We start from the raw sequence: 55898 nt of genomic DNA, 5'->3' as shown, positions 1-55898 counted from the left end.
GACCACGGGCGCTCCGGGACGCAGCTCGCCGCGCCGGCGCGCGCCGCGCAGCATGGACAGGGCGGACCGGGCCTTCATCCCCCCGGCGCCGAGGCATTCGAGCTTCGCCCAGAACCCGGGCTGCGGGAAGGGCAGTTCGGTGCGGATGCGGGCGAGGGGGGTGTCGCCCGCGAGGGGCAGCAGGTCGGGGTTGGCGGGGCCGGTGGGCAGCCGGCGGGGCAGGGACGCCGTGCTCATCGGGGGCCTCCGTAGCGGTGGATGACTCCGGGTCCGCCGTCGAGCCAGAAGAAGGGGTACGGCTCGGCGGAGACGGCGGTGACGCCGGCGCCGAGGAACCGGGGCAGGACGGCGCTGCCGGTCTGGGCGAACATGACGAGGGGCTTCGCGGTGGCGGCGGCGTGGTCGAGCAGCGGCTGGAAGGTGTCGTTGCCGAGGGTCATGCCGGAGGCGAGGACGGCGTCGCAGTCCTCCAGTCGGGCGAGGGCGTCCGTGTGGATCGGCTCGCCCCACTCGGTGGTTCCGCCCTTGAGGTCGCAGGGGAGGTAGCCGGTGCCGCGCCGGCGCAGTTGCTCCAGGAGCGAGTTGACGACGCCGACGACGAGTACCCGGTGGGGTCCGGGGTGCGGCAGCAGGTCGACGACCGCCCGGGCCCTGGCCCGGGACCGGTGCAAGGAGCCGCCGGCGGGCAGCGGGTACGGACGGGCGCCGTGGGCGGGGGTGTGGGGGCGCACGTGGGCCAGGTAGGCGTCGAGCGCGGCGATCCGCACCGGCCGCAGGGGGTGGGCGAGGAGGTCGGCCACGCTCGCGCCGACCACCTCGTCGAGCGCGGCGGCGGGCAGCGTGCCCGGCTCGACGGCGCAGGAGCCGACGGCCGCGGCGAGGCGCAGGCTGAGCACCTCGTTGCGGTACCCGCCCGCCCGGCCCTCGTGGCGTACCGCCTGGGCCGTGGTGAAGGCGAGCGCGACGCGTTCCCCGCGCGGGTCGGGCCCGTAGGCGCCGTCCCGCACCCGCGCGACGAGTTCCTCCACGCTCCGGACCGCCGGCTCCCCCGCCGCCGAGCCGCCCGGAGCCCGGTCGGGGCGTATGGGGCTGGGCGGGAAGGGGTCCCGCGGTGGGTGGCCGGGGTGGGTCGGGGTGGTCATGCGGGCACCGCCGGGGACTCCTCGCAGCGCGGGCTCAGTCGCGCGAGCAGCCGCTCGGCGGACGCGCGGGCGCCGCTGCCGGCGTCGGCGGTCATGACGTGGCCCAGGTACTCGTTGTTGCTGGTCGCGGCCCGTACGGCGCGGCCTGGCCCGGCGAGGCCCACTTCCAGTACTTCGGGCAGGTCACGGATCCCCTCGGCGCCCTCGATGGCGGCGAGGGTGCCGGTGGTCGAGGGCAGTAGGAAGGCGATGGCGGCGCTGCGCACCCCGGTCTCGCGGGGCGTGAGGTCGGGGGCCGAGCCGAGGGCGACGTCGACGCAGGCCGCGGCGAGGTCGATGCCCGTGACGTGGCGGACCAGTTCGGTGATCCGGTTCCCGGCGGGGCGGGGGTTGACCTCGATGACCCGGGGTCCCAGCGGCGTCAGCTTGATCTCGGTGTGGCACACGACGTCGTCCAGCCCGAGTGCCTCGACCGCGGCCCGGGCGGTGTCGGCGGCGGCCCGCGCCTCGGTGGCGGGGAGGTCCGCCGGGAACATGTGCCCGGTCTCGACGAAGGCGGGGGATCCTCCGATGCTCTTGTCGGTGACGCCGACGACGTGCGTGACGCCGCCGCGGGAGACGGTCTCGACGCTGACCTCGGGGCCGGTGAGGAGTTCCTCCAGGAGGATGACGGGCGTCCGGTCCTGGCCGCGCGCGTTGACGGGGAACGCGGCGAGGTCCCGGCAGGCGCGTTCGAGTTCCCGCTCGTCGCCCACCTCCCGCACGAACATCCCGGCGCACAGGTCCACGGGTTTGACGACCAGCGGGTAGCCGATCCCCCGGGCCGCGTCCGGGGTCCGCGCGGGGTCGTCGCAGACCGCGAAGCGCGGGCCCGGAACTCCCGCCTCCGCCAACGTCCGGCGGGTCAGGTCCTTGCGGCAGGCCGCTTCGACGGCGGTGGCACCCGGGCCGGGCAGGCCGAGCCGCCGGGCGATGCGGGCCACCGCGGGCAGGTAGTAGTCGCACGAGGTGACGACCCCGTCGAAGGCGAGCACGGCGTGCAGCGCTTCCAGGGCGGTCAGCAACGCGTCGACGTCGTTCGTGTCCGCCGTGACGATGTTGCGCGCGGCGAGCAGGGGGTGCGGTCCGCCGTCGCCGGGGGCCCGCAGATAGTGGTGGAGGTCGCGGGTGACGAAGGTGAACTCGTGCCCTCCCTCGCGGATCGCCCTGGGCAGGAGTCCGCTCATCGACCCCACCCAGCTCTCGACAACCAGCAGATGTCCCACGCCACTTCCTTTCAGACCACGCCGAGGATCCCGGTGCACGGCGGTGCGCCGAGCCGGGTCGACCAGACGTTATCCGAAATCGTTTTCATTTCCAATAGCGGGTTCCCGTGACAGGGGCGGCGCCGCCCGCTTCGAGGGCCCGAGGCCGGTCGGATCGGGATCCGCAGCGGTCCGGCGGGTCGCCAGGGGCGGCCCGCACGGCCTCCGCATCATGGCGAGGACCTTGTCCCGGGTGGCTGGAATCCGAACTTGCCGTGCCAGGTGAGGCATACCTAACCTGTGCTCGCCCGGCCATCGGCCGGACACACTTCGGCCCCCGTCCCCACCGAAGGAGCCTCCCCCCATGCCCGAACGCCTCGACGCGGCACGGCCGTACGCCGTCTCGCTCTTCCGGATCGTCACCGGCCTGCTCTTCGCCTGCCACGGCGCCGCCTCCCTCTTCGGCGTCCTGGGCGGCGCCCGCGGCGGCGGTACGGTGCCCGTCGGTGACTGGCCGGGCTGGTACGCGGCCGTCATCCAGCTCGTCGCCGGAACCCTCGTCCTGCTGGGCCTCGGCACCCGCTCGGCGGCGTTCGCGGCGTCGGGTTCGATGGCCTACGCGTACTTCACCGTGCACCAGCCGCAGTCCCTGATGCCCCTGCAGAACGGCGGCGAGGCCTCGGCCATGTTCTGCTGGGCCTTCGCCCTGCTGATCTTCACCGGGCCCGGCGCCCTCGCCCTGGACGGACTGTTCGCGGCCCGCGCGGGCCGGGACCGCCCCGAGGGCCGGCCGGAGGCGGCCATCGCCTGAGGAATCGTTCCGTCACCCCGGGGCCCGTGGCACCCGACCCGTCCGACCAGGTCGAGTGCCACGAACCCCTCGGACCGCCCCGACCGCCCCGCGGGGCGACCCCGGCCCCGGCGCCGGGCGAGTGGCGTCTGAAACCCGTTCGTCCGTACGGCGTTAGACGGTTCGGACCGGCGTGCGCGCCAGCGCACCGAGCCGGTCCGGTCTGATGCCGACGGAAGTACGAGGAGCGAAATGACGGACCCGATGCCTGCCGGACGCGGTCGCAGGAGACTGGCAGCCCGATGCCGGCGGATCACCGAGGACAGCTCGTTCGGGATGGCCGTCTTCGTCGTGATCCTGCTCAACGCGGCCCTGATGGGGGCCGAGACGTACAGCGGGCTCGCCCGTACGCACCGGCAGGCGCTGGGCATCGCCGAGGAGTGCTGCCTCGCCCTGTTCACCCTGGAGATGCTGCTGCGCATCGGCTCGTTCACCGACCGGCCGAAAGCATTCTTCCGGGACCCGTGGAACGTATTCGACCTGGTGATCGTCGCCTCGGCGTTCGTACCGCTGCTGCGCGAGAACACCACCGTGCTGCGACTGCTGCGGCTGGCCCGCGTGCTGCGCACCGCCCGGTTCCTCCCCCACCTGCGCATCCTGCTGGTCGCGGTCGGGCGCAGCCTGCCGGGCACCGCCAGCTTCCTGTTCGTCGGCGCGCTGGTGCTGTACGTGTACGCGATGGTCGGCTGGGTCTGCTTCGCGGAATCGGACCCGCAGCACTACGGCTCGATCGGGCGGGCCTCCCTCACCCTCTTCCTGCTCACCACCCTGGACGGCCTGACCGACGCCGTCCGGGCCGGGTTGCAGATCTCCCGGTTCAGCATCGTCTACTACGCCTCCTACGCGTTGCTGGCCTCGTTCGTCCTGGTCAACGTCCTGATCGGGGTGGTGCTCAACTCCCTCGACGAGGCACGGGAGATGGAGGCCGAGGACAAGCGGGCGCGGGACCGCGCCGAGGGTGCGAACGATCCCGCCGGTGAGGTGCGGGAGCGGATCGTGGCGGCCCGGATGGCCCTGGACGACCTGGAGGCGAGCCTCGCCGACGTCCCCTCCTCCCCCGCCGCCGGGAACCGGGAGAAGGGACGGGAAAGGGAACTGGAGTCGGCCGTGTAGGGCGGATGAAGGGCCCGTGACCAGGGACGGAAGCGGGACGGGCCCCGCGGGGGGATGTGACGGAAGTCTGACGTACGGCCGGTCGCCCTGGCGCCCGGGGCGGCCGCGGTGGTCGAATCGACAGGTGAGCACGCACGAGGACACCGGAACCGGCACCGGACCGCAGGAGGCCCCGGACACCGGCACCGGCACCGGCACCGGCACCGGCACCGGCACCGGCACCGAAACACCCTCCGAGGGGCCCGACGGCCACGGCAGCCCGGTCGGCCGCCGACTGGTCCTGGGGATGGCCGGCCTCGGCGCCCTGGGGCTGGCCGCCTCGCCCTGGCTGCGCCGGGCGGCCGAGGCCGGTCTCGGCGCCGTCGCGGGCAAGGATCCGACGGGCCTGACCGGGATGCTGCCCAACGGAGGCGGCTTCCGCTACTACTCGGTGGCCTCCTCCGTACCCGAACGCGGCCCGGCGGACTACCGCCTCACGATCGGCGGCCTGGTCGAGCGGCCGGTCTCGTACCGGCTCGACGAGCTGCTCGGGATGCCGCAGACCCGGGTGGTGCGCGACGTCCAGTGCGTCACCGGCTGGCGGGTGCCCGCCACGCCCTTCGAGGGCGTGCCCGTGTGGCGGCTCCTCGACGCCGCCGGGGTGCTGCCCGGGGGACGGGCCATCCGCTTCGACTGCTTCGACGGGACCTACACCGAGAGCCTCACCCTCCCGCAGGCCCGCCGCGAGGACGTGATGGTGGCCCTGCGGATGCAGGACCGGCCACTGAGCCACCGCCACGGCGGACCGGTCCGGCTGTACGTGGCGCCGATGTACTTCTACAAGTCCGCGAAATGGCTCTCGGGAATCACCGTGACCCGTGACGTGGAACCCGGCTACTGGGAGGAACTCGGCTACGACGTCGACGCCTGGGTCGGCAAGTCGAACGGACGCGACGATGCACCCACCGCCTGACCTCCCGCCCCGCGTGCGCCGGTTCAGCCGTGCCGAGCGCTGGATCCACCGGATCACGGCCGCCCTCATGGGCGTGTGCGTGACCTCCGCGGGCTGCCTGTACCTGCCGCCGCTCGCGGAGCTCGTCGGGCGCCGGCACCTGGTCGTCACCGTCCACGAGTGGTCCGGGTTGCTCCTGCCGGCGCCCCTCCTGGCGGGCCTGGCCTCCCGGGCCTTCCGTACCGACCTGCGCTTCCTGAACCGGTTCGGTCCGCACGACCGGGTCTGGCTGCGCTCGGCGCTGCGCCGACGCGGGCCTAGGCCGGCGGGCAAGTTCAACGCGGGGCAGAAGCTGTACGCGGCCTGGCTGGCCGGGGCGGTCCTGGTGATGCTGGGCACCGGACTGCTGATGTGGTTCACGGGGCTCGCACCGCTGGCCGTCCGCACCGGGGCCACGTTCGTCCACGACTGGCTGGCACTGGCCGTGGGCGTCGTGCTCGCCGCGCACATCGGCAAGGCGCTGGGCGACCCGGAGGCCCGGCGCGGCCTGCGCACCGGTTCCGTCGCCCGGTGGTGGGCCGAGCACGAGCATCCGTTGTGGCGGCCCGGGGACGGACCCCGCTGAGCCCCCGCCCGTCGGACGGGGGCCCGGCGGCGGGTCAGCCGCCGTCGCGGACGGCGACGATGCCGTTGAACACGCCGACGTACGCGGTGCCGTCGGGGCCGAGGGTGATCGGCGCCCAGTTGTTGTCGTACAGCGGGCCGGTGCCGGTCAGTTGGCGCCAGCGGCGCTCACCGGTGCGGAAGTCCACCGCGGTGAGGTACCAGGCGTCGATCCCCCAGAAGTTGGGCTCCTTCTCGTAGAAGTAGAGCAGCCCGTTGGCGGTGGAGAGCTTGGGGACCACGGAGGGAGCGCGGATCGCGCTCTCCCAGACCGTGTCGCAACCGCTGCCGTCGGTGCGGACGTCGATGCGGCTGACGCCACCGACGACGGACTTGCCGAGGAGCAGCGAGGTGGGGTTCTCGTAGCCGTAGTTGTTCTCGACGACGATGCTGTTGCCCCAGGTGATGAGGGAGTTGTCGGTGGTCGAGGCGCCGGAGCCGAAGACGGGCACCTTGCAGACGAGGCGCCGGTCGGCGGGGACGTCGGCGCCGCGCCGGTAGACCAGGACGTTCATCCGGTCGTCTGCGTTGTCGGTGATGGCGACGTATTCCTCGCCGTTCTCACCGAACAGGTCCGGGGTGGTGCCCGAACCCTGGTTCACGGAACCGGGCTTGGTCCCGGTGCCGCGGTCGTACGTCTGGCGCCACTGCACCTCGGGGGTGCCGTCGGCGGTGGCGCGGAAGCTGTACAGGGCGTGGTCGGTGACGATGGAGACCCCGTCCTCGGCGACCGAGAAGGAGTTCTGGATCTCCTCGCCGGGCAGCCGGAGCGAGCGGATCTGCGAGGTCGCCGGGTCCACGGTGCCGACGCGGCCCTGGCGGGTGACCCACCAGATGCGGCCGTTCCAGTCGGGCATCACGGAGGTGATGGGGTCACAGGTGCCACTGGGCCACAGGTTGGTCCAGGTGACGCAGTCGTGCGGGACGTGGCCGGTGAGGTCCCAGTCGTTGTCGACGGTGAACTTCCAGCTCCCGTCGGGGTTCTGCGAGTGGGAGAGGCGCAGGACGTGCTGGCGGGAGTCGGCCAGCACGGCCCGGTCCTGGTTGTCCAGGTAGAAGTAGGCGCCGCCCGAGGTGTCCTTGAAGATCTTCGCGAAGTCGAGCGAGGTGATCGCCTCGACCGTCGAAGAACGCTGCGGGAGCTGGTACTCCGCGAGCGTGGCGAGCGTGCGGGGCTCCAGGAGCTTGACCTTGAAGCCGGAGAAGGTGCCGCACACGGTGACCAGGCGGCCGCCCGTGTCGAAGGTGGCGGTGGCGCACTCGCCGCCGAGGGCGGCGATCTTCTCACTCGTGACCTGCGGGTTTCGGCCGAGGGGGCCGGACCACGGGGACGTGGCGCTGCCGGCGGCGTCGGAATGCATGCCGCTGCGACCGTTGGGCGCGAGGTGGGGGTGCTGCGGCGGTGCTTGGCCGGGCAGTGGGGCGGCGGTGGCGGGACCGCCGTCGTACTGGCTGATCAGGCGGTGGCCGGGCGCCTTGGGAATCTCCTCGGCCTGGGCAGGCGCCACCCCGTACATCACCGTCAGGGCGGCGAGGGCGGGGACCACGGCGCAGTTCAGCGCTCTTCGGAACATCCGGGCATCCTCCTTCGTCTTCAGTTTTGTTGACATTGCGTCTGACATCGCGCCGCCGCCAGACGCTAGATCGCACTGCCCGAGGAGTCCATGGAAGAGCCGGATGATTCATGAAGGCGCAACAGTCGATCAAGGGGCCGTGATGTCGCTCCAGTGCGTCGTACGGTCGCACCAGCGGCCGAGGAGGACCGGATCGTGGCCCACCGCGAGGAGTCCGGCGCCCGTTTCGGCGCGGTACTCGTCGACGACCGCGACCAAGGCGGCCGTGGTGGAGGCGTCCAACATCGCGGTCATCTCGTCGCACACCAGCCAGCGCGGTCGCAGCACCAATGCCCTTGCCACGCAGGCGCGTTGTAGTTGACCGTCGCTCACCTCGTGGGGGCGTCGGACGAGGAGGTCGGCGCCCAGGCCGACCCGGTCGGCGAGCTCGGCGACGCGCGCGTCGGCGCCCTCGCGCCGGCCCGTGGCGCGCAGCGGTTCGGCGACGAGGTCGCGCAGCCGTAGGCGGGGGTCGGCCGACAGGCGGGGCTGCTGGAAGACGACGCCGACCTCGGTGCGCAGGGAGCGCGGGGCCCGGTGCCGAAAGCCCGTCACCGGGCGGCCGCCGAGGGTCACGGTCCCGCGGTCGGGCCGGTGCAGCAGGGCGGCCACCCGGGCGAGGGTGGACTTGCCGCAGCCGCTGGGCCCCAACAGGCCGAGGGCCTCCCCGGGGCGCAGGGTGAGGTTCGCGTCCCGCACCACGGGGTCGCGTCGGTCGTATCCGGCGGTGATCCCGGCGAGCTCAAGCATGGTGGCAGGCCAACCCTTCGGTGAGCGGGGGTCGGTCGGCCCGGCAGGAGGCGTCGGCCAGGGCGCAGCGGGCGGCGAAGGCGCAGCCGGCCGGGAGGTCGCCGAGTTCGGGCGGGGCGCCGGGGATGGGGGTGAAGGCCCGCTCGGGCAGGGCGTCGAGGAGTCCGCGGGCGTAGGGGTGGCGGGGTCCGGGTGCGCCGAAGAAGGCTTCGGCGGGGGCGATCTCCACGATCCGGCCGGCGTACATGACGGCGACGGTGTCGGCTATCCGCTGGGCGGCCGTGAGGTCGTGGGTGATCATCAGCAGGGCCCGGTCCGCGTCCCTGGTGTGGGCCCGCAGTTCGTCGACGGTGCGGTGGACGAGGTCCCGGTCGAGGCCGGTGGTCGGCTCGTCGGCGAGGAGCAGCGGGGCGTCGCCGACGAGGGCGAGGGCGGTGGCGGCGCGCTGGGCGAGGCCGCCGGAGAGTTCGTGCGGGTAGCGGTCGAGGTGGCTCTCGGGGAATTCCGCGCGCGCGGCGGCCTCCTCTGCGGCGGCGCGCAGCCGCGCCCCGCGCGGTCCGGCCCCGCGCCGGCCCCGCAGGGCCTTGCCGGTGAGTTCCCGGACGGTCTCCTCCAGGTGGGACCGGACGGTGCGGACGGGGGTGAGGTGGGCTGCCGGGCTCTGCGGGACCAGCCCGATCCGGCGACCCCGTACGGTGCGGGCGAGGGTCGTCTCGTCGGCGGCGAGCAGGTCGAGGCCGTCGGCGAGCCGGGCGGACCCGGCGGTCTCGGCGTTGCCGGGGAGCAGGCCGAGGAGGGCGGAGGCGAGGACGGACTTTCCGCAGCCGCTCTCGCCGACGAGGGCGAGGCATTCGCCGGGGCCGAGGCGGAAGGTGGCTCCGGTGACGGCCTCGACGTGACGACCGCCGCGCATGCGGAAGCGGACCGAGAGCCGGTCCACGTCGAGGACGGCGCCGGCGGGGGGTCCTTCGACGGGCACGGTCGCGGCGGGCGGGGGCGCGGCGGGCGGGGGCGTGGTCACAGGGTCAGCTCCGAGCGGCGTCGGGGGTTCAGCCGGTCGCGCCAGGCGCCGGCGAGGCCGGCGATGGCGAGCGTCGGGACGATCAGCAGCAGGCCGGGGAAGAGCGTGGGCCACCAGTCACCGGCGAGCAGCGAACCCCGGGCCGTCTGGACCAGGTTCCCGAGGCTGGCCTGGTGGGACGGCAGGCCGAGGCCGAGGAAGGACAGGGCGGACTCGTGCCACATGGCGTGCGGGATCATGAGCACCGCGGCGAGCCCCGCCTGTGGGAGCACGCCCGGCACCAGGTGCCGTACGGCGACCCGCCACCGCGAGGCGCCGCCGGAGACGGCGGCGTCCACGTAGGGCCGGCTCCGGAGCGAGAGGACCTCGGCGCGCACGATCCGGGCGGTGGACAGCCAGTGGGTCAGGGCCACCGAGACGATGACGGGCCACACGCCGGGCCGGAACATGGCCACGATGAAGATGCCGAGCAGCAGGTGCGGGATGGAGGAGAGGGTGTCGACGGCCCGCATGACGAGGCGGTCGGTCCAGCCCCCCAGGGCCCCGGCCGCGGCCCCGACCGCGGTGCCGATGACGGTGGCGACGAGGGCCGCCACCAGGCCGACGAGCAGGGAGACCCGCAGTCCGTAGACGCAGCGCAGGAGCAGGTCCCGGCCGACGTCGTCGGTTCCGAAGGGGTGTTCCCAGGACGGCGGCAGGAGCTTCGCCGTGAGGTCGACGGCCTGCTGGTCCAGCTGCGCCAGCGGGGGCACCAGCAGGACGGCGAGGACGATCACGGCGACGACGGCGGCGCAGACGCGCACGCGCAGGGTCCGGGTGGAGCGGCGGGCCGCGCCGCGGGACTTCCAGACGATCGCCGGCTCAGCCATCGAAGCCCACTCTCGGGTCGGCCAGTCCGTAGAGCAGGTCGGACAGCAGGTTCCCGGCGAGTACGGCCGCCGTGGCCAGCACGGTCAGCGCGGCCAACAGCGGGAAGTCGACCGAAGTGGCGGCCTCGACGGTGGCGGCGGCGATGCCGGGCCAGCTGAACACGGTCTCCACCAGGAGGGCTCCGGTGATCAGTTCCGGGACGCGCGAGCCGATGAGGGTGAGCATCGGGAGCATGCCGGAGCGGAGCCCGTGGCCCAGCAGGATCCGCCGTTCGGCGACGCCCCGCGCCCGGGCTCCGCGGACGGGGTCCTCCTCCAGCACGTCGGCCACGCCCTGACGTACGTAGAGGAAGAACCAGGGCAGCTGCGAGATGCCGAGGACCAGCGCGGGCAGCACCAGGTGGGAGGCGACCTGCCCGAAGGTGACCGTGTCGTCGGCGGCGTCCGTGAGCCCTCCGGAGGGCAGGACGCCCAGGCGCACGGCGAAGAACCAGATGGCCAGCAGCCCCAGCCAGAACGCGGGCGCGGCCTCCAGGGTGTATGCCAGGGCGGACACGCCCCGGTCGAGGAGGCCTCCCTGGCGGCGCGCGGCGAGCACACCGAGTCCCGTGCCCAGCAGTACGGCCACGGCGAAGGCGCAGGAGGCGAGCAGGGCGGACCAGCCCACCCGCTCGACGATCACGTCGACGACGGGCCGGCGCATCACGGAGGAGGTGCCGAGGTCGCCGCTGAGGGCCGAGGTGAGCCACTCCCACCAGCGGGCCGGCATCGGCCGGTCGACACCCAGGTTGACGCGCAGTTGGTCGAGTTCGGCCTGCGAGGCGGTGAGGCCGGCGGTGCCCGCGTACGCCTTCACGGGGTCGAAGGGGGACATCGCGGCGACGGCGAAGACGCCGAAGGTGACGACGAGCAGGACCGGGGCGGCGAACAGGAGCCGCCGCCCGGTCATGCGCGCCATCGGCCCCCAGGGGAGGCGGCGGGAGCGGCTGGTCACGCGGGTCGGCTCACTTCTGCTTCGGCTTCCAGGTCTCCACGTTCCACCAGGGGCCGGAGCCGAGACCGTGGTCGTGCGGCTCGACCTGGGTGGTGGGGCCGTCCCACTTGTCGTTCACGACGTAGAGGTGGTCGATGTGGGTGAGGAAGACGTAGCCCGGGTTCTTCACGAGTTCGCGCTGCACGGTGTCGTACGCGTTCTTGCGGACGGCCGGGTCGCCGCTCCTGCGGCCCTCGACGAGCGCCCGGTCGACGGTCGGGTTGTCGTACCGGGCCATGTTGTTGAAGCCGTCGCCGCCGAGGGAGGAGGTCAGCAGGAGGTACTGGTCGAAGTCGGGGTCGGCCGGGGAGCCGCCGCCGGCGAGGACGGCGTCGGTCTTCATGCGGGGCTCGATGACCTCCCAGGTCCCGGCCTCGGTCCTGACCTCGATGCCGGCCTTCTTCGCGTCGGAGGCGAAGGTGAGGGCGTGGTCCTGGCGGAGCTTGTCGCCGGAGGGGTACCAGAGCGGGAAGGCGGCGCGGACCCCGTCCTTGACGCGGATGCCGTCCTCGCCGGCCTTCCAGCCGGCGTCGTCGAGGATCTTCTTCGCCCCGTCCAGGTCGTACGGGCGCTCGGTACCGGCGGTGAACCAGGGGCTGCCGACCGGGACCGGGCCGTAGGCGGCCTTGCCGGCGCCCTCCAGGAGCTTGTCGACCATGGTCTTCCGATCGACGGCGATGTCCAGCGCCTGCCGGACAGCGACGTCACCGGTGACCTTGTGGTGCGTCGGGAGGGTCACGTTGCGGTAGTCGAAGGACTTGGCCGCGTAGGTGGTGCGCGCCGGGTCCTTCTCGAAGCCGCGGGCGAGGTTCGGGGGCAGCACGGCCGCGTCCAGTTCGCCGGAGCGCAGTCGGGTGGCGCGGACGTCGTCGTCCTTGATGACGGCCATGGTGAACTTCTTCACCGCGGGCTCGCCGCCCCAGTAGGAGGGGTTGGCCTTGAAGGTGATCTTCTCGCCGCGGGACCAGCCGGTGAGGAGGTACGGTCCGGTGCCGACGGGCTTGGTGGTGAAGTCGCCGCTGTTGACGTCCTGCTTGCCCGCGATGTGCTCGGGGGCGATGGGCAGGACCGTCCGCTCGGCGAAGGGCGCGTAGGGGTACTTCAGGGTGAAGACGACCCGGTCGTCGCCCTGGGCGGTGACGTTCTCGACGGCGTCCAGCTCGGTCCGCGACGCGTTGTTCGTCGCCGGGTCGAGGATGGTCCGGTAGGTGAAGACGACGTCCTTGGCGCCGAAGGGCGCCCCGTCGCTGAACTTGACGCCCTGGCGGAGCTTGTAGGTGTACGTACGGCCGTCGGCGGAGACCTCCGGCAGGGCCTCGGCCAGCGCGGGCTTGAGCCTCATGTCGGCGTCGTGGGCGAGCAACCCGTCGAAGACCTTGGAGTTTCCGTCCTTGCCGTAGCCCAGCAGCGGGCTGAGGGTCTCCGGCTCGGTCGCGATGCCGACCACCGCGGAGTCGGCCGCCGTGGCGGACGCCCCGGAACCGCCCGCCGGGTTCGCACAGGCGGCCACGCCCGTGATGAGTACGGCGGCCAGGGTCACCGCGGCCGCTCCCCGTGCTGTCCGGGCCGTCATGCTGCGCACATCCTTGTTCACGATCATCCGTTATTGCAAAGAAATGGCAATAGTGCCAGACGGGGACGGGGGAAACCGAATCGGAACGCGGTCGACACAGCGGTCCGGACCCCCTCGACCCGGGCAAATCCCTTGCGTCACGGGCGATTTCCGGCCGCCGGGGGCTTGCCCGGCCACCACCGCACGTGCCATATATGTCTAGACCTTTACGAGACGACGAGGAGACGAAGGAGGCACGTGCGACGCACCGTCCCGCCGCGCCCCCTCCCGGCGGCGCTCGCCCTCTGCCTGACCCTCGCCGCCCTGACGGCATGCGCCGGCGGCGACACCGAGCCCCCGCGCGCACCCGCCGGACTCACCGCCCAGGCCGGCAGCGCCACCTCCGTCCACGTGATGTGGGAGGCGGCGGCGCCCGCCGACGGCGTGGCCGGGTACCAGGTGTTCCAGGCCGGGCAACTGGTCCGCGACCTCCCCGCCGACAAGACCATGGTCGACATCACCGGCCTCACCCCGCGGACGCCCTACGACTTCACCGTCCGGGCGCGCGACGCCGCCGGGAACCGCTCCGCCCTCAGCGCCCCCGCACGCGCCACCACCCCGGCCGCGCGGGCCGAGGACCGGCAGCCGCCCACCGCCCCGCCCTCCGGCACCGGCAGCGCCCAGGGGCCCCGTACGGTCCGGCTCGCCTGGACCGCGGCCACCGACGACACCGGCGTCACCGCCTACGACGTCCACCAGGGCGGCGTCCGGATCCACACGGTCGGCCCCGGCGAGACGTCCACCACCCTCGACGGGCTGCAGCCCGGCACCTCCTACACCTTCACCGTCCGCGCGCGGGACGGCTCCGACAACGCCTCCCCCGACGGCCCGCCCGTCGCCGTGACCACCCCCGCCGACCCCGCCCAGGGCCCCGGCACCGCCCCCGCCGCGTTCACCGCGACCGCGGCGACCGGCGCCGTGGACCTGTCCTGGACCGCGCCGGACACCGGCCGGGCGACCACCGAGTACCAGCTCTACGTCAACGGACAGCCCGTCACCGTCATCCAGTTCGGCGCCGGCGCCGCGCCCGGCGGACCGGCCACGCACCGCCTCACGGCAACCGACCCGGCCGGCACCGCCTGGACGTTGAAACTCCGGGCCCGGCTGCCCGACGGCAACTGGGGCGCCTTCTCCGCGGAGCGGCGCGTCGTCCTCGCGGGCTGACGCGGCCCGGGGAATTCCGGGCGGCCATCCGACCCGAACGGCACTGCCACGAAAGAAGATCGCGCACAATACAACCGTGTTCGGTGAGTACTCGGTCAACGACAATCAGGCAGACTCCGCAGGCGGGGGCCCTGCGCCAGACTCTGGCGCCGTGCCGGGAAACCTGCCGCCGGAAACGGCGAGCTTCGTCGGCCGGGACGGTGAACTCACCGCTCTCGGAACACTGTTGGGCGATCGAAGGCTGATCACCCTGACCGGGGTGGGCGGCGTCGGCAAGTCCCGCCTCGCCCTACGGGCCGCCGCCGACCGGCGCCAGGCCCGGCCCGACGGCGTCTGGTGGGTGGAACTCTCCCCCCTGCGCGACCCGGGACTGCTCACCACGACCGTCGCCCACGCCGTCGGGCTCGCCGACCACTCCGCGCACTCCCTCGACGAGGAACTGTGCGCCTGGGTGGCCGACAAGGAACTCCTGCTCGTCCTCGACACCTGCGAACACCTGGTCCCCGCGGTCCGCCACCTGGTGGCCGAACTCCTGCAGTCCGCGCCCGGGTTGACGGTCATGACCACCTCCCGCGAGCGACTGGGCTCCCCCGGCGAGACCGTCCTCGACGTACGGCCCCTGCCCTGCGAGGGCCCCGACAGCGACGCCCTGGCCCTCTTCCGGGCCCGCGCCACGGCCGCCGACGCGCGGGCCGCGGAGATCTTCGCGGACCCCGGCCGGACCGAGATCGCCGCCGAGCTGTGCCGCCGCCTGGACGGGATCCCGCTCGCCCTGGAGCTCGCCGGGGCCCGGATGCGGCTGTGGTCCCTGGAACAGGTGGCGCAGCGGCTGGGGGCGCGGTTCGACCTGCTCGCCGACACCCGGGCCGCGCTGCTGCCCCGACACCGGACCATGCGCACCGCCATCGGCTGGAGCCACGAGCTGTGCGAGCCCGTGGAACGGCTGCTGTGGGCCCGACTGTCGGTTTTCACCGGGGACTTCGACGTGGCCGCCGCCCGGGCCGTGTGCGCCGGCGGTCCGCTGGCCGCGTCCCGGGTGGAGCGGATCCTGGCCGGCCTCGTCGCGAAGTCCGTCGTACGGCGCTCCGACGAGCGCGGGGCCGGCGCCCGCTACCGGATGCTGGACACCATCCGCGAGTTCGGCCACGACTGGCTGGTCGAGCTGGACGAGGTACGGACCCTCGCGGACCGGCACGCCCACTGGTACGCGGCCCTCTCCCAGGCCGCCGAACGCGGCTGGATGGGACCCGGCCAGGTCGACTGGTACCGCAGGATGACCACCGAGCACGCGCAGCTGCGCACGTCCCTGGACCACCTGCTCGGCACGGATCCCGACGCCGCCCTGGAGATGGCCGGTGCCATGTGGTTCTTCTGGTTCGCCTGCGGGCACGTGCACGAGGGCCGCGGCTTCCTGGAACGGGCCCTGGAGGGGGGTCCTCCGGACGGGCCCGGTCACGTCCAGGCGCTGTGGGCGCTCGGTCTGACGGCCCTGCTCCAGGGCGACATGGCCGTCGCCCAGGACCTGGGCGCGCGGTGCACCCGGGAGGCGGACGCCCTCGCCGACCCGGAGCGGGAGCTGCGCGCCGCCTACCTGCGGGCGGTGTCGGTCCTGATGCCGGGCGACCCGGAGACGGCTCTCGTCCTGGCCGGCCCCCGGGCCCGGGCGGGCCGCGGCGGGCGTCCCAGCGGGACGGGTTGGCTGCTGTGCCGGCTGGCCACGGGCTACGCCCTGTGCGACCTCGGGCGCTTCGAGGAGGCCGCCGACGAGGCGCGCGCGCTGCGGGAGGCCTGCGCGGAGCTCGGCGAGCGGTGGCTACGGGCCTACGCGGACTACATCCTGGCCGTGTCGGCGCTCGGACTGGGCCACCACGGCGAGGCCGCCCGTTACGTACGGTCCATGCTGTCGGGCAAGCGGCTGCTGGGCGACCGCTTCGGCATCGCGCTCGGCCTGGACGTCCTCGCGGCCGCGGTCGCGGCCCTGGGCGACGGGGAATTGGCCGCACGGCTGCTGGGCACCGGGCACGCCTGGTGGCGCACGGTGGGCAGGCCGCAGATGGGCGGATCGCCCTCGCTCACGGCCCTGCGGGACCAGGGCGAGCGGCAGGCCCGCGCGGCGATCGGGGACGCGGCGTACGAGAGCGCGTTCCTCGGCGGCACGGCGGCGCCCACCGGCTGACCGGCAGCCGGTGAGCGGCGTAACTCGGGGGCTCCCGTCAGTACGGGAGGGGTCTGCCCGACGGGGTACGCAGATCCAGGTCTCGGGGGGCGGGCTTGGGGACGGGCTTGCGGATCAGCTGCTGGCGCATGCTGCCTCCTCGCTCAGACCAGGGCCGGGCGACGGGGTTCCACCGTCCGGCCTTCGGGGAGCAGTTCACCGGTGTCGTCGAAGACCACCACGCCGTTGCAGAGCAGGTTCCAGCCCTGCTCGGGGTGGGAGGCCACAGTGCGGGCAGCGTCGTGATCGGCGCTGTCGGCGGACGGGCAGGGGGGCTGGTGGGAGCACATTGGCGCACCTCCTCGCAGAGTGGGGCGGGAGGGCCGGTGGTCACCCGGTCGAATCCGCGATCCACGGTGGCGGTGAGTATTACTGATCGCCGCCCCCGGACGGAACCCATATTCGTGGTCCAGTTCAGGGTGTGTATGCCCGCTTACCATGCGCTCATGCCCGCTATCCGGATCATTCACCGCACTCCGCTCCCACCGGCCGAGGCCTGGCGGCGGCTCACGGACTGGGAACGCCACGGCGCACAGGTTCCGCTCACCCGGACGATCATCGAAACGGAGCCCCCGACGCACGTCGGGACGCGGTTCACGGCGCGCACGGGGGTGGGCAGGATCACGTTCGACGACACGATGGAAGTGGTGCGCTGGCAGCCCCCCGCGCCCCCTTCCGCCGGACTCGTCCGGTTGGAGAAGCGCGGGCGGGCGGTGACGGGCTGGGCGGAGATCGAGGTCCGCCCGCTGCCCTCCGGGGGGACGGAGGCCCACTGGCGCGAGGACCTGCGGGTGCGCGGCCTCCCGCGCCTCCTCGATCCGCTGACGGTGGTGGCGGGCCGCCTCGTGTTCACCCGAGCCCTGACCCGCCTCCTCTCCCCCCGCCCCGGCCCCGGGACCCGTTCCGGCCGCGGCTAGCGGATGGGCATCCCGGAGAGCGTCCTCGCGATCACCAGCCGCTGGATCTCGCTGGTCCCCTCGAAGATCGTGTAGATCGCGCTGTCCCGGTGCATCCGCTCCACCGGGTACTCGCGCGTGAACCCGTTGCCGCCGAGGATCTGGACGGCCTGCGCGGTGACCTTCTTGCACGCCTCGCTCGCGAACAGCTTGGACATCGAGCCCTCCGCCGAGGTGAACGGCTTGCCCGCGACCGCCATCCAGGACGCCCGCCACACCAGCAGCCGGGCCGCGTCGATCTGCGTGCGCATGTCGGCGAGCTGGAAGGCGACGCCCTGGTTGTCGATGATCGGGCGGCCGAACTGGGTACGGGTCTTCGCGTAGTCCAGGGCCACCTCGTACGCCGCGCGGGCCGTGCCGACGGCCATCGCGCCGACCGCGGGCCGGGAGGCCTCGAAGGTGGCCATCGCGGCGTTCTTCACCCTCTCGCCGCCGCCCGCCGCCGCCCGCTCGCGGGCCCGTGCGAGCCGCTCGTCCAGCTTGTCCTTGCCACCGAGCAGGCAGGAGCCCGGGATCCGGCAGTCCTCCAGGACCACTTCCGCGGTGTGCGAGGCGCGGATGCCGTGCTTCTTGAACTTCTGCCCCTGCGAGAGCCCCGGGGTGCCGGGCGGCACGATGAACGAGGCGTGCCCCTTGGTCCCGAGTTCGGGGTCGACCACGGCCACCACGATGTGGACGTTGGCGATGCCGCCGTTGGTCGCCCAGGTCTTGGTGCCGTTCAGCACCCACTCGTCCTTGGCCTGGTCGTACACCGCGCGGGTGCGCATCGCGCCGACGTCGGAGCCCGCGTCCGGCTCGGAGGAGCAGAAGGCGGCGACCTTGACGTCGTCGGGGGTGCCGTACATCTGGGGAATCCAGGTGCCGATCTGCTCCTCGGTGCCGTTGGCGACGACGCCGATGGCCGCGAGGCCGGTGCCGACGATCGACAGGGCGATGCCCGCGTCGCCCCAGAAGAGCTCCTCCATCGCCATCGGGATGCCGAGGCCGGTGGGGTCGAAGAACTGCTGGGCGTAGAAGTCCAGGGAGTAGATGCCGACCTTGGCCGCCTCCTGGATGACGGGCCACGGAGTCTCTTCGCGCTCGTCCCATTCGGCGGCCGCGGGGCGGATCACGTCGGCGGCGAAGCCGTGGATCCAATCGCGCACCTGCTTCTGGTCGTCGTTGAGCTCCATGGTGAACTCCGCCATGTCCCCTCCAGCTGTCTCACGTGGCCACCAACGAAGTTACTGTCGGTAACCCCAACAATGGCCACAGTCTGTTACCGGCCGGTAAGCACTGTCAAGCGCCGCCGGTTCGGTCGCCAGGGTGTGCGGGGTGTTACGTTGCGTGGGCGTCACGCACATCGCAAGGGCGGGGAGAGAAACACGTCATGCAGACCACTCAGCAGGCCGGCGAGCCGGGAGCGGCGGACCGCCGCCGTCGGGAGCTGCTGGAAGCGGCCGACCGCGTCGTACTCCGGGACGGCCCGAAGGCCTCCATGAACGCCATCGCGGCCGAGGCCGGCATCACGAAGCCGATCCTCTACCGGCACTTCGGGGACAAGGCGGGGCTCTACCAGGCCCTCGCCGTCCGGCACACCGACGCGCTCCTGGACTCGCTGCGGGCCGCGCTGGACGCCCCCGCCGAACGGCGCCGGCGGGTCGAGGCCACCCTCGACACCTACCTCGCCGCCATCGAGGCCCGCCCCCAGGTCTACCGCTTCCTGATGCACCCGGCCGAGGACTCGCAGAGCCCCGAGCGGGGCTTCGACGTCGGCCTGCACTCGGCCCCGCTGCTGCGCCGCCTCGGCGAGGAACTGGCCCAGGTGGTCGGCGAACGGGTCGACCTCGGCCCCGGCGGCGAGCGCCTGGCCCGGATCTGGGGCCACGGCATCGTCGGCATGATGCACGCGGCCGGGGACTGGTGGCTCGGCGAGCGCCCCTGCGACAGGGCCGAACTGGTCGCGGGCCTCACCGACCTGCTGTGGGGCCGGTTGGCCACCGCGGGCAACCGCGCGGACGGCCCCGGCTTCTGACGGACCGCCACACCGGGGCCGGGCCCGGCCGGCGGACCCGGCTCAGCCGCGCTGTTCCCGTGCGCTCCACGGGGCCTTGCGGATCGCCCGCCGCAACCGACCGGCCCGCAGCCCGGTCACCCGGTCCGCGTAGACCGTGCCGTCGAGGTGGTCGCACTCGTGCTGGAGGCAGCGGGCGAAGAACCCGGTGCCCTCGATCCGCACGGGCGACCCGTCGGAGGTGACGCCCTCGACGACCGCGCGGTCGTGGCGCACGGTTCCCGCCTCCAATCCGGGCAGGGACAGACAACCCTCGGGACCGCGGTACTCGCCCCCGTCGGCCTCCACCAGACGCGGGTTGACGACGTGCCCGACGTGGCGCACGTCCTCGTCGTCCGGGCAGTCGTAGACGAAGACGCGCTGCGCGACGCCGACCTGGTTCGCGGCGAGGCCGACGCCCTGGGCCGCGTACATCGTCGCGAACATGTCCTCGATGAGCCGGTCGAGCTCCGGGCCGAAGGCGGTGACCTCCGCGCAGGCGGAATGGAGCACCGGATCGCCCAGCAGGCTCATGGCGCGGACGAGTCCGGTGGTACCGGGGAGGGGGCGCTGTCGCATGGCCGTAAGGGTACGACGGGCGAATATATGAGGAGATCCGCGGCAGCCCGGGGGCGCCGCGGTCAAGGCCGCGGCCGGTACTGGATAGGCTGGGGCCGACCGACGCAAGGAGGACAAGGGACGATGGCAGGCAACACGGAGCCGCTTTCGCCGCGGGCCAAGCTGGCCGTGACGGCGGGCAAGGCCGCGGCGGCGGTGTCGCGGGCCGCGGGACGCGGAAGCGGATCGGTAATCGGTGGCAAGGTCGCACTCAGGCTGGACCCCGATCTTCTCGGCGCGCTGGCGCAGCACCTCGATGTCGTCCTCGTGTCCGCGACGAACGGCAAGACCACGACGACCCGCCTGATCGCGGAGGCCCTGCGCGCCGCCGGTCCGGTCGTCTCCAACGCGCTGGGCGCCAACATGCCGGCGGGCATCACCTCGGCCCTGGCCGGCGGCTCGGACGCCAAGTACGGCGTCATCGAGGTCGACGAGAAGTACCTGGCCGGAGTGGCCCGGGACGTCACCCCCAAGGTGATCGCCCTGCTCAACCTCTCCCGCGACCAGCTCGACCGGGCGGCGGAGACCCGCATGCTCGCCGAGAAGTGGCGCGAGGGCCTGGAGGGCTCCAAGGCGGTCATCGTCGCGAACTGCGACGACCCGCTGATCGTGTGGTCGGCCTCCTCCTCGCAGAACGTCGTGTGGGTCGCAGCCGGTCAGGAGTGGAAGGACGACGCCTGGTCGTGCCCCTCCTGCGGTGGCGTGATGCAGCGTCCGGGCGACGACTGGTTCTGCGCCGAGTGCGGTTTCCGCCGCCCGACCCCGAGCTGGGTCCTCTCCGGCGATCACGTACTGGACCCGCACGGTTCGGCCTGGCCGATCCACCTCCAGCTGCCGGGCCGCGCCAACAAGGCCAACGCCGCGCAGTCGGCCGCCGTGGCCGCCGTGTTCGGCGTGCCGCCGCAGGTCGCGCTGGAGCGCATGTACCAGGTGCAGGCGGTGGCCGGCCGGTACGACGTCGTCAACTTCATGGGGCGCGAGCTGCGGCTGCTGCTCGCGAAGAACCCCGCGGGCTGGCTCGAAACGTTTTCTCTGATCGACCCGCCGCCGACCCCGGTGATCCTGTCGGTGAACGCGCGCGGCGCCGACGGCACCGACACCTCCTGGCTGTGGGACGTCGACTACCCGCGCCTGGCCGGTCACCCGATCTTCGTGATCGGCGACCGCAAGCTGGACCTGGCGGTCCGCCTGGAGGTCGCGGGACTGGACTTCCGGGTGTGCGAGACCCTCGACGAGGCCGTGCAGCTGGCGCCGCCCGGACAGATCGAGCTGATCGCGAACTACACCGCCTTCCAGGACGTGCGCCGCCGCGTCGGCAACTAGCCCCCGTCAGAAACGCAGAGGACAAGAGCATGAGCGACAACAGCCTGCGTCTGGTGTGGGTCTACCCCGACCTGCTCAGCACGTACGGAGACCAGGGCAACGCCCTCGTCGTGGAGCGCCGGGCGCGCCAGCGCGGCCTGGACGTGCAGCGCGTGGACGTGCGCAGCGACCAGCCGATCCCCACGTCGGGCGACATCTACCTGATCGGCGGCGGTGAGGACCGGCCGCAGCGACTGGCCGCGGAGCGCCTGCTGCGCGACGGCGGTCTGGAGCGGGCCGTCTCGAACGGGGCGATCGTCTTCTCGGTGTGCGCCGGGTACCAGATCCTCGGCCAGGAGTTCGTCAACGACGTCGGCCAGCGCCAGGAGGGCCTCGGCCTGCTGGACGTGGTCACCGTGCGCGGCGAGGGCGAGCGGTGCGTGGGTGACGTCCTCGGGGACATCGACCCGCGCCTGGGCCTGCCGCAGCTGACGGGCTTCGAGAACCACCAGGGCGTCACCCACCTCGGCCCGACGGCCCGCCCGTTCGCCCGGGTGAGCATGGGCCGCGGCAACGGCACCGGTGACGGCACCGAGGGCGCGTACAACGACACCGTCTTCGGTACGTACATGCACGGCCCCGTGATGGCCCGCAACCCGCTCATCGCGGACCTGCTGCTGAAGCTGGCCCTCGACGTGAACGCGCTGCCGGCCATAGACGACCGCTGGTACGACGCGCTGCGAGCCGAGCGCATCGCCGCCGCCACGCAGCCCGCGTAACGCGCGGCCGCGCCGTACCGCACGCCGGGCCCGGATCCCCCCGCGGGGATCCGGGCCCGGCGTGCGTTCGTTCGTACGATTGATCGGACCAGCATGTGGAGGATGGTTCAGTCCATCGCGGATCCGCTTGTAGGGTGACGGTTAGTTCCAACCGGACGACGTGGTCCGGTCGTCGGCCCACGTTGCAAAGGTTCCTCCTGCCATGCGCATTGGTGTGCTCACTTCCGGAGGCGACTGCCCCGGCCTCAATGCCGTCATCCGTTCCGTCGTGCACCGCGCCGTAGTCGACCACGGCGACGAGGTGATCGGCTTCCACGACGGCTGGCGCGGCCTGCTGGAGTGCGACTACCGCAAGCTCGACCTGGACGCCGTCAGCGGCATCCTGGCCCGCGGCGGCACCATCCTCGGCTCCTCCCGCGTCCAGCCCGCGCACCTGCGCGACGGTGTGGAGCGGGCCCGCGGACACGTCACGGACCTCGGTCTCGACGCCATCATCCCGATCGGCGGCGAGGGCACCCTGAAGGCCGCCCACCTGCTGTCGCAGGGCGGGCTGCCGATCGTCGGCGTGCCGAAGACGATCGACAACGACATCGCCTCGACCGATGTGACCTTCGGCTTCGACACGGCCGTGGGCGTCGCCACCGAGGCCCTGGACCGACTGAAGACCACCGCCGAATCGCACCAGCGCGTGATGGTCGTCGAGGTCATGGGCCGCCACACCGGCTGGATCGCGCTGCACTCGGGCATGGCGGCCGGCGCGCACGCCATCGTCGTGCCGGAGCGGCCCTTCGACATCGATGAGCTGACGGCGATCGTCGGCGAGCGGTTCGAGGCGGGCAAGCGGTTCGCGATCGTCGTCGTCGCCGAGGGCGCCAAGCCGGCCGAGGGCTCGATGGCCCTGGAGCAGGGCGGCACCGACATCTACGGTCACGAGCGGTTCGCCGGCATCGGCAACCGGCTCGCCGTCGAACTGGAGGAGCGCCTCGGCAAGGAGGCCCGTCCGGTGATCCTGGGCCACGTCCAGCGCGGGGGCACGCCCACCGCGTACGACCGGGTCCTCGCGACCCGCTTCGGCTGGCACGCGGTCGAGGCGGCGCACCGCGGCGAGTTCGGCATGATGACCGCCCTGCGCGGTACCGACATCGAGATGGTTCCGCTCGCCGGGGCCGTGGAGACGCTCAAGACGGTGCCCGCCGAGCGGTACGAAGAGGCCCAGACCGTTCTGTGATGTTTCCCCCCTTCTGAGGGCGCCCCCGGACGCGTTCGCTTCCGGGGGCCCCATTACTGTGGTGGAGCACCACGGTCAAGGGAGTGAACAGATGGATCACAGCGGGCACGGCATGGACATGCACATGGACATGCCGCCGTTCACTCTCGGGCGCGGGCTGGAGTTCTCCTTCGACGCCTTCTTCCTGTTCGCGTCGCTGGCCGGGCTGGCCCTCTACGCGTGGGGCGTGCTGCGGCTGCGCCGGCGCGGCGACGCCTGGCCGGTCGGTCGGACGATCGCCTTCACCGTCGGCGTCCTGACGGTGATCCTGGTGATGTGCACCAAGCTGAACGACTACGGCATGGTCATGTTCAGCGTGCACATGGTCCAGCACATGGTGATCAGCATGATCACCCCGATCCTGCTGCTGCTCGGCGCCCCGGTCACGCTGGCGCTGCGCGCGCTGCCGCCCGCCGGGCGCGGCCGCAAGGGCCCGCGCGAATTGCTGCTGAAGCTGCTGCACAGCCGGTACATGCGGATCGTCACCCACCCGGCCTTCACCATTCCGATGTTCATCGCCAGCCTCTACGGGCTGTACTTCACCCCGCTCTTCGACTTCCTCATGGAGAGCCGGACCGGGCACATCGCGATGATGGTCCACTTCCTCGCGGTCGGCCTGATCTTCTTCTGGCCGATCATGGGCGTGGACCCGGGCCCGCACCGTCCCGGCTACGTGATGCGGATGCTGGAACTGTTCGCGGGCATGCCCTTCCACGCCTTCTTCGGCATCGCGCTGATGATGGCCAGTGAGCCGATGATCGGGACGTACGCGAGCCCCCCGGCCTCCCTCGGCATCGACCCCCTGCTCGACCAGCAGTGGGGCGGCGGCATCGCCTGGGCCTTCAGCGAGATCCCCTCCGTGCTGGTCCTGATCGCGCTGGTCTACCAGTGGTACCACTCGGAGCAGCGGGCCGCGAAGCGCTCGGACCGGGCCGCGGACCGGGACGGCGACCAGGAGCTCGCGGCGTACAACTCGTATCTCGCCTCGCTCCAAGGGCGCGGCCAGTAGCGCGGGGGCACCCTCCCGCGCCACCATGGGGCATGACCGGATCCGTTAAGGCGATGGCCGTCACGACCTTCGCCGCCCTGGTGGCCGTCTCGGCATACTCCGTGGTCCTCGGCAGCAACGGCTGGCTGTGGTTCGGCTGGATCGTGCTGGGGCTGTTGACCCTCGGACTGGCCGCCTCCCGCAACGTCTGACGGCCCGCCCGGCGGGTGCCGCCCGGCGCGGGTCCGTGCCCCGTCGCGCCTCGGGCCGCGCCCACCCCTCCTGCTCCGTGCCTGACTGTCCGTAGGATGGTCGTGACCTTGAGGCATCGACGGGAGCCGCCCGGTGTTCTACCACTTGCTCAAGCACGTCCTGCTCGGCCCGCTGCTGCGGCTGCTGTTCCGGCCGCGGATCGAAGGACTGGAGAACATCCCCCCGGAGGGCGCCGCGATCGTCGCGGGCAACCACCTCTCCTTCTCGGACCATTTCCTCATGCCCGCGATCCTCAAGCGGAGGATCACCTTCCTGGCGAAGGCCGAGTACTTCACCGGGCCGGGGGTCAAGGGCCGGCTGACCGCCGCCTTCTTCCGCAGCGCCGGGCAGATCCCCGTGGACCGCTCCGGCAAGGACGCCGGCAAGGCCGCGCTGCGCGAGGGGCTCGGGGTCCTGAACAAGGGCGAGCTGCTCGGCATCTACCCCGAGGGCACGCGCTCCCACGACGGACGGCTGTACAAGGGCAAGGTCGGGGTGGCGGCGATGGCGCTCGGCGCCGGGGTGCCGGTGGTGCCCTGCGCGATGGTGGGCACCTTCGAGATCCAGCCTCCCGGCCAAAGGCTTCCGAAGGTCCGGCGGGTCACGATCCGCTTCGGCGCCCCGCTGGACTTCTCCCGGTACGCCGGGATGGAGGGCGAGCGGGCGGTCCTGCGCGCCGTCACCGACGAGATCATGTACGCGATCCTCGGGCTCTCCGGCCAGGAGTACGTCGACCGGTACGCGGCCGAGGTCAAGGCCGAGGAGGAGAAGCGGAAGAAGGCCCGGCGCCCGGGGCGCTGAGCCTTCTCCCTCACCTCACGTCAGTGCTTCCGGGGTCTCAACGGACGGCCGGGAGCTCCTCGCGCGCCGGCAGGTCGGAGCCGGTCGTCCGGTCGGCCGACTTCGCGGCGGCCGGGGCCGGCGGCACCGGCGTGGCGTGCGGCGCGCACGTCACGTCCTTGGCGTCGACCTTGCCGGTCAGCAGGTAGGTGTCGACCCGCGTGTTGACGCAGGGGTTCACCAGGCTGGTGACGCCGTGCGAACCGGCGTTCTTCTCGGTGATCAGGCGCGAGCCCGCCAGCCGCTTGTGCAGCGAGACGGCGCCCTTGTACGGGGTGGCCGCGTCCCGCTCGGACTGGACGATCAGCACCGGCGGCAGGCCGCGCTTGGCACCGACCTCGATCGGGGTGCTCTGCTTGGACTTCCAGGTCGCGCAGGGCAGGTTCATCCACGCGTTGGACCAGGTCAGGAACGGGTACTTCTGGTGCAGCTTGGTGTTGTCGCGGTCCCACTTGGCCCAGCTGGTGGGCCACTTGGCGTCGGCGCACTCGACGGCGGTGTAGACGGCGTTGCCGTTCTCCGACGCCGCGTTGCCCACCGTGTCGGACATGTCCGGGGCGATCGCGTCGACCAACGCCTGGGTGTCACCCGCGAGGTACGCGCTCCAGGTCTGGGCGACGGGCACCCAGGAGGAGTCGTAGTAGGGGGCGCCCTGGAAGAAGCCGATCAGCTCGGCCGGGCCGACGACCCCGCCGATGGGGTTGGCCTTGGCGGTGGCGCGCAGCTCCTGGTACTTGGCCTCGACCTTTGCGCGGGTGTCGCCGATGTGGAAGACGCTGTCGTTCTTCGCGACCCAGTCCTGCCAGTCGTTCCAGCGCATCTGGAAGGCGACGTCCTGACCGAGGTTGGCCTCGTACCAGATGTTGTCCTGGTCGGGGTCGACCACGCTGTCGACGATCATGCGGCGCACGTGGGTCGGGAACAGGGTCGCGTAGACCCCGCCCAGGTAGGTGCCGTAGGAGACGCCGAGGAAGTTCAGCTTCTGCTCGCCGAGGGCGGCCCGGATGACGTCCAGGTCGCGCGCGGTGTTGGGGGTGGTCATGTGCGGCAGCATCTCGCCGCTGCGCTCCTTGCAGCCGTCCGCGTACTCGGCGGCGAGCTTGCGCTGGGCGCGCTTGTCGGCCTCGTTGGAGGGGACCGGGTCGGCCTTGGGGGCCTTCACGAACTCCTGGGGGTCGACGCAGGAGATCGGTGCGGAGTGCCCCACGCCGCGGGGGTCGAAGCCGACGAAGTCGTAGGCCTTCGAGGTGTTCACCCACAGCGGGCTCTTGGTGGTGACCCGGCGCGGGAAGCGCATGCCGGAGCCGCCGGGGCCGCCGGGGTTGTAGACGAGGGCGCCCTGGCGCTCCTCCTTGGTCCCGGTGCTGACCGCGCGGTCGACGGCGAGGTCGATGGTCTTGCCGAAGGGCTTCGTGTAGTCGAGCGGGACCTTGACCCAGCCGCACTGGATCGGCTTCTCGAAGCCCCAGTCGGCCGGACAGTCCTTCCAGTCGATGCCGGTCCGCGCGGCGCGCGCGGCGGCGATCCGTACCCCGACCGCCTCGGCGGATCCGTTGTCACGGTCGGCCGGAGCCGCCGTGGCGGGTGTCGCGAGCAACAGGCCTGCGGCCAGTGCGCCGGTGACGAGAGTGGCGGCGCTCCCCAGCGCCGCGGTACGTATCACGTGGTGGTTCCCCTTGCGTAGGTGCCGCCATGGGCGGCCGGTCGGTCTGCCTGGATCTCGGGGTGCAAGGGGATCCTGGTGCCTGGCTCGTACCCGGCGACAGGGCCCGGGCCCGTTCTTTGCCAACCCGATAACCGGAGAGGCCTGTACCGCTGACCGGTGTCGGGTGTCGTCGACCGTCGATTTTGACCTACCGTCACCAACCGTACGTACGGCAGGCCGCGTCCAGGAGCTCGCGCAGCCGCAGCGCGTCGGGGGCCAGGGCCGTCACCAGTACGGCCGGGCCGGCCAGCGGGGTGGCCGCCGCGAACTCCCCCAGGACCGCGGCGGCCGGCGGAGCCGCGGCGAACGCCGGGTCCACGACCAGGAGCTGGCCGAGCGCCCGGTGTCCGGCGAGTCCCGCCGGTCCGTCCCAGCCGCCCGGCGCGCCGGGGCCGCAGGCGGTGTCCTGGTCGAGCAGGGTGCGGCGGTCCCGGGTGACGGTGAGCCGGCTGCGCAGCAGGCCGGGGCCCTCGCCGCTCCGGCCCAGCACCTGCTCCTCCCGCAGCACCAGCCGGGCGGCCGACGCCAGTTCGACCCGGGTGCGCACGCGCAGGTCGCTGCCGCGCACGGAGACCAACTGCTCCGGGAGCCAGCGCACGGCCGCGTCCCCGGCGAGGGTCAGCCGTACGTCGTACCGCGCCGGTTCGCCACCCCGGCCCGGCAGGGCCAGGGTGGCGGCCGCCGAACGTACGGCGAGGCGCGCGCCGGGTCCCGCCGCCGCCTCGACCGTGAGGTGGTCGCCGCCGAGGGGGGCGCTCATCGCACCGACCAGCATCACCTCCGCCTCGCCCGCGGCGCCCCGGATGCGGCGCAGGGCGAGCGGTCCCTCCCCCGCCAGGAGCGGCAGGGCTGTGCCGCCCCTCCCGTCGGCGACGGCCTCGATCCGGGCGGTGGCCGACATGCCGGCCGCGGGTGGGGCGGTGGGGGGCGCCGGGGACGGCGGGACGGCGGGTGCGGGGGTCACCGTACGGACCAGGCCGCGATCCGCTCGCGCACCCAGGCGGCCACGGGGGCCACGCCGTCGGCGCCGCGCAGGGACTGGAAGGTGACCGGCAACTCACCGCGCTGCTCGGCCGCGTCGCGGGCCATCCGGCCGAGGTCGGAGCCGACGTGCGGTGCGAGGTCGGTCTTGTTGACGACCAACAGGTCGGCGGTGGTGACGCCGGGCCCGCCCTTGCGGGGGATGTCGTCGCCCCCGGCCACGTCGATGACGAAGATCTGGGCGTCGACCAGGCCCCGGGAGAAGGTGGCGGTGAGGTTGTCCCCGCCGGACTCGACGAGGATCAGGTCGAGGGGGCCGCTGTGCAGGAAGGCCTCCTCCAGTTCCTCGACGGCCTCCAGGTTGGCGGAGATGTCGTCGCGGATCGCGGTGTGCGGGCAGGCCCCGGTCTCGACGGCGGCGATCCGCTCGGGCGGCAGCACCGCCTCGCGGAGCAGGAACTCGGCGTCCTCCCGCGTGTAGATGTCGTTGGTGACGACGGCCATCGACAGTTCGGCGCGCAGGCTCCGGCAGAGGGCGGCGACGGTGGCGGTCTTCCCGGAACCGACGGGCCCGCCGAGGCCGATCCGCAGGGCACGCCTGCTGCCGTCGGCCCGCAGCGGGGCGGCGCTGTGGGTGTGCCGGTGGGTCGGGATCACGTCGTGGTCGAGGTGCATGGGGGGGGCTCCTTCTGAGTGGTCAGGAAGCGAAGAGGCGTACGGGCCAGGCGGCATGGGCCTCGGCGGCGATGTCCAGCAGGATCGAGGAGGCCGCGGGCAGTGCGCTCGGGCCCCGGGAGCGGGCCAGTAGGGCGGCCTCGGCCGCCCGCGCGGCCACGGCGTCCAGCTCGGGGGCCAGCCGGGCCAGCACCCCGCTCGCCTCGAAGGGGTCCAGTCCCAGCAGCCGTACCGTGGCGGTGGCGGGCCCGCTGACGCTCTCGTACGCCGCCACGTGCGCGGCCTCCAGCGGTCCGAGCCCGGCCGCCCGGGCGGCGAGGCCCAACACCACCGGCTGGTGCGCCCCGCGCGGGAAGGCGGCGGCAAGCGCGTCCAGCGCCGGGTCCGGCCAGGTGGCGCGGGCGGCCCGCAGCAATTGCCGTCCCAGGCGCCGCGCGGCGGTGCGCAACGCGGGCGAGGGGGTGCGCGCGTCGGCGGCCTCGTCGAGTGCGGCGGGGTCCAGGCCGAGGGCCGCGGCGGCGGCGAGGCCGGCGGAGGTGAGGCCGGCGGTGTGCAGCCGGCCCCGGCAGAACGCGGCCAGGGTGGTGGCGTCGTGGACGCGTCCGGCCTTGCAGGCCGCCTCCGCCCCGCCGGAGTGCGCGTGCCCTCCGGCGGGGAAGCGGCCGTCGGCGAGGACGAGCAGTGCGGCGAGGCTCACCGCGGGAGCTCCCGCGTCGTGGTGTGGTGCCCCATCAGAAGAGGAAGTAACGCTGGGCCATGGGAAGTTCCCGGGCGGGAGCGGGTTCCACGACCTCGCCGTCGATGGAGACGGTGAAGGTGTCGGCGTCGACCTCCACCCTCGGCATGGCGTCGTTGTTGCGCATGTCCGCCTTGCCGACCTTGCGGGTGCTCTCGATCGCCACGAACTCCTTGACGAGGCCGAGTCGTTCGGGGAGCCCGTCGTCGAGGGCGGCCTGCGAGGTGAAGTTGAGGGAGTTCAGCGCGGGCGCCCGCCCCCGACCGCCGAACATGGGCCGGGGCAGCACGGGCTGGGGGGTGGGGATGGAGGCGTTCGCGTCGCCCATCTGGGCGTGTGCGATCTGGCCGCCCTTGATGACGACATCGGGCTTCACGCCGAAGAAGGCGGGGTCCCACAGCACGAGGTCGGCGAGCTTGCCGGGTTCGACCGAGCCGACGTCGCGGGCGAGCCCCTGGGCGACGGCCGGGTTGATCGTGTACTTGGCGACGTAGCGGCGGGCCCGGTGGTTGTCCGCGGGGCCGTCTCCGGGCAGGAAGCCGCGGCGCTTCTTCATCACGTGCGCGGTCTGCCAGGTGCGCATGACCACTTCGCCGACCCGTCCCATGGCCTGGGAGTCGGAGGAGATGATGGAGATGGCGCCGAGGTCGTGCAGGACGTCCTCGGCGGCGATGGTCGAGGGTCTGATCCGCGATTCGGCGAAGGCGAGGTCCTCGGGCACGGCCGGGTTGAGGTGGTGGCAGACCATCAGCATGTCGAGGTGTTCCTCGACGGTGTTGACCGTGTGCGGGCGGGTCGGGTTGGTGGAGCTGGGCAGGATGTTCGGCTCGGAGACGACGGTGATGATGTCGGGGGCGTGCCCGCCGCCCGCGCCTTCGGTGTGGTACGAGTGGATGGACCGCCCGGCGATGGCGGCGAGGGTGTCGGCGACGAATCCGGCTTCGTTGAGGGTGTCCGTGTGGATCGCGACCTGGGCGCCGGTCTCCTCGCAGACGGACAGGCAGGCGTCGATGACGGCGGGGGTGGACCCCCAGTCCTCGTGGATCTTGAAACCGAGTGCTCCGCCGCGCAGTTGGGAGTACATGCCCTCGCGGGACATGGTGTTGCCCTTGCCGAGCAGCCCGATGTTGACGGGGTAGCCCTCCAGCGCGGCGAACATCCGGGCGAGGTGCCAGGGGCCGGGGGTGACGGTGGTGGCCTTGGAGCCCTCGGCGGGGCCGGTGCCGCCGCCGACGAGGGTGGTGATCCCGGAGGCGAGGGCCTCGTCGATGACGGTCGGGGAGATGAAGTGCACGTGCGCGTCGATGGCGCCGGCGGTGACGATCTTCCCGTTGCCCGCGATGATCTCGGTTTCGGGGCCGATCACCAGGGCCGGGTCCACGCCGTCCATGGTGTCGGGGTTGCCCGCCTTGCCGAGGGCGCTGATGCGGCCGTCGCGGATGCCGATGTCGGCCTTGACGATGCCCCAGTGGTCCAGGATCACCGCCCCCGTGATCACCGTGTCGGCGGCTCCCTCGGCCCGGGTGGTGCGGGCCTGGCCCATGGACTCGCGGATGACCTTGCCGCCGCCGAAGACGGCCTCGTCGCCGGAGCGGGCGGGGCCGCCGCCGAGGTCCTGTTCGATCTCCACGAAGAGGTCGGTGTCGGCGAGCCGGATCCGGTCGCCGACGGTCGGCCCGAAGAGTCCGGCGTACACCTGGCGCGACAGCTCAGCCATCGAGGGGCCCTCCGGTCTCGCCGCGCAGTCCGGGGACTTGCCTGAGGCCACCGAGCGGGACCAGTTCCACCGCGACCGGGATGCCGGGCTCGAAGCGGACGGCGGTTCCGGCGGCGACGTTGAGGCGCAGTCCGTGCGCGGCCCGCCGGTCGAATTCGAGGCCGGGATTGGCCTCGGCGAAGTGGTAGTGCGAGCCGACCTGGACGGGTCGGTCGGCGGCGTTGAGCACGGTGACGCGGGTGACGGGCCGGCCTTCGTTGAGGCGCACCGGGCCGTCCCCGTAGGCGATTTCCCCCGGGATCATGCGGGTACTCCCTCTCAGACGATCGGGTCGTGGACGGTGACGAGCTTGGTGCCGTCCGGGAAGGTCGCCTCGACCTGGACGTCGTGGATCATCTCGGGGATACCCTCCATGACCTCGTCGCGCCGCAGGACGTTCCGGCCGGAGGCCATCAGCTCGGCCACGGTCCGTCCGTCGCGGGCCCCTTCGAGGAGGTGCGAGGTGATGAGGGCGATGGATTCGGGGTGGTTCAGCAGGAGCCCGCGCGCCCTCCGCTTCTCGGCCACGTCGGCCGCGACGTGGATGAGGAGTCTCTCTTGTTCATGTGGTGTCAGTCGCACACGTATCACCAAGCTTCCAGGACATGATCAACATCGCGCCGGGACGACCGTAGCCCTCTTCAACGCTTTGTTGACCTGCGCATATCCGTGCCAAGCAGGTCTTGCCCAACGCGGGGAGAGGCTTTCCGCCCCCATCGCCGTCGCTTTGCCGGACCATGGGTGATCATTGACGGAAGACCACGGACCACACGGTAGGGCTCGCGCTTTTCCGCTGCGTTAACCCACGTTTCGACGAGGCACCCGGTTCCGCACGGGAAGGATCTCGGACCGGCTTCCGTATACGGCCGGCGCCGGGAGCGGGGAGAGTCGTTCCTCGACCCGGTCCGGCGCATCGCCGCGGACGTCCCGAACCCCTGGGGCCTGTCATCGAACTGCCGTCGTCGCCCGGAGGGTGAGGCGGACGGGAGTTCGACGACAGGCCCTACCGGGGCGCGACGGTTCCGATCAGCACCCGCGGGCGGCTCCGGCCGCCGACGCGCCGACGGGTTGCCAGGGCAGCGCGATCCACACGGTCTTGCCACCGTCCTCGGTCGGGCTGACCGAGAGCCGGCCACCCGCCTCGGCGGCCAGCCAGCGGATGATGACCATGCCCCGGCCGTTGTCCTGCTGGACGGCGGCCGGGAGCCGCTTGGGCCAGCGGGGGTGACTGTCCGTCACGCCGATGCGCAGCCATTCCTCGCGCTCCAGCCGGACGTCGACGGTGAAGGTGGGTGACTTGCCGAATGTGTGCTGCACGGAGTTGGTGGCGAGTTCCGAGACGATCAGTCGGACGGTGTCCGCGGTGACGGCGTCCTCGGGCAGTCCCCATGCGCTCAGTACCTCCCCCACGTAGCGGCGGGCGGCGGCGACCGAGACCGGATCGCTCGGCAGAGTGACGGATGCTTCCTGGTGATCTGCCATGGCGACGTCCCTTTCCCACCGGGACGGAGCCGCCCCGGATCTACGCTGAGCGCCAGAGTGCCACCCATCGTGCCGCCGAATCCGGAGATCCCCCAAGATATGCATATATCTGTCGCTCGATGCGGTGAACTCTGCTACGGAAGAGCGTATTTGGACGGCAGACTGGTGCGAGCTGTGCCGGTGGAAGGAGAGCGGGTATGCAGCACGGTCCCGCAGTGCGTCGGCGCAAGCTCGGCGAGGAATTGCGTGCCCTTCGCGACCGGTCCGGGCTCACCAGCGGTGAGGTTGCCCGGATCGTGGGATGGCACCAGTCAAAAATCAGCCGCATCGAAACCGGCCGCAGTGGCGTGAAAACGGAGGACATCCGGCTGCTCCTGGACGCCTACGGCGAGGTGGTGAGCGTCCAGCAGCGGGCGCTGCTGGAGGCCCTGGGCGCCTCGGCGGCCGGGCCGGCCGCGGGCGCGGACACCGGGCGGGGCCGCCAGTGGTGGCACGACTACCGGGGACTGCTGCCGCAGGAGTACCGGGACTTCATCAGCCTGGAGGCCGGGGCGCGTGCCGCGCGGACCGTGGAACTCTCCGTGGTCCCAGGCCTGTTGCAGACCCCGGACTACGCGCGGGCCGTGACCCGGGCCGCGCTCGGGGGGCTGCCGGAGCCGAAGGTGGACGCGCTGGTCGACGTACGGCTGGCTCGGCAGGCGGTGCTGCGGGCGGATCCGCCGTTGGAGTTGAGCGCGGTGCTGGACGAGGCGGTACTGCGCCGGCAGATCGGGGGGCCGGGGGTGATGGAGGAACAGCTGGGACACCTGGTGGAGGTGGCACGGCTGCCCCAAGTGCGGCTACAGGTACTGCCGTTCAGCGTGGGGGGACATCTCGGCCTCACCGGACCGTTCGTAATTTTCTCATTTCCGAGCATCGCCGATCTGGATGTGGTGGTACTCGACCATTTGACGAGTAGCCTCTATCTGGAGCGGAAGGAAGACCTGGACGCGTACAGCGCCGCGTTCCGCACCATCCAGGCGCACGCCCTCCCGCCCCGTGACTCGTCGGATCTCATCAGCACTATCGCTGACGACGCGTAAGGAGGCACCCCCCGTGTCCGCAACCCCCTTATCCACCGGCGGACTTCTGAACAGCGCGCGGTGGCGGCGGAGCAGCCGCAGCACCGGAATGAACAACTGTGTGGAAGCGGCCGCCCTCACCGGCGGCCTGCTGGCCGTCCGCGACTCCAAGCGGACGGACGGCCCGGCCGTGCTCTTCACCGGGCCGGCCTGGGACGGCTTCCTCGCATCCGTACGGGCGGACGGGCTCCGCTGACCCGGTAGCACGGGTTCGGCTAGCCCCGCGTCGCCCGCGGGTCCGTGGCCCCCGCCGGAGCGGTCCGCAGGATCGTCTCCACGGCCCGACCGATCTCGTCCCCCGTGAGATCGGCGCGCGCCGTCAGCCGCAGCCGGGAAATGCCGTCCGGCACGGACGGCGGACGGAAGCACCCCACGGACAGACCCGCCTCGCGGCAATCGGCGGCCCAGCGCAGTGCCTCCGAAGCCGACGGGGCCCGTACCGACACCACAGCCGCGTCCGGCCGGGCCGCGGTCAGGCCGGACGCGGTGAGCCGCTCGTACAACAGGGCGGCCACCTCCCGGGCCCGGTCCGCGCGCTCCGGCTCCCGCCGGAGCAGCCGCAGGCCCGCCAGTGCCGCGCCCGTGGCGGCCGGGGCCAGGCCGGTGTCGAAGATGAACGTCCTGGCGGTGTTGATCAGGTGCCGGATCACCTTGGCCGGCCCCAGCACGGCGCCTCCCTGACTGCCCAGGGACTTCGAGAGCGTCACCGTGGCGACCACGTCCGAAGCACCCGCGAGCCCCGCCGCGTGCAACGCGCCCCGGCCGCCCTCACCCAGCACCCCGAGCCCGTGGGCGTCGTCCACGACCAACGCCGCGCCCTCGGCCCGGCAGGCCTCGGCGTACGCGGCGAGCGGGGCGGCGTCGCCGTCGACGGAGAACACCGAGTCGCTGACCAGCAACGCGCGCCCGACGTGCGCGGCGAGGGTCTTGCGCGCGGTCTCCGGATCCCCGTGCGGGGTGACCGCGACCTCGGCCCGTGAGAGGCGGCAGCCGTCGACGATCGAGGCGTGGTTGCCGGCGTCGGAGACGACGAGGGTGCCCCGGTCGCTCAACGCCGTCACTGCGGCCAGGTTCGCGGCGTAACCGGACGAAAGGACCAGAGCGGCCTCGAAGCCGCAGAACGCCGCCAGTTCCCGCTCGAGCTCCGCATGAAGCTCGGTCGTGCCCGTCACCAGACGGGACCCCGTGGCTCCCGCGCCCCAGCGTTCCGCCGCCTCACGCGCGCCCCGGACGGTCTCGGGATGCCTCGACAACCCCAGATAGTCGTTGCTCGCCAGGTCGAGCAGCGGGGAGGAGGCCGGGCGCGGACGCAGGGTCCGGACCAGCCCGGCCCGCTCACGGGCCCGTTCGGCTTCGTCGATCCAGGTGAAGACGTCCGGGCGCTCGGAAGCGTGCTCAGGCATCGGCGGGTCCTCGATTTTTGTCGGCAGTCCACAGATCAGAAAGACCCTAGCCGCCGTACCCCGTGCGCCAGGTGTGGCGATACACACACTCCGTTCCGGCCATGTTGTTCATTCTCTCCTTGGCCGGGAGTGGTCGCGTGGTTCAGGATCAGCCTCATGGACCTGCTGAACACCTTGGTGGAAAAGGGACTGCGGCGCGAGCTGCCGACCCGCGAAGAGGCACTCGCCGTGCTGGCGACCTCTGACGACGACCTGCTCGACGTGGTGGCCGCGGCCGGCAAGGTGCGCCGCCAGTGGTTCGGCCGTCGGGTCAAGCTGAACTACCTGGTCAACCTGAAGTCCGGCCTCTGTCCCGAGGACTGCTCGTACTGTTCCCAGCGGCTGGGTTCGAAGGCCGAGATCCTCAAGTACACGTGGCTGAAGCCGGAGGAGGCCTCCGAGGCCGCGGCGGCGGGTGTCGCCGGCGGCGCCAAGCGGGTCTGCCTGGTGGCCAGCGGCCGCGGTCCGACCGACCGGGACGTGGACCGCGTCGGCAAGACGATCGCGGCCATCAAGGAGCAGAACGAGGGCATCGAGGTCTGCGCGTGCCTGGGCCTGCTCTCCGACGGCCAGGCCGAACGGCTGCGCGACGCGGGCGCCGACGCCTACAACCACAACCTCAACACCTCCGAGGCCACCTACGGCCAGATCACGAAGACCCACACGTACGCGGACCGCGTCGACACCGTGCAGAAGGCCCACGCGGCGGGCCTGTCCGCCTGCTCGGGCCTGATCGCGGGCATGGGCGAGAGCGACGAGGACCTCGTCGACGTCGTCTACTCCCTGCGCGAGCTCGACCCCGACTCGGTGCCGGTCAACTTCCTGATCCCGTTCGAGGGCACCCCGCTGGCCAAGGAGTGGAACCTCACCCCGCAGCGCGCCCTGCGGATCCTGGCGATGGTGCGCTTCGTCTGCCCCGACGTCGAGGTCCGGCTGGCGGGCGGGCGCGAGGTCCACCTGCGCACCATGCAGCCGCTGGCCCTGCACCTGGTCAACTCGATCTTCCTCGGCGACTACCTCACCAGTGAGGGCCAGGCCGGCCAGGCCGACCTCGACATGATCGCGGACGCGGGCTTCGAGGTGGAGGGCGCCGGCACGACGACCCTCCCCAAGCACCGCTCCGATGTCGCCGCCGCGGGTGCCGCGGGCAGCCCCTGCGGCTCCGGTGGCTCCGGTGGCGGTTCCGTGTGCGGGTCCGGGTCCGCCCCGGCGTCCGCGTCCGGTCCGGCCGGGTCCGGCTGCGGTTCCGCCTGCGGTGGCTGCTCGGGCCATGCCGAGCCCGCCGCTGCCGTGGCCGCCGTCGCGGCCGTCGACACCGGCGCGGCCGTTGACGCCGGCGCCGCCGTTGACGCGGCACCCGCCCAGGCCGCGGCCGGTGAGGTGCGCCCTGGCCTGGTGACCGTCCGTCGCCGCGGTACGGGAACGGACCTCGCCCCCAATGCCTGACGCGAACCACCAGCACCACCCGTACCACCGGCCCGACCCGCTGCCGGCCTCCGAACTGCTGGCGCTGGACCGGCAGCACGTATGGCACCCGTACGGTCCGATGCCAGGGCGGCAGGAGCCCCTCGTCGTCGCCTCGGCCTCGGGCGTCCGGCTGCGGCTGGGTGCCCCGGCCGAGGGCCGGGACGAGCTCGTCGACGGCATGTCCTCCTGGTGGTCCGCCATCCACGGCTACAACCACCCGGTGCTGAACGAGGCCGCGACGGCCCAGCTCGGCAAGATGTCGCACGTGATGTTCGGCGGGCTCACCCACGAGCCCGCCGTCCGGCTCGCGGCCAAGCTGGTCGAGATCACCCCGGCGGGCCTGGAGCACGTCTTCCTCTCCGATTCGGGCTCGGTGTCCGTCGAAGTCGCCGTCAAGATGTGCCTGCAGTACTGGCGTTCGCTGGGGCGCACCGGCAAGACCCGGCTGCTCACCTGGCGCGGCGGCTACCACGGCGATACGTGGCAGCCCATGGCCGTCTGCGATCCCGAGGGCGGGATGCACGAGCTGTGGCAGGGCCACCTGCCCCGGCAGGTCTTCGCGGACGCCCCGGCCGGGGACTTCGACACGCCCGTGGACCCGGCGTACGCCGCCCACCTGCGGTCCCTGATCGCCGAACACGCCGACCAGCTGGCCGCCGTCATCGTGGAACCGGTCGTGCAGGGCGCGGGCGGCATGCGCTTCCACCACCCGGACCACCTGCGGGTGCTGCGCGAACTCTGCGACGAGTACGACGTCCTGCTGATCCTGGACGAGATCGCCACCGGCTTCGGCCGCACGGGCGCCCTGTTCGCCGCCGACCACGCGGGGATCACCCCGGACGTCATGTGCCTGGGCAAGTCGCTGACCGGCGGCTACCTCACGCTCGCGGCGACGCTGTGCACCTCCCGCGTGGCCGACGGCATCTCGCGGGGCGAGGTCCCGGTGCTCGCGCACGGGCCGACCTTCATGGGCAACCCCCTCGCCACCGCGGTGGCGCTGGCCTCGATCGACCTGTTGCTCGCCCAGGACTGGACGACCGAGGTCAAGCGCATCGAAGCCGGTCTGCGCGCGGGCCTGGCCCCGGCCGCCGATCTGCCCGGTGTCCGGGACGTACGCGTGCTGGGCGCGATCGGCGTGGTCCAACTGACGCACGAGGTCGACATCGCCGCCGCCACCCGGGCCTCGGTCCGGGAAGGCGTCTGGCTGCGCCCGTTCCGCGACCTGATCTACACGATGCCGCCGTTCGTGACCGATGACGCCGACGTGGCCCGCATCTGCCGTGCGGTCGTCGCGGCCGCGCGGGAAGGCTGAGGTCGACATGTCCATCCTCGTCGTGTCCGGCACGGGCACCGAGATCGGCAAGACGGTGGTCACCTCCGCGATCGCCGCGGCCGCGGTGGCCGCGGGCCTCTCGGTGGCGGTGCTCAAGCCGGCGCAGACCGGCGTCGGCCCGCACGAACCCGGGGACGCCGCCGAGGCCGTACGCCTCGCCGGCCCCTCGGTGACCGCCCTCGAACTGGCCCGCTACCCGGAGCCGTTGGCGCCGGACACGGCCGCCCGGCGCTCCGGCCTGCCGGCCCTGTCCCCCGCCGAGATCGCCGGGGCGGCGGAGCGCCTCGCCTCCCACCACGACCTCGTCCTGGTGGAGGGCGCGGGCGGGCTGCTCGTGCGCTTCGACCCCGACGGCCACACCCTGGCCGACACGGCCCGGCTGCTGTCGGCCCCGGTGCTGGTGGTGGCGCCCGCCGGGCTCGGCACGCTCAACTCCACCACCCTGACCGTCGAGGCCCTGCACGCCCGCGCCCTGACCCCGCTCGGGGTGGTCGTCGGCAGCTGGCCCGCCGACCCCGACCTGGCGTCCCGCTGCAACCTCGCCGACCTCCCCGCGTCCGCCGGAATCCCGCTCCTCGGCGCCGTCCCCGGGTCGTCCGGCACGCTGACCCCGGCGCGCTTCCGCGAAGCCGCCCCCACCTGGCTGGCCCCGCCGCTGCACGGCACGTGGGACGCCGCCCCCTTCATGGCCCGCTGGGCCCCACCCCCGCCGAACCCGTTCGGAGACTGACGACACCGCCCCGGACCGCCCGTGGCCGGGCCCCGGGGGGGGTGGGCTCGGGTGGCCGGGGTGGAGGGCCCAGGTCCCCAGGTCCCGGGGGGGCCGGGGGCAGGTTCAGGGTGGCCGGGGGCGGGTCCCGAGGACGCCGCACCGGGGCGCGGGGCGCCGGGTCAGTGGCCGCCCTTCGGCTCCCGGCAGCCACCCTCCATGTACACGCCGTGCGCCTCGACGCGGGCCGGAGTGCCGAGTGCGCCCGACAGGCAGGGTCCGGTCCCGGGGATCCACAACGCGAAGCCGAGGCCCGGTCCACCCGGGCCCGCGGACCCGCCCGAGGCGTACACGTCGCCGCCGGCCACGGGGTAGCCGAGACCCCGCAGCAACGCGGTCAGCTCCGCCGGGTTCCGGGGACCCCCCGGACCACCGGCCCCCGTGGCACCGGCCTCCGCGTCCGCCAGCGCCTTCCTGATCCGCTCGGCGTGGGCGTCACCCCGGCACTTCGCCTCGTCGCCGAGCCCGGCCTGCTGCCTGTACGCGTGGTTCTCCGCGTACTTGCGCGCCTCGGGGTCCGCGGGGCCTTCCCCCGAGCCGTCCGGGGTGACGGAAGCGGCCCCCGGGCCCCGGCCGTCGCAATGGGCGGTCACGGCGGACAGGTCGTCACCGCCGTCGCCGGAGACCGACACCTCGCGCGCGCCCTCCTGTTCCGTGGCCGTGCCGCAGCCGGTGAACAGGGAGGCTCCGAGGGCCAACAACGCGGCGGCGGCCACCCGGACGGGCTTCGTACGGGGTATCACGGTTCTCCATGTGTGCGTCGATCGGCGCCCGGGCGGGACGACCGCGTGCCGATTATCGCCACTGCGTCCGCTTCGCCTCTCGCTCCGGCCGGATCCCGGACTCCGTCCGCCGCCGCCCGACGACGCCGACACCGACGCGGCGGCTCGGGGTGCGGCGCCGGGGGGCCGCTCGGTCGGGGGTTCCGCGCGTCGGGGGTTCCGCGCGTCGGGGAGTTCCGCTCGTCGGGGGGCCGCTCGTCCGGGGGTGCGGTGCGGTCGGGGTCGCGCGGGTGGGCCGGCGTGTCCCGGCCGCTTCGGTCGCGGAGCGGTTTCGCGGCGTGCCGGGGCGGGGAACAGCCCCGCAGCGCACCCACACCCACACCCGTGTCAGCCGTCCGCACCGACCCGCGCCCGGAGGCCGCCATGCCCGCGCATCCCCCCGATCCGGTCCACCACCCGTACTTCGCCCGGTTCTACGCCCGCGCCAGCACCGCCGCCGAGACCCGGGCCGGCATGGCCGCCCTGCGCCGCGAGCTGCTGCACGGCGTGTCCGGCCGCGTCATCGAGATCGGCGCGGGCAACGGGCTGAACTTCGCCCACTACCCCCGCGCCGTCTCCGAGGTCGTCGCCGTCGAACCGGAACGCACCCTGCGCCACCTGGCGGCCGCGGCCGCGCTGCGCGCCGAGGTGCCCGTGGACCTCGTACCGGGGGTGGCCGAGGCCCTGCCCGTCAAGAGCGAGGCCTTCGACGTCGCCGTCGCCTCACTGGTCCTGTGCACCGTGGGCAACCTGCCGCGGGCCCTTTCCGAACTCCACCGCGTGCTGCGCCCCGAGGCGGAGCTACGGTTCCTGGAACACGGGCTCGCGCCCGGTCCCGGTATGGCCGCCGTCCAGCGGGCGCTGGACCGGACCGTCTGGCCCCGCCTGTTCGGCGGCTGTCACACCGCCCGCGACCCGCTCGCCGCGATCGAGGCCGCCGGGTTCCGGATCGTGTCGCAGCGCGCCTTCCGGCTGCCCGAGCGCGGGCCGGCCCTCCCCACCTCGTACTGCGTGATCGGATCCGCCCGCCGCGTTCCCTGACCCCTGGCCGGACCACCCCCTTCACCCGTCCGGTCGACCGGCCTGCCGGCGTCAGTCCGCCAGCGGCTTGACCCAGCGCGTCCAGACTGTCCTCCGGGGGGTAGTCGGCCGCGTCCCACGCCCCGTGCGCCCCGGCGTTCCCGTCGAACACCATCGCGTCGGCCCGGCGTCCACCCAAAGGCCACGAAGCGTTCCTCGGCGGCCGCCGGCTGGGCCGTGCCGATGCCCTGCCGGCGGTGGTCGGGGGGCACCGCCGGCCGGTACTGGTGGCAGCGCCGGCCGTCGAACCCCGCGACGACCGTGCCGACGAGCTCCCCGCCGGGCCGGCGGGAGGGCCTGTGGGTCCCGGATGTGGAGCCGTTGGACACCCGCGAGGTCGTCGCTGATGCTCGTGCCCTTGGCCGCGTCCTTCCAGAAGTCCGGCACGGCTGTCAGGCCGCCGCCGGAGCGGTGGTGATGTGAAGATCATTCATGCGCTCATCCCACCATCCGCGCATGCTCGGCCGGAAGGGCGGTCATTCTCCTTGGGTGTGTCCTTCCCGCCCGGGTGTCGGGCCCGTCACCCGGGCGCGGCCGATCGCCCCCGACCGAAGGGGTGTGAGCGTCCGCCCATGGGCGAGCCCCGCGGTACCCGGCCCCCGCGCGCGTCCCGGCGACGCCGCGCGCCACTTCTCCGTCTGTCTGATCATGGGACGGAGGTGAAACACCGATGACCGAAGTGCTCCTGCTCGTCCTGGCGCTGCTGCTGTGCGTCGCCTGCGGGGTCTTCGTCGCGGCCGAGTTCTCGCTGACCACCGTCGAGCGCAGTGAACTCGAACGCGCCGTGGAGCGCGGCGAGCGCGGCGCGGACAGCGCCCTGACCGCCGTCCGCGGCCTGACGTTCCAGCTGTCCGGCGCCCAGCTCGGCATCACCGTGACCGGCCTGGTCATCGGCATGCTCGCCAAGCCGTCGATCGCAGCGTTGCTCCAGGGTCCCTTCAGGGCCATGGGCATGTCGGCCTCGGTCGCGTCCTCGACCGCCCTGGCCCTCGGCACGGCGCTGTCGACGGTCGTCCTGATGGTCGTCGGTGAACTCGTGCCGAAGAACTGGGCGATCTCCTCGCCGCTGGCGATCGCCAAACGGGTGGCGACCCCGCAACGGGTGTTCAGCCGGGCCTTCAAGCCCCTGATCAGTCACCTGAACACCACGGCGAACCACCTGGTCCAACGGTTCGGCATGGAGCCCGCCGAGGAGCTGGCGTCCGCCCGCAGCCCGCAGGAGCTCGTGGCGCTCGCCCGGCACTCCGCGAAGGCCGGTGCCTTGGAGGAGGACACGGCCGAGCTGTTCGTACGGACCCTGAACCTGGCCGATCTGACCGCCGAGAACGTGATGACCCCGCGCGTCCAGGTGACCGCCCTGGACGTGCAGACCACCGCGGAGGACGTGGCGAACGCGACCATGGCGACCGGCCTGTCCCGCTTCCCGGTCTACCGGGGCAGCCTCGACACCGTCGTCGGCACCGTCCACATCAAGGACGTGCTGGCGCTGCCGGCCGAGGAGCGCCACCGCCGCCCCGTCTCGCAGCTGCTGCGCGAACCGCTCCTCGTACCCGAGTCGCTGACCGTGGACCGGCTGCTGGACCGGCTGTCCGGCAGGCAGACGATGGCCGTCGTCATCGACGAGTACGGGGGCACCGCCGGAGTGGCCACGCTGGAGGACATCGTCGAGGAGGTCGTCGGCGAGGTGCGCGACGAGCACGATCCGCACGAGACCTCGGACCTGGCCCCGGCCGGTACGGACGAGTCCGGACGGCCCCTCTACTCCGCCGACGGAGCCGCGCGCATGGACCAGCTCCGGAAGATCGGCCTGCACGTGCCGGACGGCCCCTACGAAACCCTGGCCGGGTTGATCGCCACCGAACTGGGGCGGATCCCGGCCGTCGGCGACCGGCTGGAGCTGGACGGCTGGCGGCTGGACGTGGTCGACGCCGGCGGGCGGCGGGCCGCCCGCGTCCTGCTGCACCTACCCGTCGACACCGGGGACGGCGGGGGAACGGAGGAGGCCCGATGACCGTGATCCAGCTGCTGATCGGCTTGGCGACCCTCGTCGTCAACGGCTTCTTCGTCGGCGCGGAGTTCGCGCTGATCTCCGTGCGGCGCAGTCAGATCGAGCCGTACGCCGAGGAGGGCGACCGGCGTGCACGGGCGGTCCTGTGGGGCCTGGAGCACGTCTCCGCGCTGATGGCGGCCGCCCAACTGGGCATCACCCTGTGCACCCTGGTCCTGGGCATCGTGGCCGAGCCGGCCATCGCGCACCTGCTGACCCCGGTGCTCGACCTCATCGGGGTGCCGTCCGGACTGACCCACGCGATCTCCTTCGTGGTGGCGCTGGCACTGGCGACGTACCTGCACATGCTGTTCGGCGAGATGGTGCCGAAGAACGTGGCACTGGCCGAGCCCGTGCGCACCGCGCTGGTGCTGGGTCCGCCGCTGGTGACCCTGACACGGGCGCTGCGGCCGGTGATCTTCGCGATCAACGCCTTCGCGAACGTCCTGCTGCGTCTGCTGCGCGTGGAGGTGAAGGACGAGGTCGCGGCGACCTTCTCCGATGACGAGCTGGCCCGGATGGTCAAGGACTCCAGCGACGCCGGGCTGATCGACGACCGGGCGAGCGAGCGGCTCCACGACGCCCTGGAGCTGGGTCGGCGGCCGGTGACCGATGTGGTGCTGCCCGCGGACCAGGTGGTTTCCGCCCGGTTGGGCATCACCGCGTCCGGGCTGGAGCAACTGTCCGCCGCATCGGGGTACTCCCGCTTCCCGGTGATCGACCCCAAGCACCGGATCCTGGGATACCTCCACGTCAAGGACGCGCTGGACGTGACGGAGCGCGACGACCCCTTCCCGTCGTCCGCGCTGCGCCCGATCGCGCAGGTGCGTGCGGAGACCCCGCTGGACGACGTGCTGACCGCCATGCGCCGCAGTCGCACTCACCTGGCCGCGGTGCTGGGGACCGACGGCGTGATGACGGGGCTGGTGACGATGGAGGACGTCCTGCGCGAGCTGTTCGGCAGGCCGACCTCCGCCTGAGGCGGGTACGGAGCGGGCGGTACCCGCCGATGCTACCGCCCGGTACCGCGCGGTAGCATCGCTCCCGCCATGGAGATGAATGCCTCTTACACCAGTTTCGTCGCGGTCGGCGACTCCTTCACCGAGGGCATGTCCGACCTGCTCCCGGACGGCTCCTACCGGGGCTGGGCCGATCTGCTCGCCGCCCGTCTCGCACGGCGCGAGCCCGATTTCCGGTACGCGAACCTCGCCGTGCGCGGAAAGCTCATCGGGCAGATCGCCGGGGAGCAGGCCCCGGTGGCCGCGACGATGCGCGCCGATGTGGTGACTCTGGTCGGCGGACTGAACGACACCCTGCGGCCCAAGGTGGACATGGGCCGGGTCCGCGGCCACCTGGAGGAGGCCGTGGCGCTGCTCGCCCCCTCGTGCGGGCAACTGGTGCTGATGCGCTCCCCGGGCCGCAACGGCCCCGTCATGGACCGCTTCCGCCCGCGCATGGAGGAGCTCTACGTCATCCTCGACGAGCTCGCCGAAGAGCACGGCGCCCTGCTGGTGGACCTGTACGGGGCTCCCGTGCTCGCGGAGCCCCGCATGTGGGACGTCGACCGGCTGCATCTGACGGCCGAGGGCCACCGCCGGGTGGCGGAGGCCGTCTGGCAGGCTCTGGGCCTGCCGCCCGAGGAGGACTGGCGCGCGCCGCTGCCCACCGCGGTCGCCATGGGTTGGCCGGCCCGCCGCACCGAGGACCTGCGCTTCGCCCGCCGGCACCTGCTCCCCTGGATCGGCCGCCGCCTGACGGGCCGCTCCTCGGGGGACGGCCTCCCCCCGAAGCGCGCCGAGCTGCTGCCCTTCGGGCCCTCGCGGCCTTCGTAGCAAGGCACAATCCCGGGCGGTGTCCGGACCTGCGTAAACGCACAGCCGTGGCCCAAGTAGAATTCCTCCACGTGACAGCCAAGCCCCGCATCCCCAATGTCCTGGCCGGCCGCTACGCCTCCGCGGAGCTCGCCGTCCTGTGGTCCCCCGAGTACAAGGTGACGCTGGAGCGGCGGCTGTGGCTCGCCGTGCTGCGCGCCCAGAAGGACCTCGGCATCGACGTCCCGGACGCCGCCCTCGCCGACTACGAGCGCGTCCTGGAGACCGTCGACCTCGCGTCCATCGCCGAACGCGAGAAGGTCACCCGGCACGACGTGAAGGCCCGGATCGAGGAGTTCAACGCCCTCGCCGGACACGAGCACGTCCACAAGGGCATGACTTCCCGCGACCTCACCGAGAACGTCGAGCAGCTCCAGATCCGGCTCTCGCTGGAGCTCGCCCGGGACCGTACCGTCGCCGTCCTCGCGCGCCTCGGACGGCTGGCCGGCGAGCACGCCGAGCTGGTCATGGCGGGCCGCTCCCACAACGTGGCCGCTCAGGCGACCACCCTGGGCAAGCGTTTCGCGACCGCCGCCGACGAGCTGCTGGTCGCCTACGCCCGCCTTGAGGACCTGCTGGAGCGCTACCCGCTGCGCGGCATCAAGGGGCCGGTCGGCACCGCCCAGGACATGCTCGACCTGCTGGGCGGCGACACCGCCAAGCTCGCCGACCTGGAGCAGCGCATCGCCGCCCACCTGGGCTTCGCTCAGGCCTTCACGTCGGTCGGTCAGGTCTACCCGCGCTCGCTGGACTACGACGTGGTCACCGCGCTGGTGCAGCTGGCCGGCGCCCCCTCCTCGATCGCCAAGACGATCCGCCTGATGGCCGGACACGAGCTGGTCACCGAGGGCTTCAAGCCCGGCCAGGTCGGGTCCTCCGCGATGCCGCACAAGATGAACACCCGCTCCTGCGAGCGTGTGAACGGCCTCATGGTCATCCTGCGGGGCTACGCCTCGATGACCGGCGAGCTGGCCGGCGACCAGTGGAACGAGGGCGACGTGTCCTGCTCCGTGGTCCGCCGCGTGGCACTGCCCGACGCGTTCTTCGCCTTCGACGGCCTGCTGGAGACCTTCCTGACGGTCCTCGACGAGTTCGGCGCCTTCCCGGCCGTCGTCGCCCGCGAGCTGGACCGCTACCTGCCGTTCCTCGCCACCACCAAGGTTCTGATGGGTGCCGTCCGGGCCGGGGTGGGCCGCGAGGCCGCGCACGAGGTCATCAAGGAGCACGCGGTGGCTTCCGCCCTCGCCATGCGCGAGCAGGGCGCCGAGCGCAACGAGCTCCTGGAGAAGCTGGCCGCGGACGAGCGGATGCCCCTGGACCGCGCCCAGCTGGACGCCCTCATGGCCGACAAGCTGTCCTTCACCGGCGCGGCCGGTGATCAGGTGGCGACCGTGGTGTCCCGCATCGAGGCCATCGCGAAGCAGCACCCGGAGGCCGCGGGGTACGCGCCGGGGTCGATCCTCTGACCCCCGACGAGCTCGACGCCGCCCGCGACCTCGTCCTCCCGGACGTGGTCGCGGGCGGTCTGCGTGTGCTGTTCTGCGGGATCAATCCGGGTCTCCTCTCCGCCGCGACGGGCCACCACTTCGCCCGCCCAGGCAACCGTTTCTGGCCGGTACTGCACCTGTCGGGGTTCACGCCCCGCCGGCTGGCCCCGGAGGAACAGCAGGAGCTGCTCTCCTACCGCCTCGGCATCACCAACGTCGTGGCCCGAGCCACCGCCCGAGCCGACGAGCTCAGCGCCGAGGAGTTCGTCGAGGGCGGCCGCATCCTGACGGCCAAGGTGGAGGCCCTGCGCCCGCAGTGGCTGGCCGTGGTCGGTGTCACCGCCTACCGCACGGCCTTCGGCGAGCGGAAGGCCACCATCGGCCCCCAGGAACGCACCATCGGCGCCACCCGGATCTGGGCCCTCCCCAATCCCAGTGGCCTCAACGCCCACTGGACAGCGGAGTCCATGGCCCAGGAGTACGCCCGCCTTCGCGCGGCCGCCGAAACCGCACCCGGCACCTGACCCCGGCTCCGACCCCGCCCGTGGCCGCAGGACCGGCGCGGGCTCACACCTTCGAACCGTTTCAATCCCCGAGGCGGGCCCGGCCGTGGCACCGCCCCGCCTGCCCGACAGGCCCACCCGGGGTGGTTGCAGGCCTCGGGTGGTATCCCGAGAAGCTCTCGGGCAGCCCGACACTCGCTGCGCCTACGGCGGGTCCACCACGGTGACGGCCGCCATCAGCAGGTAGGGGTCATCTTCGCCCCACCGGGCCACGCACACCACCAACCAACTGTCCTCGGCCCGCCACAGGTGCAGGTGGTCGGTGGTGTGGCTCAGCTCCTGCCACGGCTGCGGTATCGCCTCTCCCGCGAGGGCGCGGAGGTTCAAGGAGTCCGGGGAGAAGACCTGCGGCTCCCCCCACCGGTCGGTCAGCGCCTGGGTGAGCGACCCGTATGCGGCTCCGATCTGGTCGGTCGCCTCGGCACGGTACGAACCGTCGTCCTCCCAGAAGTCCCGGGTGCCGCCGAGCCCGACCAGGTGGTATCCCGGGCCACTGACGTGTCGGCCGAGCCGGACCGGCGTGTCCACGAAGGCGTGCGCCCGCAGGCGGTCGATCAGGTCGAGCTGCTCTCCCGTGGTCATATCGTCAGTATTCCGGGGACCACTGACATCTGGCTCTTCGTCACGCGTCCCGGCGGCGCATCGCGAACCATCCGGCGGCCAAGGCCGTCACGGACCAGATCGCTGCCACCCCGAGCCCCGTCCAAGGACCGAGGGATCCCCCCGCCTGCGACCGCATCACCAGCTGACCTGCCCGATCGGGCATGAACTCCATACCTCCTCCAACCACCTGACCGACGACGAACGGCACGATCAGGAGCAGGGGTATGAGCAGGCTCATCACCAGGGTGCCGCTGCGCACCAAGGCCGTCAGCCCGGCCGCCAGGAGGGCGATCAGCATCAGGTAGATGCCGCTCCCGAAGACGGCCCGCAGTGCGCCGGGGTCATCCAGGGAGAGGGCGTGGTCGCCCCTGAAGGCCTGCCCGCCTAGGAAGGTGACGAGGCCGGTGACCTGTCCCACGGCGAAGGCCAGTCCGGCGACAACAGCGACCTTGGACAGGTAGAGCCCGGTCCGGTTCGGTACGGCGGTGAGGGAGACCCGCAGGGCGCCGTTGCGGAACTCGCCCGCGAACGCCGTGGCGCCGAAGGCGATGGCTGCTATCTGCCCGAAGTTGATTCCGAAGAAGGCGCCGAGCAGTTGGTCGTCCCCCAGTGCGTCCGCCTCGGACGTACCGATCGCGGCGGCGGTGAGAACGGTGATGCCGGTTGTCGCGGCGAAGACGGCCACGAGCGACCCGAGGATCGCGCGGGCCGAGCGTATCTTGATCCATTCCGAGCGCAGCACGGGAACGGTCGGCCGGGCGGTCGCGGGCCTCGCGGGGGCAGGTCGGGCGGTGGTGGCGATCATGTTTTGTGGCTCCCGTCGTGACGTCAGGCCGCGTGGGCGGCGAAGGGGGTACGGTCGGCGGTCAGGTCGAGGTAGGCCTGCTCCAGCGAGGCTCGCTCGTCGGCGAGTTCCAGCAGTGGGATGCCCTCCCGGGCCGCGAGGATTCCGAGTCGTTCCGCGGTTGTGCCGTCGACGGTCCACCGTCCTTCCTCCGTGGGGGTCATAGCGAAACGGTCATGTTCGAGCGCGGCCCGCAGCCGGTCCGGTTCCGTGGTCCGCAGCCGCACCCGGGGCGTACTGCGGGCGTCGATGAAATCCTTCAGGGAGCTGTCGGCGAGGAGCTTGCCCTGCCCCAGCACGACCAGGTGGTCGACGAACGAGGCGGACTCGCCCATCAGATGGCTGGAGACGAGGACCGTTCGCCCCTCGGCGGCCAGGCCGCGCATCAGCTCACGGATCCAGATGATGCCCTCGGGGTCGAGGCCGTTGGTCGGCTCGTCCAGCAGGAGCACCGCCGGATCGCCCAGGAGGGCGGCGGCTATTCCGAGGCGTTGTCGCATCCCGAGTGAGAAGGCCCCCACCCGTTTGCGGGCCACCGCGGCCAGGCCCACCTGCTCCAGGACCGTGTCCACGCGTGGAACGGGAATCCGGTTGCTCACGGCCAGCGCGAGCAGGTGGTCACGGGCCCGGCGCCCGCCGTGTGCGGCCTGCGGGTCGAGCAGGCCGCCCACCTCGCGCAGCGGGTCGCGCAGTTCCGTGAACCTGCGTCCGCCGATGGTGGCGGCGCCGGCGGTGGGGCGGGTCAGCCCCAGCAGGAGGCGCATGGTGGTGGATTTCCCGGCGCCGTTGGGGCCCAGAAAGCCGGTGACGCGGCCCGGCGTGACATCGAAGGTGAGGTGGTCCACGACCCGGTGGCTGCCGTAGTCCTTGGTCAGTTCGCTGATCTCGATGCGGTTCATGGCTCAAGATTCGCCCTCGGGCAGTCCCCGATCCCTCCCCCGAGCGAGGGTGCCGTCTCCCCCACGTGGGGGAGACGGTCGTGGCCGGCGCGCTGCCAGGATGGGGGCATGTACAAACTGCTCCGAGCGCCGTTCCTGCCGGTGACGTATTCGCGCTGGCTGCACTTGTGCGTTCCCCTGCTGCTGTTGGCCATTTGGATGTTCATCAACCCGCGTTGGCCCTGGATGCCCCTGCTGATCGTCATCCCGTTCGGCTTCGTGCCGTGGGTGCGGCTGGCGGAGGGGCTCCAGGCCCAGTTCCTGCTGACCCCGCAGAACCGGGAAACAGATCTCGGGGGCGGCAGGGGCGACGGCGGCACCGGGGGCCCCAGCGGCATCAGCACCACGCCGTCGGCGGGTTGGAACGACCGGTGGCGGACGCTGCTGTGGCTGGAGGTGCGGCTGGTGGTGGCGGGAGCGGCCATGTTCGCGACGGTCTGGCTGCCTTTGATGTCGGTGGATTTCATCGCGACCGCTCTCGGGCATCCCCTGAATCCCGACCTGGCGCTTCCCTTCACTCCGCCGCGCTGGGCCGCGGCCCTTCTCGCACCTGTGCCGCTTGTCGTGCTCATCGTCCTGGTGATCCTTCTCGGCGAGATGATCACCGGCATCGCCCGCCGGTTGCTGGGACCCTCGGCGGCCGAGCGACTGACAGCACTGGAAGCCCGCACGGAGCAGCTGTTGGAACGGACCCGGATCGCTCGCGAACTCCACGACTCCATCGGCCACGCCCTGACCGTGGCGGTCGTCCAGGCCGGGGCGGCACGCGCGGCCAAGGACCCGGAATTCACCGACCGGGCGCTGAACGCGATCGAGGAGACGGGGCGGGCGGCGCTGGAGGACCTGGAACGGGTGCTGCTGGTCCTGCGCGAGTCCGCGCGACCACCGTCGCAACGACCCACTCTGGCGGAGGCCGACCGGCTACTGGAGTCTGCCCGGGCTTCGGGGGCGCAGGTGGACGCACAACTGTCGGGTGCGCTGGCGGAGTTGCCCGGCCCCGTAACCCGGGAGGGGTACCGAATCCTGCAGGAGGCGCTCACCAACGTGTTGCGGCACTGCGGTCCGGTACCCGTGCGGGTGCGTGTGGAGGTGTCAACGGGCCGGCTGGACCTGGAGGTGACGAACCCACTTCCCGCGCGGCCCGTGGTGACGAGCCGATCCGGCAGCGGGCTCCGCGGGATGCGGGAGCGCGCGGCGCTGCTCGGGGGCGAGGCCGAGACCGGTCCGCACGAGGGTAGTTGGAGGGTGCACGCCCGGCTTCCACTGGAGCGAATACGCTGACCGGATGCCGGTTACCGTACTGCTCGTCGACGATGAACCCCTGGTGCGCGCGGGTCTGCGCGCCGTACTGGACTCCCAGCCCGACATCGAGGTGGTGGGGGAAGCCGCGGACGGCGCCGCCGTCATCCCCCTCGTACGCCGGTTGCGCCCCGACGTGGTGGCCATGGACGTACGGATGCCGCTGCTCGACGGGATCGAGGCGACCCGGGCGGTTTTGAAGTCGGTGGACTCGCCGCCGAAGATCCTGGTCATCACGACCTTCGAGAACGACGAGTACGTGTACCAGGCGCTGCGTGCGGGCGCGGACGGGTTCCTGCTGAAGCGGGCCCGCCCGGCGGAGATCGTGCACGCGGTCAGGCTGGTGGCCGAGGGCGACACGCTCCTGTTTCCCGCGGCCGTCCGGGCCCTCGCGGCCGAATACGGCAACCAGGAGGCGCGCACCGTCCTGAAGCGGGCGGCACTGACCGAGCGCGAGGAGGCGGTCCTGCGGCTGATGGCTCGCGGGCTGACGAACGTGGAGATCGCCGGTGAATTGATCGTCGGCACCGAAACCGTGAAGTCACACGTGAGCGCCATTCTGGGCAAGCTTGGGGCTCGTGACCGCACCCAGGCGGTGATCACCGCGTACGAGTCCGGATTCGTCGCGCCGGCCTGAGGGGAGGGGCCGATTCCGAACTTGGGGGGCTGCTTCTCGCCGCCGCGCCGGGCACGCAGTACGATCCGGCTGACAAGGCCGCTAGCTGGGAGGACACACGTTGGGGCAGCTGACCGGCGGGGATCCCTCTCTGCTCCGGCGCATCAATTCGGCCGTGGTGCTCCGGGCACTGCGCGCGGCCGAATCGCCGACCCTCACCGACCTCACCCGGGTGACCGGGCTGTCCCGTCCTACGGTCGAGGGCGTCGTGGAGGGCCTGATCGGGACCGGGCTCGTCGTGGAGGCCGAAGCCGAGGAAGGCGCGCGACGACAGGGCCGGCCCGCACGGCGGTACCGCTTCCGAGCCGAGGCCGGGCATTTGCTGGGCATCGAGATCGGTTCGCACCGGGTAGCGGTGTTGCTCTCCGGGCTGGACGGCCGGGTGATCGGTGCCGGAACCAAGGACGTAGCCGAGAACGCGTCGGCCGATGAGCGGTTGGAACGGGTCAGGGCGGCCGTGGCCGACCTGCTGCGCCGGGCCGGCATCCCCCGCGACTCCCTGCGGGCGGTCGGCGTCGGCAGTCCCGGGATCGTGGAGGCGGACGGAACGGTCCGCCTCGGTACGGCGCTGCCCGGCTGGACGGGACTACCGCTCGGGGAACGCCTGCGGCGTTCGTTCCGCTGCCCGGTACAGGTGGAGAACGACGCCAACGCGGCGGCGGTAGCCGAGCACTGGAAGGGGGCCGCGCGGGACACCGACGACATGGTGTTCGTGATGGCGGGGCTCAGCCCCGGCGCGGGCTCCCTGATCGGCGGGCGACTGCACCGCGGCTTCGGCGGCGCGGCCGGCGAGATCGGAGCCCTGCACCTGCTGGGGCGCGAGGCCACACCGGAGCGACTGCTGTCGACGACCGGCGAACCGTTGCACCCGCTGGACGAGCCCGCGGTCGCCGAGGTCTTCGCGATGGCCAAGCGGGGCGACGAGCGGGCTGTGGCCGCCGTGGAGCGGTTCCTCCAGCGGCTGGTCCACGATGTGGCCGCGCTCGTGCTGGCGATGGATCCGGAGCTGGTGGTCCTCGGCGGCTGGGCCGCCGGTCTGGACGGGGTCCTGGAACCGCTGCGCCGGGAACTGGAGCGGTACTGTCTGCGTCCGCCGCGGGTGGTGCTCTCCATGCTCGGGGAAGCGGCCGTGGCCACCGGGGCGCTGCGGCTCGCGTTGGATCACGTGGAGGAAGAGCTCTTCGCGGTGGAAAAGACGGTCACCGCCCGCCGCTGAACCCAGGGGCATTCAACCGAAGGCTGTGGCGAAGGCCCGCGGGCCCTGGACCGGGCCCCTCCGACCGCAGCGGGCAGCGGGCAGCGGGCAGCGGGCAGCGGGCAGCGGGCAGCGGGCAGCGGGCAGCGGGCAGCGGGCAGCGGGCCAACGCCGTGAGCGGTCCACCGGGTACGGACGAACGGGACCGGACAGAGATCGCTGCCAACGTCCGGCCCGGATGCCGTCCCTCGCGGCACCCCGCACCCCGGCACCCGGGTCCTCCGCGACGACGGGACGGCCGTCAAGTGCGTCCGGCCTCGCCTCCCGCACTCGGGAGACGTACGCCGCCCCGCGACCCGCGGGTGCGTCGGCCCCGGGCGATGGTGAGGGGCGGCAGGCCACAAGGGTCCGATCGACGGTCGGGGGCGGGCCTTCGCCGGGCGCGGGGCGGGGCCGGACGCCGGGCCACCGGTGAGCAGCCCGGCAGGACGCCGGGGCCACAGGTAGGCGACGGGGCAAGAACGCCGGGCCACGGGTGAGCGGCGGGGAGTCGGAACCCCGGACCAGGGGGTGCGCGGGGCGTCCCGGGGTGTGGTTAGCCTCGGGGGTATGCGTCAGCCGTCGAGATCACAGCCCTTGACCGAGTCCGAGGTCTCCCTCGTCGAGCGCGAGCTCGGGTTGTCCTTCCCGGCCGAGTACCGGGCGTGTTTGCGGGAGGGGGACCCCGCCCAGGACGTGTTCCGACCGCGGCGGGTGGAGTCCGCGTGGGATTGGGGGTTCGACTGGTACTGGCCCGCCGAGTTGGTGCGGCTGCCGTTCCCGCATCCCGACTCGTACGTGGCGTCGGAAGCCGAGCTGGCCGCACGCGAGCCGCTTCCGGAGGACTTCACGGACGTGCGGGCACACATCACGGCGTACGACGCGTGGGACCAGGAGTACGAGGCCTTCCAGGATGCCAAGACCGCCGGGGCCGTGGTGTTGCAGGAGAACGGCTGCGGCTTCAAGACGCTGCTGGCGGTCGCGGGTCCCCTCGCCGGCACGGTGTGGTGGGACGGCCGCGCCTCCTGCGATCTGATCGTCCCGTTGTCCCTCGACCACCCGGGCGGAGCCCGGCCGGTCACCTTCGGCGAGTGGCTCCGCCACGGCTCCTGGCAGTTGCTGCCGCCGAACTGGGGCCGGCCGGAAGGGGGATGAGAGAACGCCCACGGACCCCTCCGCCCACCGGGAGGGCCACCGGGAGGTGGCGGACCGGTTCGACGAGTTCGCGGTCCGCAGCGGAGCGACCGTTCTGATCGCCGCGCTCGACGAATGACGGCGACCTGCCGGAAGCGTCGGTCCCGCTTGCCGTTCCGGCCGCGATCGGTCCAGCCGGCCGAGGGGGACAGGACCGATGGGGCCGCGTACCACCGGGCCGGGAGTGGAAGCGGCGACCGCATCGGGGGATCCGTCCGAGGATGAAGCCCTGTTCGCGCTGGTCGACGACCTCAACGACTCGGACCGCGCCTTCGTCGTCGCGCCGCGAACACGTCGTCACCCGGACCGGCGTCGATCGGATCGCCCGCGACCTCACGATCTGGACGGCCGCCACGATCCGGATGGTCGCCCGCGACATTCCCGGGCGACCCGCCCGGGACACCGGCAACGTCCAGCACGCGGCCCGGGTGGGTACCGCCGCACCCCGCCTCCGGGGTGCGGCGTCGGGTCAGGACGCGGCGCGGGTTTCGGTGATCTCGACCCCGGAGTCGCCGAAGGTGAGCCGGCAGGTGTCGGCGCGGTACGTGGCCACCGACACGGCGGCGGTCCCCGCGGCGGTGAAGTACCGGGTGGTCACGAGGAGCACGGGAGCGCCGGGCAGCCGGTCCAGCTCCTTGGCGTCGTCGGCGCGGGCCGACCCCAGCTCCACCGAGCGGTCCTGACCGTCGAGCGCGAGGCGCTGGAGCTCCCGCAGGACGGCGCGCGCCCGGGCGGGGCCGGCGGGGGCGTCGATGGCGGAGAGCCCGGGTACGGATGCGGCGGGCACGTACAGCAGCTCCGCGGCGACGGCCTGGCCCTGGGTGACGCGGGTCCGACGGACGGTGTGCACGGGCTGGTCGGCGGGGGTGCCGAGGAGCTTCAGGACCGCGGCGGACGGGATGCCGTCGACGGCGTCGACCGGCTCCCAGCCGTCAGCGCACTCCCCGGGCCAGCTGTGCTGGGGGCTGCCGACGGCGACGCCCACGCGCGGCGGGGCGACGGTGGTACCGACGCCGCGGCGGCGCTGCAGGCGTCCTTCGAGTTCGAGCTGTTCCAGCGCCTGGCGCAGGGTGGCCCGGGCGACTCCGAAGCGCGCGGCGAGCTCACGCTCGTTCGGCAGCACCTCACCCACGGCGAAGTCCTGGTCGAGCGCCTCGCTGAGGACGGTCTTCAGGTGCCAGTACTTCGGCTCCGGCACTGATTCGAGCTGCGTGGTCCCCACCCTGACTCCTCCTGCATTCGCCGCTTCGCCGTGTTCCAGCGGCGGTTCCGCGCCGCAGTTCCGCGCCTTTGTTTATTAAAGGTTCCTGCACTATCCCTGCGACGATAGGACGGCGCCCCCCCTTGGTCAAGACCAATCCTCGCCGCTTTGCCGGGCAGATCGGGCATATGTAGCAAGCCGTTCACAGGATGTTCTCGCGCCTCCCCCTCTTGACGGGAAAGCTTGCAGCCGGGTGCTACCGGGCGGTAATCATGTGGACAGTCGTTACTGACGGCCTGTCTCACACGCGTCCACCCGACGAGGAGCAGCATGACCGCCACGGTCTCGTTCACGATCGATTCGCAGCCGGGTCCCCGGACCACCACCGTCTCCTACGAACGCCAGGGCGCGGGCGAGCCGCTCCTCCTGTTGCACGGCATAGGCCACCACCTCCAGGCCTGGCACCCGGTGGCCGACGTGCTGGCCGCCGAGTACGACGTCATCGCCGTCGATCTGCCGGGCTTCGGCGCGTCGCGGGCACTGCCCGCGGGCGTCCCGTACGACCTGGACACCGTCACCCCGGCGCTCGGGGCGCTGTGTGCCGCGCTGGGCGTGGAACGCCCGCACGTCGCGGGGAACTCGCTGGGCGGACTGCTGGCGCTGGACATGGGTCGTCGGGGCCTGGCCCGATCGGTGACCGCCCTCTCGCCCGCCGGGTTCTGGTCCGAGCCCGAGCGGCGGTACGCGTTCACCGCGCTCCGCGCGATGCGGGCCGGCGCGGCGGCGCTGCCGCTCCCGGCCCTGGAGCGGCTCTCCCGCAGCGCTCCCGGTCGGGCCGCGCTGACGGGCACGATCTACGCCCGACCGGCGCGGCGCGCTCCGGAGGCCGTGGTCGCCGAGACGCTGGCGCTGCGCGGGGCCACCGGTTTCGAGGAGACGCTGGCGGCAGGTGGCTCCGTACGGTTCCTCCACGACGTGCCGGGGCTGCCCGTGACGATCGCCTGGGGCACCCGGGACCGCCTGCTGCTCCGCCGCCAGGGGGTGCGCGCCAAGCAGACGCTGCCCGGTGCCCGGCTGGTGCGGCTGCCGGGATGCGGTCACGTGCCGATGAACGACGACCCGGCGCTCGTGGCCCGGGTCATCCTCGACACCGCTCGCGCGGCGGGACGGGGCGCGGCGCCGCTGGCGGCCTGACGGGAGCCGCCGGGTGATGGGGTACCGGGTGCCGGGTACCCGGTACCGGACACGGGGTCGCAGGGCGACTGGGTCCCGAGTGCTCGGGTGGTGGCGGGCAGGGGCAGCGCGATCACCGGCGCCGGCGCGGCATGACGACCGGCCCGGCGCAGCGCGACGACCGGCACGCGCGGCGCGGCCATCGG

The 55898-nt window shown here is 72.7% G+C and carries 56 protein-coding genes and 2 pseudogenes (1 of these 58 running past the window's edge); 31 read left to right on the top strand and 27 right to left on the bottom strand.

Features of this window, described 5'->3' with window-relative positions; translation table 11 throughout:
• The 3 genes in view from NOD94_RS09175 to NOD94_RS09165 are tightly spaced (each overlapping or abutting the next) and all read right to left on the bottom strand, a layout consistent with a single transcriptional unit that may run on beyond the window.
• A protein-coding gene (locus NOD94_RS09175) for a pyridoxal-phosphate dependent enzyme (RefSeq protein WP_281205269.1) crosses the window boundary here: on the bottom strand, positions 1–237 show its beginning. It extends 876 nt beyond the left edge of the window; the window shows 237 of its 1113 coding nt (coding positions 1–237); it begins with the start codon at positions 235–237; its stop codon lies beyond the left edge, outside the window.
• Positions 234–1142, bottom strand: a complete 909-nt coding sequence (locus NOD94_RS09170) for a DUF364 domain-containing protein (RefSeq protein WP_281205268.1) — start codon at positions 1140–1142, stop codon at positions 234–236. The genes NOD94_RS09175 and NOD94_RS09170 overlap by 4 nt, the downstream gene beginning before the upstream one ends.
• The gene (locus tag NOD94_RS09165) at positions 1139–2407 is read right to left on the bottom strand and encodes an ATP-grasp domain-containing protein (RefSeq protein ID WP_281205267.1); all 1269 of its coding nucleotides are present in this window, start codon (positions 2405–2407) and stop codon (positions 1139–1141) included. Before NOD94_RS09165 ends, NOD94_RS09170 begins: the two co-directional genes overlap by 4 nt.
• A gap of 343 nt (positions 2408–2750) precedes the next feature.
• Here NOD94_RS09165 and NOD94_RS09160 point away from each other — a divergent pair, with 343 nt between their 5' ends.
• From NOD94_RS09160 to NOD94_RS09145, 4 genes are all read left to right on the top strand, one after another.
• Positions 2751–3197, top strand: a complete 447-nt coding sequence (locus tag NOD94_RS09160; RefSeq protein WP_281205266.1) for a DoxX family protein — start codon at positions 2751–2753, stop codon at positions 3195–3197.
• Between the two features lie 231 nt (positions 3198–3428).
• Entirely contained in the window at positions 3429–4349 is a 921-nt protein-coding gene (locus NOD94_RS09155; RefSeq protein ID WP_281205265.1) for an ion transporter, read from the top strand.
• A 286-nt stretch (positions 4350–4635) separates the two neighbouring features.
• Positions 4636–5301, top strand: a complete 666-nt coding sequence (locus tag NOD94_RS09150) for a molybdopterin-dependent oxidoreductase (protein WP_281205296.1) — start codon at positions 4636–4638, stop codon at positions 5299–5301.
• Positions 5285–5905 carry a cytochrome b/b6 domain-containing protein gene (locus tag NOD94_RS09145; RefSeq protein ID WP_281205264.1) on the top strand — a complete coding sequence of 207 codons (621 nt, stop codon included), beginning with the start codon at positions 5285–5287 and terminating at the stop codon, positions 5903–5905. The genes NOD94_RS09150 and NOD94_RS09145 overlap by 17 nt, the downstream gene beginning before the upstream one ends.
• A gap of 34 nt (positions 5906–5939) precedes the next feature.
• On the opposite strand, the gene NOD94_RS09140 is transcribed toward NOD94_RS09145, so the two are convergent.
• From NOD94_RS09140 to NOD94_RS09115, 6 genes are all read right to left on the bottom strand, one after another.
• The gene (locus NOD94_RS09140) at positions 5940–7517 is read right to left on the bottom strand and encodes a hypothetical protein (RefSeq protein ID WP_281205263.1); all 1578 of its coding nucleotides are present in this window, start codon (positions 7515–7517) and stop codon (positions 5940–5942) included.
• Between the two features lie 129 nt (positions 7518–7646).
• Positions 7647–8306 (bottom strand): ATP-binding cassette domain-containing protein, encoded by a 660-nt coding sequence (locus NOD94_RS09135; protein WP_281205262.1) that lies wholly within the window; start codon positions 8304–8306, stop codon positions 7647–7649.
• The gene (locus NOD94_RS09130) at positions 8299–9219 is read right to left on the bottom strand and encodes an ABC transporter ATP-binding protein (RefSeq protein WP_281205295.1); all 921 of its coding nucleotides are present in this window, start codon (positions 9217–9219) and stop codon (positions 8299–8301) included. The genes NOD94_RS09135 and NOD94_RS09130 overlap by 8 nt, the downstream gene beginning before the upstream one ends.
• A 104-nt stretch (positions 9220–9323) precedes the next feature.
• A complete protein-coding gene (locus tag NOD94_RS09125; RefSeq protein WP_281205261.1) occupies positions 9324–10196 on the bottom strand; it encodes an ABC transporter permease in 873 nt (290 codons plus the stop codon).
• Positions 10189–11154 (bottom strand): ABC transporter permease, encoded by a 966-nt coding sequence (locus NOD94_RS09120; RefSeq protein ID WP_281205294.1) that lies wholly within the window; start codon positions 11152–11154, stop codon positions 10189–10191. Before NOD94_RS09120 ends, NOD94_RS09125 begins: the two co-directional genes overlap by 8 nt.
• A 46-nt stretch (positions 11155–11200) precedes the next feature.
• Entirely contained in the window at positions 11201–12802 is a 1602-nt protein-coding gene (locus NOD94_RS09115; protein WP_281205260.1) for an ABC transporter substrate-binding protein, read from the bottom strand.
• A 237-nt stretch (positions 12803–13039) separates the two neighbouring features.
• Here NOD94_RS09115 and NOD94_RS09110 point away from each other — a divergent pair, with 237 nt between their 5' ends.
• Positions 13040–14005: a fibronectin type III domain-containing protein gene (locus NOD94_RS09110; RefSeq protein ID WP_281205259.1), complete on the top strand. Its 966-nt coding sequence runs from the start codon at positions 13040–13042 to the stop codon at positions 14003–14005.
• A 151-nt stretch (positions 14006–14156) separates the two neighbouring features.
• Entirely contained in the window at positions 14157–16181 is a 2025-nt protein-coding gene (locus tag NOD94_RS09105) for an NB-ARC domain-containing protein (RefSeq protein WP_281205258.1), read from the top strand.
• Positions 16182–16324: 143 nt separating this feature from the next.
• On the opposite strand, the gene NOD94_RS09100 is transcribed toward NOD94_RS09105, so the two are convergent.
• Positions 16325–16510 (bottom strand): DUF5999 family protein, encoded by a 186-nt coding sequence (locus NOD94_RS09100; protein ID WP_281205257.1) that lies wholly within the window; start codon positions 16508–16510, stop codon positions 16325–16327.
• A gap of 156 nt (positions 16511–16666) precedes the next feature.
• Between NOD94_RS09100 and NOD94_RS09095 the strand changes: the two genes are divergently transcribed.
• Positions 16667–17137: an SRPBCC family protein gene (locus NOD94_RS09095; protein WP_281205256.1), complete on the top strand. Its 471-nt coding sequence runs from the start codon at positions 16667–16669 to the stop codon at positions 17135–17137.
• Here the strand turns inward: NOD94_RS09095 and NOD94_RS09090 are convergent.
• The gene (locus NOD94_RS09090; RefSeq protein ID WP_281205255.1) at positions 17134–18363 is read right to left on the bottom strand and encodes an acyl-CoA dehydrogenase family protein; all 1230 of its coding nucleotides are present in this window, start codon (positions 18361–18363) and stop codon (positions 17134–17136) included. The two genes, NOD94_RS09095 and NOD94_RS09090, sit on opposite strands and share 4 nt — an antisense overlap.
• A 182-nt stretch (positions 18364–18545) precedes the next feature.
• Between NOD94_RS09090 and NOD94_RS09085 the strand changes: the two genes are divergently transcribed.
• Positions 18546–19190 (top strand): TetR family transcriptional regulator, encoded by a 645-nt coding sequence (locus NOD94_RS09085; protein ID WP_281205254.1) that lies wholly within the window; start codon positions 18546–18548, stop codon positions 19188–19190.
• A 42-nt stretch (positions 19191–19232) separates the two neighbouring features.
• On the opposite strand, the gene def is transcribed toward NOD94_RS09085, so the two are convergent.
• Positions 19233–19787 (bottom strand): peptide deformylase, encoded by a 555-nt coding sequence (gene def, locus NOD94_RS09080; RefSeq protein ID WP_281205253.1) that lies wholly within the window; start codon positions 19785–19787, stop codon positions 19233–19235.
• 123 nt (positions 19788–19910) lie between these two features.
• Between def and NOD94_RS09075 the strand changes: the two genes are divergently transcribed.
• From NOD94_RS09075 to NOD94_RS09050, 6 genes are all read left to right on the top strand, one after another.
• Positions 19911–21149, top strand: coding sequence for a MurT ligase domain-containing protein (locus NOD94_RS09075; protein WP_281205252.1), 1239 nt, complete (start codon positions 19911–19913; stop codon positions 21147–21149).
• Between the two features lie 29 nt (positions 21150–21178).
• Positions 21179–21907: a glutamine amidotransferase gene (locus NOD94_RS09070; RefSeq protein WP_281205251.1), complete on the top strand. Its 729-nt coding sequence runs from the start codon at positions 21179–21181 to the stop codon at positions 21905–21907.
• Between the two features lie 202 nt (positions 21908–22109).
• Positions 22110–23135, top strand: coding sequence for a 6-phosphofructokinase (locus tag NOD94_RS09065; RefSeq protein WP_281205249.1), 1026 nt, complete (start codon positions 22110–22112; stop codon positions 23133–23135).
• A 91-nt stretch (positions 23136–23226) separates the two neighbouring features.
• Positions 23227–24183 carry a cytochrome c oxidase assembly protein gene (locus NOD94_RS09060; protein WP_281205248.1) on the top strand — a complete coding sequence of 319 codons (957 nt, stop codon included), beginning with the start codon at positions 23227–23229 and terminating at the stop codon, positions 24181–24183.
• 32 nt (positions 24184–24215) lie between these two features.
• Positions 24216–24374: a hypothetical protein gene (locus NOD94_RS09055; RefSeq protein ID WP_281205247.1), complete on the top strand. Its 159-nt coding sequence runs from the start codon at positions 24216–24218 to the stop codon at positions 24372–24374.
• A gap of 133 nt (positions 24375–24507) precedes the next feature.
• Positions 24508–25215 (top strand): lysophospholipid acyltransferase family protein, encoded by a 708-nt coding sequence (locus NOD94_RS09050; RefSeq protein WP_281205246.1) that lies wholly within the window; start codon positions 24508–24510, stop codon positions 25213–25215.
• 37 nt (positions 25216–25252) lie between these two features.
• Here the strand turns inward: NOD94_RS09050 and NOD94_RS09045 are convergent, their stop codons facing one another.
• From NOD94_RS09045 to NOD94_RS09010, 8 genes are all read right to left on the bottom strand, one after another.
• Complete coding sequence (locus tag NOD94_RS09045; RefSeq protein WP_281205245.1) at positions 25253–26917, bottom strand: alpha/beta hydrolase; 1665 nt, start codon at positions 26915–26917, stop codon at positions 25253–25255.
• 196 nt (positions 26918–27113) lie between these two features.
• Positions 27114–27860, bottom strand: a complete 747-nt coding sequence (locus tag NOD94_RS09040) for an urease accessory protein UreD (RefSeq protein WP_281205244.1) — start codon at positions 27858–27860, stop codon at positions 27114–27116.
• A gap of 59 nt (positions 27861–27919) precedes the next feature.
• A complete protein-coding gene (gene ureG / locus NOD94_RS09035; protein ID WP_281205243.1) occupies positions 27920–28615 on the bottom strand; it encodes an urease accessory protein UreG in 696 nt (231 codons plus the stop codon).
• A 22-nt stretch (positions 28616–28637) separates the two neighbouring features.
• Positions 28638–29312 (bottom strand): urease accessory UreF family protein, encoded by a 675-nt coding sequence (locus tag NOD94_RS09030; protein ID WP_281205242.1) that lies wholly within the window; start codon positions 29310–29312, stop codon positions 28638–28640.
• 34 nt (positions 29313–29346) lie between these two features.
• A complete protein-coding gene (locus NOD94_RS09025; protein WP_281205241.1) occupies positions 29347–31068 on the bottom strand; it encodes an urease subunit alpha in 1722 nt (573 codons plus the stop codon).
• Positions 31061–31372 carry an urease subunit beta gene (locus tag NOD94_RS09020; protein WP_281205240.1) on the bottom strand — a complete coding sequence of 104 codons (312 nt, stop codon included), beginning with the start codon at positions 31370–31372 and terminating at the stop codon, positions 31061–31063. The genes NOD94_RS09025 and NOD94_RS09020 overlap by 8 nt, the downstream gene beginning before the upstream one ends.
• 14 nt (positions 31373–31386) lie before the next feature.
• Entirely contained in the window at positions 31387–31689 is a 303-nt protein-coding gene (locus tag NOD94_RS09015) for an urease subunit gamma (RefSeq protein ID WP_281205293.1), read from the bottom strand.
• Between the two features lie 444 nt (positions 31690–32133).
• Positions 32134–32589: an ATP-binding protein gene (locus tag NOD94_RS09010; protein ID WP_281205239.1), complete on the bottom strand. Its 456-nt coding sequence runs from the start codon at positions 32587–32589 to the stop codon at positions 32134–32136.
• 197 nt (positions 32590–32786) lie between these two features.
• Between NOD94_RS09010 and NOD94_RS09005 the strand changes: the two genes are divergently transcribed.
• Together NOD94_RS09005 and NOD94_RS09000 are read left to right on the top strand one after the other, a co-directional pair.
• Complete coding sequence (locus tag NOD94_RS09005) at positions 32787–33671, top strand: helix-turn-helix transcriptional regulator (RefSeq protein ID WP_281205238.1); 885 nt, start codon at positions 32787–32789, stop codon at positions 33669–33671.
• A 13-nt stretch (positions 33672–33684) separates the two neighbouring features.
• Positions 33685–33906, top strand: coding sequence for a DUF397 domain-containing protein (locus NOD94_RS09000; protein WP_281205237.1), 222 nt, complete (start codon positions 33685–33687; stop codon positions 33904–33906).
• A 19-nt stretch (positions 33907–33925) separates the two neighbouring features.
• On the opposite strand, the gene NOD94_RS08995 is transcribed toward NOD94_RS09000, so the two are convergent.
• On the bottom strand, positions 33926–35113 hold the full coding sequence (locus tag NOD94_RS08995; protein ID WP_281205236.1) for an 8-amino-7-oxononanoate synthase: 1188 nt from the start codon (positions 35111–35113) through the stop codon (positions 33926–33928).
• Positions 35114–35269: 156 nt separating this feature from the next.
• Here NOD94_RS08995 and bioB point away from each other — a divergent pair, with 156 nt between their 5' ends.
• The 3 genes from bioB to bioD are packed head-to-tail and all read left to right on the top strand — an operon-like array spanning position 35270 to position 38682.
• A complete protein-coding gene (bioB, locus tag NOD94_RS08990; RefSeq protein ID WP_281205235.1) occupies positions 35270–36598 on the top strand; it encodes a biotin synthase BioB in 1329 nt (442 codons plus the stop codon).
• Complete coding sequence (locus NOD94_RS08985) at positions 36591–37931, top strand: adenosylmethionine--8-amino-7-oxononanoate transaminase (protein ID WP_281205234.1); 1341 nt, start codon at positions 36591–36593, stop codon at positions 37929–37931. Before bioB ends, NOD94_RS08985 begins: the two co-directional genes overlap by 8 nt.
• A 7-nt stretch (positions 37932–37938) precedes the next feature.
• A complete protein-coding gene (bioD, locus tag NOD94_RS08980) occupies positions 37939–38682 on the top strand; it encodes a dethiobiotin synthase (protein ID WP_281205233.1) in 744 nt (247 codons plus the stop codon).
• A 161-nt stretch (positions 38683–38843) separates the two neighbouring features.
• On the opposite strand, the gene NOD94_RS08975 is transcribed toward bioD, so the two are convergent.
• Positions 38844–39464: a hypothetical protein gene (locus tag NOD94_RS08975; RefSeq protein WP_281205232.1), complete on the bottom strand. Its 621-nt coding sequence runs from the start codon at positions 39462–39464 to the stop codon at positions 38844–38846.
• A 402-nt stretch (positions 39465–39866) separates the two neighbouring features.
• On the opposite strand from NOD94_RS08975, the gene NOD94_RS08970 reads away from it, so the two are divergent.
• On the top strand, positions 39867–40523 hold the full coding sequence (locus NOD94_RS08970; protein WP_281205292.1) for a class I SAM-dependent methyltransferase: 657 nt from the start codon (positions 39867–39869) through the stop codon (positions 40521–40523).
• Positions 40524–40574: 51 nt separating this feature from the next.
• Here the strand turns inward: NOD94_RS08970 and NOD94_RS08965 are convergent.
• Positions 40575–40949, bottom strand: a pseudogene (locus NOD94_RS08965) (GNAT family N-acetyltransferase).
• Between the two features lie 283 nt (positions 40950–41232).
• On the opposite strand from NOD94_RS08965, the gene NOD94_RS08960 reads away from it, so the two are divergent.
• From NOD94_RS08960 to mug, 5 genes are all read left to right on the top strand, one after another.
• A complete protein-coding gene (locus NOD94_RS08960) occupies positions 41233–42573 on the top strand; it encodes a hemolysin family protein (protein ID WP_281205231.1) in 1341 nt (446 codons plus the stop codon).
• The gene (locus NOD94_RS08955; protein ID WP_281205230.1) at positions 42570–43589 is read left to right on the top strand and encodes a hemolysin family protein; all 1020 of its coding nucleotides are present in this window, start codon (positions 42570–42572) and stop codon (positions 43587–43589) included. The genes NOD94_RS08960 and NOD94_RS08955 overlap by 4 nt, the downstream gene beginning before the upstream one ends.
• 69 nt (positions 43590–43658) lie before the next feature.
• Positions 43659–44441 (top strand): SGNH/GDSL hydrolase family protein, encoded by a 783-nt coding sequence (locus tag NOD94_RS08950; protein WP_281205229.1) that lies wholly within the window; start codon positions 43659–43661, stop codon positions 44439–44441.
• Positions 44442–44512: 71 nt separating this feature from the next.
• Positions 44513–45946, top strand: coding sequence for an adenylosuccinate lyase (purB, locus tag NOD94_RS08945; protein WP_281205228.1), 1434 nt, complete (start codon positions 44513–44515; stop codon positions 45944–45946).
• Positions 45943–46491 (top strand): G/U mismatch-specific DNA glycosylase, encoded by a 549-nt coding sequence (gene mug / locus NOD94_RS08940; protein ID WP_281205291.1) that lies wholly within the window; start codon positions 45943–45945, stop codon positions 46489–46491. The genes purB and mug overlap by 4 nt, the downstream gene beginning before the upstream one ends.
• 183 nt (positions 46492–46674) lie before the next feature.
• On the opposite strand, the gene NOD94_RS08935 is transcribed toward mug, so the two are convergent.
• Genes NOD94_RS08935 through NOD94_RS08925 form a run of 3 tightly spaced genes read right to left on the bottom strand, consistent with a single transcriptional unit; the run spans position 46675 to position 48876 of the window.
• Complete coding sequence (locus NOD94_RS08935) at positions 46675–47112, bottom strand: hypothetical protein (protein ID WP_281205227.1); 438 nt, start codon at positions 47110–47112, stop codon at positions 46675–46677.
• Between the two features lie 40 nt (positions 47113–47152).
• Positions 47153–47938 (bottom strand): ABC transporter permease, encoded by a 786-nt coding sequence (locus NOD94_RS08930; protein ID WP_281205226.1) that lies wholly within the window; start codon positions 47936–47938, stop codon positions 47153–47155.
• A gap of 23 nt (positions 47939–47961) precedes the next feature.
• The gene (locus NOD94_RS08925) at positions 47962–48876 is read right to left on the bottom strand and encodes an ATP-binding cassette domain-containing protein (protein WP_281205225.1); all 915 of its coding nucleotides are present in this window, start codon (positions 48874–48876) and stop codon (positions 47962–47964) included.
• A gap of 108 nt (positions 48877–48984) precedes the next feature.
• Here NOD94_RS08925 and NOD94_RS08920 point away from each other — a divergent pair, with 108 nt between their 5' ends.
• The 5 genes and pseudogenes from NOD94_RS08920 to NOD94_RS08900 all read left to right on the top strand — a co-directional run.
• Positions 48985–50196, top strand: a complete 1212-nt coding sequence (locus NOD94_RS08920) for a histidine kinase (protein WP_281205224.1) — start codon at positions 48985–48987, stop codon at positions 50194–50196.
• 4 nt (positions 50197–50200) lie between these two features.
• Positions 50201–50851 (top strand): response regulator transcription factor, encoded by a 651-nt coding sequence (locus NOD94_RS08915; protein ID WP_281205223.1) that lies wholly within the window; start codon positions 50201–50203, stop codon positions 50849–50851.
• A gap of 100 nt (positions 50852–50951) precedes the next feature.
• Positions 50952–52106 (top strand): ROK family transcriptional regulator, encoded by a 1155-nt coding sequence (locus NOD94_RS08910; protein ID WP_281205222.1) that lies wholly within the window; start codon positions 50952–50954, stop codon positions 52104–52106.
• Between the two features lie 615 nt (positions 52107–52721).
• Entirely contained in the window at positions 52722–53279 is a 558-nt protein-coding gene (locus NOD94_RS08905) for an SMI1/KNR4 family protein (RefSeq protein ID WP_281205221.1), read from the top strand.
• Between the two features lie 147 nt (positions 53280–53426).
• Positions 53427–53716 (top strand): annotated as a pseudogene (locus NOD94_RS08900) (hypothetical protein); the annotation flags it as partial.
• 71 nt (positions 53717–53787) lie between these two features.
• Here the strand turns inward: NOD94_RS08900 and NOD94_RS08895 are convergent.
• Complete coding sequence (locus NOD94_RS08895) at positions 53788–54540, bottom strand: GntR family transcriptional regulator (RefSeq protein WP_281205220.1); 753 nt, start codon at positions 54538–54540, stop codon at positions 53788–53790.
• Between the two features lie 309 nt (positions 54541–54849).
• On the opposite strand from NOD94_RS08895, the gene NOD94_RS08890 reads away from it, so the two are divergent.
• Entirely contained in the window at positions 54850–55713 is an 864-nt protein-coding gene (locus NOD94_RS08890; RefSeq protein ID WP_281205219.1) for an alpha/beta fold hydrolase, read from the top strand.
• Positions 55714–55898 lie beyond the last annotated feature (185 nt).

The organism is Streptomyces sp. Isolate_45 (assembly GCF_024721315.2).
Taxonomy (GTDB): domain Bacteria; phylum Actinomycetota; class Actinomycetes; order Streptomycetales; family Streptomycetaceae; genus Streptomyces.
The sequence above is the reverse complement of the archived record's forward strand: the minus strand, read 5'-3'. Positions and strand labels throughout refer to the sequence as shown.

Coding starts and splice junctions, on each gene's coding strand:
- NOD94_RS09170 (WP_281205268.1), bottom strand. CDS start 1,142: ATGACCACCCCGACCCACCCCGGCCACCCACCGCGGGACCCCTTCCCG.
- NOD94_RS09160 (WP_281205266.1), top strand. CDS start 2,751: ATGCCCGAACGCCTCGACGCGGCACGGCCGTACGCCGTCTCGCTCTTC.
- NOD94_RS09155 (WP_281205265.1), top strand. CDS start 3,429: ATGACGGACCCGATGCCTGCCGGACGCGGTCGCAGGAGACTGGCAGCC.
- NOD94_RS09150 (WP_281205296.1), top strand. CDS start 4,636: ATGGCCGGCCTCGGCGCCCTGGGGCTGGCCGCCTCGCCCTGGCTGCGC.
- NOD94_RS09145 (WP_281205264.1), top strand. CDS start 5,285: ATGCACCCACCGCCTGACCTCCCGCCCCGCGTGCGCCGGTTCAGCCGT.
- NOD94_RS09140 (WP_281205263.1), bottom strand. CDS start 7,517: ATGTTCCGAAGAGCGCTGAACTGCGCCGTGGTCCCCGCCCTCGCCGCC.
- NOD94_RS09135 (WP_281205262.1), bottom strand. CDS start 8,306: ATGCTTGAGCTCGCCGGGATCACCGCCGGATACGACCGACGCGACCCC.
- NOD94_RS09130 (WP_281205295.1), bottom strand. CDS start 9,219: ATGCGCGGCGGTCGTCACGTCGAGGCCGTCACCGGAGCCACCTTCCGC.
- NOD94_RS09125 (WP_281205261.1), bottom strand. CDS start 10,196: ATGGCTGAGCCGGCGATCGTCTGGAAGTCCCGCGGCGCGGCCCGCCGC.
- NOD94_RS09120 (WP_281205294.1), bottom strand. CDS start 11,154: ATGGCGCGCATGACCGGGCGGCGGCTCCTGTTCGCCGCCCCGGTCCTG.
- NOD94_RS09115 (WP_281205260.1), bottom strand. CDS start 12,802: ATGACGGCCCGGACAGCACGGGGAGCGGCCGCGGTGACCCTGGCCGCC.
- NOD94_RS09100 (WP_281205257.1), bottom strand. CDS start 16,510: ATGTGCTCCCACCAGCCCCCCTGCCCGTCCGCCGACAGCGCCGATCAC.
- NOD94_RS09095 (WP_281205256.1), top strand. CDS start 16,667: ATGCCCGCTATCCGGATCATTCACCGCACTCCGCTCCCACCGGCCGAG.
- NOD94_RS09090 (WP_281205255.1), bottom strand. CDS start 18,363: ATGGCGGAGTTCACCATGGAGCTCAACGACGACCAGAAGCAGGTGCGC.
- NOD94_RS09085 (WP_281205254.1), top strand. CDS start 18,546: ATGCAGACCACTCAGCAGGCCGGCGAGCCGGGAGCGGCGGACCGCCGC.
- def (WP_281205253.1), bottom strand. CDS start 19,787: ATGCGACAGCGCCCCCTCCCCGGTACCACCGGACTCGTCCGCGCCATG.
- NOD94_RS09075 (WP_281205252.1), top strand. CDS start 19,911: ATGGCAGGCAACACGGAGCCGCTTTCGCCGCGGGCCAAGCTGGCCGTG.
- NOD94_RS09070 (WP_281205251.1), top strand. CDS start 21,179: ATGAGCGACAACAGCCTGCGTCTGGTGTGGGTCTACCCCGACCTGCTC.
- NOD94_RS09065 (WP_281205249.1), top strand. CDS start 22,110: ATGCGCATTGGTGTGCTCACTTCCGGAGGCGACTGCCCCGGCCTCAAT.
- NOD94_RS09060 (WP_281205248.1), top strand. CDS start 23,227: ATGGATCACAGCGGGCACGGCATGGACATGCACATGGACATGCCGCCG.
- NOD94_RS09055 (WP_281205247.1), top strand. CDS start 24,216: ATGACCGGATCCGTTAAGGCGATGGCCGTCACGACCTTCGCCGCCCTG.
- NOD94_RS09040 (WP_281205244.1), bottom strand. CDS start 27,860: ATGTCGGCCACCGCCCGGATCGAGGCCGTCGCCGACGGGAGGGGCGGC.
- ureG (WP_281205243.1), bottom strand. CDS start 28,615: ATGCACCTCGACCACGACGTGATCCCGACCCACCGGCACACCCACAGC.
- NOD94_RS09025 (WP_281205241.1), bottom strand. CDS start 31,068: ATGGCTGAGCTGTCGCGCCAGGTGTACGCCGGACTCTTCGGGCCGACC.
- NOD94_RS09020 (WP_281205240.1), bottom strand. CDS start 31,372: ATGATCCCGGGGGAAATCGCCTACGGGGACGGCCCGGTGCGCCTCAAC.
- NOD94_RS09010 (WP_281205239.1), bottom strand. CDS start 32,589: ATGGCAGATCACCAGGAAGCATCCGTCACTCTGCCGAGCGATCCGGTC.
- NOD94_RS09005 (WP_281205238.1), top strand. CDS start 32,787: ATGCAGCACGGTCCCGCAGTGCGTCGGCGCAAGCTCGGCGAGGAATTG.
- NOD94_RS08995 (WP_281205236.1), bottom strand. CDS start 35,113: ATGCCTGAGCACGCTTCCGAGCGCCCGGACGTCTTCACCTGGATCGAC.
- bioB (WP_281205235.1), top strand. CDS start 35,270: ATGGACCTGCTGAACACCTTGGTGGAAAAGGGACTGCGGCGCGAGCTG.
- NOD94_RS08985 (WP_281205234.1), top strand. CDS start 36,591: ATGCCTGACGCGAACCACCAGCACCACCCGTACCACCGGCCCGACCCG.
- bioD (WP_281205233.1), top strand. CDS start 37,939: ATGTCCATCCTCGTCGTGTCCGGCACGGGCACCGAGATCGGCAAGACG.
- NOD94_RS08970 (WP_281205292.1), top strand. CDS start 39,867: ATGCCCGCGCATCCCCCCGATCCGGTCCACCACCCGTACTTCGCCCGG.
- NOD94_RS08960 (WP_281205231.1), top strand. CDS start 41,233: ATGACCGAAGTGCTCCTGCTCGTCCTGGCGCTGCTGCTGTGCGTCGCC.
- NOD94_RS08955 (WP_281205230.1), top strand. CDS start 42,570: ATGACCGTGATCCAGCTGCTGATCGGCTTGGCGACCCTCGTCGTCAAC.
- NOD94_RS08950 (WP_281205229.1), top strand. CDS start 43,659: ATGGAGATGAATGCCTCTTACACCAGTTTCGTCGCGGTCGGCGACTCC.
- NOD94_RS08935 (WP_281205227.1), bottom strand. CDS start 47,112: ATGACCACGGGAGAGCAGCTCGACCTGATCGACCGCCTGCGGGCGCAC.
- NOD94_RS08930 (WP_281205226.1), bottom strand. CDS start 47,938: ATGATCGCCACCACCGCCCGACCTGCCCCCGCGAGGCCCGCGACCGCC.
- NOD94_RS08925 (WP_281205225.1), bottom strand. CDS start 48,876: ATGAACCGCATCGAGATCAGCGAACTGACCAAGGACTACGGCAGCCAC.
- NOD94_RS08920 (WP_281205224.1), top strand. CDS start 48,985: ATGTACAAACTGCTCCGAGCGCCGTTCCTGCCGGTGACGTATTCGCGC.
- NOD94_RS08915 (WP_281205223.1), top strand. CDS start 50,201: ATGCCGGTTACCGTACTGCTCGTCGACGATGAACCCCTGGTGCGCGCG.
- NOD94_RS08890 (WP_281205219.1), top strand. CDS start 54,850: ATGACCGCCACGGTCTCGTTCACGATCGATTCGCAGCCGGGTCCCCGG.